Genomic DNA, 44,301 nt, shown 5'->3' on the forward strand with positions numbered 1-44,301 from the left:
GTTCAGCCGTCTCTGCTGTAGGAGGGGAGGTAAGTCCTGCTCTTGGGCGAAAGTCTAAGTTTAGGCACTCCCCTATGATTACAGAAGCCCCAACTTCAACCGTACTCGGTAAGTTGGGGTAGTTCACCTCTGTTTAATTATCAGGAGCAAAGCGCGATTCTCCTGTGGAAAGTCTGTGCGATCGCGTGCAGAATATTTACAGTGTTGCCTAAAATTATGGATAATTCCCCAGTAGTCGCTCAAGCAGATGCATCCTTAGCAAATTACACTCAGGAAAATATACATCTAGTGGAGTCAGCAGTTGGATTGAATTCACCACCAAAGGAAAAGATCGGAAGTGACTTTGACTCTCGCATGATGCTGCGGTGTTTGGAACTTGCTCGCCGCGCTTTAGGACGGACTTCGCCAAATCCGCTAGTGGGAGCGGTGATTGTCAAGGATGGCGAGATTGTAGGCGAAGGGTTTCATCCTCGTGCAGGTGAGCCTCATGCAGAAGTGTTTGCCTTGAGGGCAGCAGGGGATCGCGCTCGTGGTGCAACAATCTATGTCAGCCTAGAACCTTGCAATCACTATGGGCGTACTCCCCCTTGTTCTGAAGGATTGATCCAAGCAGGGGTGGCAAAAGTGGTGGTGGGTATGGTTGATCCCAATCCCCTGGTAGCTGGAGGTGGTATTGCCCGTTTACGTGCGGCGGGGATCGAGGTGTTGGTAGGAGTAGAAGAAGAAGCTTGTCATCAGCTAAATGAAGCTTTTGTGCATCGCATTCTCTACAAACGACCTTTAGGAATTTTAAAATATGCCATGACTTTAGACGGCAAAATTGCTACTACCTCTGGTCACAGCGCCTGGGTAACAAGCCAAGAAGCCCGCAGTGAAGTACATCAGTTGCGGGCGGCTTGCGATGCAATAATTGTCGGCGGTAATACAGTCCGACAAGATAATCCTTATTTAACCACTCGTCAGGTAGAGGCACATAAACCCCTGCGGGTGGTAATGAGTCGCCATCTCAACTTACCGGAAAATGCCCATCTGTGGCAAACTGCGGATGCTCCTACTTTGGTGTTGACAGAGAAGGGTGCTAATCCCGACTTCCAAGAACTGTTGCTCAAGCAGGGGGTGGAGGTGGTGGAATTAACATCACTTACACCAGATAAGGCAATGGCGTACTTATATGAGCGCGGTTTTTGTAGCGTCTTGTGGGAATGTGGTGGAACCTTAGCTGCTAGTGCGATCGCTCAAGGAGCAGTACAAAAAGTTTTGGCATTTATTGCCCCGAAAATCATTGGTGGTAGCATTGCTCCCACGCCTGTGGGCGATTTAGGTTTTACTACCATGACTGAGGCGTTGTCTTTAGAACGTGTTCGTTGGCGTGTAGTCGGCTCTGACTGCTTAGTGGAAGGTTATTTTCCCAAAAAAGCCAATAGTCAATAGTAATAACACTTGACTATCAATCAATTCATCGTGATTTTTCTATCATGAACACTGACGTTCATGGGCAATATCACGTATAAGGGCTAGCCGAGATTGAATGTAGTGGCACAGATAATCAGTTTCGTTAGAATCTAACAACACTTGTGTTTCGGTTTGTTTTACTAACCACTGCACCAAGCTAGCATCATCCAGTTGTAAGAGGAGCTTGGCTTGGGCAGTTTCAACCACTGACCAAAGCTGACGCATGATTGTAGGAGTCATCAGACCTCAATTGAATAATTAGCTTCGCTGTCTTTAGATTACACAATTACGATCGCACTTTACGACATGCATGTAGAAGCTGAGACAAGTATTATTAAAAAGTTAATAATGGTATTTATAACTTTATGAAGATTAAGAATTTGAAACTTAGTTTTGAAAATGGGCATTGGGCATTGGGCATTGGGCATTGGGCATTGGGCATTGGGCATTGGGCATTGGGAATTGGGAATTGGGCATTGGGCATTGGGCATTGGGAATTGGGGACTGGGGATTGGGGATTGGGGATTAGTTAAGACTCATCATTTAACTAATGACTAATGACTAATGACTAATTTGAAAATGGGCATTGGGCATTGGGAATTGGGCATTGGGCATTGGGAATTGGGGACTGGGGATTGGGGATTGGGGATTAGTTAAGACTCATCATTTAACTAATGACTAATGACTAATGACTAATGACTAATGACTAATGACTAATGACTAATGACTAATGACTAATGACTAATGACTAATGACTAATGACTAATGACTAATGACTAATGACTAATGACTAATGACGAATTTATCAAAAATTTAAAAATGGGAAAAACTGGAGTAAGGTTTTACGTATACGAAGTAAGAAAATCTGTTCTCGAATTTTGGGGTCTAGTTTTGGGGGCGGGGCAAGTTGGAGCTGCGCTTGTAATTGAATATATTCGGCAGCTGTTAGGGATTTTCCATCAATGGGCGATCGCGCTTCTATGATCATCTTAGTGCGTAATATTTCTTCTGGTGTATCCTCTGGTGGTGGTAATGCTATTAGCGGCGATCGCCAAGAGCTACTTAACACAAAAAAGGTTCCACTAATCACAATTAAGCTCAATAATTTTATTGCCTTTATCGCTTTAACTCTCCCCATCTCCTGAACTGCGTTCACAACGCAGAATGAAAATCTGTTTTTTTGCGTCCCATGCCCAATGCCCAATGCCCAATGCCCAAACTTAAAAATTTTCCCAATAAAAATCTGGCAATATCAAGGGGCATCACCAGGTCTCTTCTGATACGGAATAGACTACAGGGAATGCCCAAGAGCAATTGCCAGCGATCGCGATGAATTGTTTTGCCCTCTGAAAACTCAGGAGTCTAAGCCATTGCAAACACCAAACCAGGGAAGTACTTTGCCCACAAGATGGCTTAGATTTACAGAACTCAACTCCCTTGGACTTGGAATAAAGTTCGGTCAGGCGAGGATTTTAGGCGGACACATGGTTGAGGAGGTAATCCTCATCACCAGTGTCCTATACTTGCTGCCCTACTTAGCTGATATTCGAGCAAACTCTAGGCTCTGATACACCAAGAGAAAAATACAGGTTTTTACGTGAACCTAATGTAATTCAAGCTATCTGGTGACGAGCGTTCTTGCTAAGTTGTTTTGGGCATAATTTAAACTAAAGCTGATTGATGCCTTATCTAGGAGTAGCAGTGGGACTAGCTGCGGGAGTAATAGCGGGAGTAACTGCGGGAGTAGCAGCAGGTGCATCAGTTGGTTCACCTGTAGCAGCTGGGGTACTAGTAGTACCGCCACCACCAGCATCACCACCGCCTTCACAGGCTCCGAGAATTGTAGCCAAACTTAAGATTACAGCCAAACCAAAGATTTTTGTTTTCATAACTCCTCTTTCACCAATTGTGGCTAGAACAATTTTTCGCCTGTTCAATACGATACCGTATTTATTGCTTTTTTTTAAATGCTACGAGATTACATACTAAAAAAAACAATCCTTTGGGGTGTTGTTTTTCGGATTAGGTATCATACAGCCATCTGATTAGTTTCTCTTAACTCAGGAGCAAAACGGAAATTAGCAAATTTTCTAGCAAACCAAGGTATCATAGCAAAAAATTTATTTTTTCCCGGAGTATTGCACCTTCCTGCCCAGCATTGGCATACTTTAGGTGCGATATCTAAAGGGCAAGCTGTCCAGTTGCTAATCGCTGATTGCAAAATTGCAATATCTAGAGGATGCAATTGGTATAGCTATCTATCAGAACAGTTAAAAGGGTGTAGTCTGTTATGTGTGCTTGTTGCACAGAAGGCGATTTTAACTAAGCAAAAAGAGACACTTAAGACAATCAATCTAAAGTACAGTATTTCCCATCTAAAAAAATTTATGGTAGTTGCTCGTAAATCTGCTGTTTCTACAAGGGGTACTTGGTTCCGGCGAGATTCTATCCTTTCTTTAGGGAGGCGACGTTCTGCACGTATAGAATCAGCAGCACAAAGCGCTTCGGCACCCCCTGCCCAAGCTGCACCAGTATCATCTCAAAGACGACAGCGTTCCTCGAAAAATCTAGCGGTTTCTCCGACAAATAAGGCAGTTACGCCCGAATCGGTGAAAGAGGTGGCTAGACAACAAGTGCTAAATCTCAATGAGCAGTCGAGTGCAAACCAGAAAACTCCGGGGGTAGATTTTCTTCGTTTTCCCACAATGCCTAATTCTGGAGCAGCACCTTTGTGGTTGCTGCGCTTGTACACCTTTCACCGTTATTCGACAGTTTTGGCGTTCTTGTTAGTAGCATCAACACTTGCTGTTTATGGGTGGACGGTATATTCGCAAGAGCTTTGGAGTAAGTCATATCGCAGACTGCAAAACCTCCAACGTCATGAGCGGCTACTAACGACAACCAACGCGACGCTGACAAATAAATTTGCCCAGGAAGCAGAACAACCAACAGCAGGGCTGGTATCGCCGACTCCTCAAGGGATGATTTTCTTGCCTCCAGCATCTCATAGTCCTAAGCCAGCATCGTCTAACACAACGCCAAATTCTGAAACGCAACAGCAAACACTCTCGCCACTGGGATACTAATCGTAATTCGTAATTTGTAATTCGTAATTCGTAATTCAGAAAGTCATTAGGACTCAGACTTGTGGCAAATGACAAAAGACAAATGACAAAGCACGAACCCAATGCAGAAGTTACCAAGCGGAACAAAATTCAGAAAGTTTCAAAATTCAGCATTTAAAAGGCGACAGAAGGGTTCTAAAGGAGGATTGTTGGGGACATTTGCCTCTAATATCCAAGACCAAACATCCAGCACCAAGTCTCGAATGTTCATAGTATGGGGCATATTAATGGCAGCAGGATTGGGGTTGGGTGTCAAATTGTATAACTTACAAATTGTCAAGGGGCCAAAGTTAACAGAGCAGGCGCGAAACCAGCAAATGGTGAATTTGCGACCTTTTATGCCCCGTCGCCCGGTGGTAGATCGCAATAGTAATCTGTTGGCCATTGACCGTCCTGTATATACTTTGTACGCTCATCCCAAGCTGTTTGATAAGTCTAATGAAGAGATGGCAGGGCGACTTGCCCCAATATTGGCAAAAGATACTGCTGAATTGGTAAAAACTTTTCAAAGCAAAAGAAGCGGAATTATACTTGCCCCAGCCCTCCCGGAAGAAATTATCGATCGCGTCATCTCTTTGCGCTTAAATGGCTTAGAGTGGGCTGAAAAATACTCCCGATATTATCCGCCAGACGATTTGGTTTCTGACGTGGTGGGCTACGTGAATGTTGACCGCCGTGGTCAAGCAGGTGTGGAATACTCTCAAGAGAAGTTGCTAGAACGTCCTGTGCAAACGGTGCGGCTCAGTCGGTCGGGTAATGGGGCCTTAATGCCGGATCATGCCCCTGAAGGTTTTTTGCATTTTGATGATTTGCGACTGCAACTCACTATTGATAGCCGTCTGCAACGAATTGCCCGCGTTGCGCTCAAACAACAGATGGAGAAGTTTGACGCCAAACGTGGGGCAGTAATTGTGATGGATGCATTAGATGGTTCCTTACTCGCCCTTGTTTCTCAGCCTACTTATAACCCTAATGAATACTCTAAAGCTAATATCTCGCTATTTAAAAACTGGACGGTGGCGGATCTTTATGAACCGGGATCGACTTTTAAACCTTTGAATGTAGCGATCGCTCTGGAAAATGGCGTCATCAAACCAGATGATATGTTTAATGACTCCGGTTCTATTCGAGTAGCTAATTACACCATCAAAAATGCGATGAATAATGGGAATGGGCGAATCAGCATCGCTCAGATTTTGCAATATTCCAGCAACATTGGCATGGTGCAAATTATCCAACGCTTAAAGCCTTCAATCTACTACAACTGGCTAGAACGCTTGGGGCTAGGACAAAAAGTTGATACAGATTTACCTTTTGAAGTTGGCGGACGGCTCAAAAGTCAAGAAGAATTTATCGCTTCGCCAATTGAACCAGCTACTACTTCCTTTGGGCAAGGCTTTTCTATGACACCGTTACAGCTAGTGCAAATGCACGGTGCTTTAGCCAATGGCGGTAAGTTAGTTACACCCCATGTAGTTCGAGGGCTGATTGATAGCAAAGGGCAAATGCATGATTCACCCACTCACACCATCCCCCGCCAAATTTTCTCAGCCGCAACAGCCCAAAATGTTGTGGAAATGATGGAAACTGTTGTTAATGAAGGCAGTGGGAAGGCGTCACAAATTCCGGGATATCGCATTGCTGGTAAAACTGGTACAGCCCAAAAAGCTAGTCCGAATGGTGGATATATCAAGGGTGCTAGAATGACCAGCTTCGTGGCTATTTTGCCAGTAGAATCTCCTCGGTATGTAGTGTTCGCACTGGTGGATGAACCAAAAGGAGAAAGTGCTTATGGTTCTACTGTCGCCGCCCCAATTGTGAAGTCGGTAATCGAAGCACTCATTCCTCTTGAGGAGATTCCGCCAAGTAAGGCGATTGAGCAGCAGAAGGAAGCGCCGTAGGCAGGGGGCAGGGGGCAGAGGGCAGGGAGGCAGGGGAGGCAGGGGAGGCAGGGGGAGCAGGGGGAGCAGGGGGAGCAGGGGGAGCAGGGGGAGCAGGGGAAGAAAGAATAACTAATGCCTAATGCCCCTTTTTTTTGTTCCTCTAGAGTCAATCTTTCTCTATATATAACCAAGGAAAGAGGTGCAGAAAGCTACTCGTGTGGGAAGTTAAGTATTAGAAGTTAAATTAATTTCTCACTTTTCCAATGCTACCGAAGATTCCATGCAAAGCAATTTAGTTATATTTCCTAACGCTGGGGCTGCGAAAAAGAGTACGCAAACAGAAGAAAGAACAATTACCAAGTACGACCGTGCTGAGGAGCAATTTATAGAACTGCTAGCAATGGAGGATTTGGACAATCAACTGGATGTAGAACCCGAAATAGCTAGTGAGTTTGAACAGACGCTCTCTATGGCAATTGACGCCGCTTATAAAAACGATCGCTCTGATGAACAGGCTTACCGTTTTCTCCAGCGGATACTTTATCGAATTAATCGGCTAAAGCTTTTTTGGTACGACGATTTGCGGCACTATACCAATGAGCGATCGCTTTACTTGTACTCATATCGTGACCAAATTGAAGCTGCTTGGCAACAGTGGGAACTGGCACAAATCGATGTGGCTGCACTGCAACAGTTGGATGTAAAACAAGCTTTAATTGAGCGTGCATCTGCCGATTTAAATCCGCCTTTATCTGAAAGTAGTCGCTACATTCGGGAGGAAATGACTGAATCTGGCTATCGTCACCTGCTAGCGATCGGCTCCTTTGATGGCTTAGTTGAAGGTAGTCGTCTTTGCTACGTATTGGGTGGTGCTGCTAATGAAATGCAGTGTACGCTGGTGCGAGTATTACTAGAAGAATACGGCAATGGTCGTTTATCCCGCAAGCACTCTACATTTTTTGCTCAAATGCTGGCTGAGTTTGGGATGAACACTGAACCAGAAGGATACTTCGATTTAGTCCCTTGGGAAGTCCTAGCTTGCGCTAATCATAACTTTCTGACCACCGATCGCAAACGCTATTTCCTACGTTACAGTGGCGCGTTGACATATTTTGAGGTGGCTGGGCCTGCGGCTTATAAAAACTATCTGACGGCGGCGCAACGACTGGGACTGTCAGAGGCGGCGATGGGTTATTGGGAACTGCACATCAGGGAAGATGAGCGTCACGGCCGTTGGATGTTGGATGATGTGGCTTTGCCTTTGGCAGAACGATATCCCAATGATGCCTGGGAATTAGTGCTTGGGTATGACCAGGAGAAACTAATGGGCGATCGCGCTGGTGCTGCTGTTGTGCGGTCAATACGTGAAGCAAAACAATCCGCCTGACTCATCTAAGAAATCTAAAAAATTAGAAAATGGCAGATTTTTTCTGACGTTTATAATTTCACATTTCTAAATCATTGTATCCCTAATCTATCTACAATCCAATTTCTTTAGTGAGGACTTCTTTACTAAAGGAAGGGTTATTTATTACCTTGAGATTAAAGTATTAAATAACCTCCTATCACATTGATTATACCTTACACATTGAAGTGCAGTCAAATGAAAGATATCTTTTTTTGCCCTGAAGAATCTAATTTTTACTCAAACTGTTTAGAAAATTTTGTTCTCAGAAACTGTAAAAATTACGAATCTATTGTGGAGTTTGGCTCAGGAGATGGCAGCCCTGTAATTAATTCCTTATTAAGAAACAACTTTGATGGCGTAATCCAAGGATTTGAATTAAATACCTCTGCATGGAAAGTCGCAAATTCAACTATCGATGAATATAATCTCACTAATAAATACATAATCCATAATTCATCTTTGTTTAATTCTTCTCAACCCGATGCCGAGTATCTTGTAGCCAATCCGCCCTATCTCCCTGCACCAGATAACGATATTTATATGCCACTCTTATTTGGGGGCGTAGATGGAGCCACAGTTACCAACGATCTTTTATCGTTAGGTTATGAAAATGTGTTGGTTTTAATATCTAGTTTTTCTAATCCAACAAGTACGCTGAACCTAGCCAAAGAAAATGGATATTGTGTTCAAAATTTCATGGTGTTACCTTTACAGTTCGGCTACTATAGCTCTGATCCCAAGGTAAAAAACCACATAGAAGAACTCCGAAAAAACAACATGGCATTTTATTCTGGCGATTATTATTTTTTAGCTGGCGTTTTATTTAACAAATGCCAGGATTCTGTAGTTGATTTATCTAATCAATTGGCTCAGGTTATGACTAGCTTGTGAAAATTGAGAACAACTTACCAGTGCTGTCTCTAGGAACTAGCAAATTTTTATAAATGTCAACTGCCTATGTATATATTTAGTAATATGCCTTAAACATGATGCAGTCACTAAATCTGCATCTGACTTTTCACGTTATGTGGAAAAGCTAACGATTGACCTAACCCCCTAACCCCCTTCCCTACGTTCGCGCAGCGTCTCGAAGAGAGGGAAGGGGGAAAATTTAAAGTCTCTCTCCTTAAAGGAAGAGAGAAATAGAAGAGAGGTTTTCCAGATACCGTGAAAAGTCAGAATCTGCATAGGTACGCTTACTTCCCCAAAAAGAAATTCCAGAGTATCTAGAGGTTTCTGGAGTCTGAATAAGCAAGCGTTCAAAAAACGCTAAGGAACGGAACTTTAATCTCGTAGGGTGCGTTAGTGATGGCGTACTAACGTACCCTAAATTAGTAAATACAGATTAAATCAAACCGTATTCTCAAGTAATCGCTTTGTTTACCTGAAGTTATTAATTAGCTTCTTTGTTGTATGGCTGCACTGCTAGAGTTACGTTTGCACTTGAGTGCTGCAAATAGAATTACAACAGTACCGAACGACAAAATAGGAAAGCCTGAAGTTGGTTCAGCTACAGAGACAGATGAGGTTGGCGTCAAGAGGAAGGCGCGTAATTCACCATTAACTGCACCACGACCGACAATTTGTCCATTATTATTAATGGCAGATGCTGCTGTCAAGGTAAAACCAGCGTCTGAACCAGGAGCAATCAGGTCATTTAAGTCGTACAGAGTGTTATCACTATAAAGAAAAGCCCGCAAACCATTGCCATCTGGTGCAAAAAAGTTACTATTAGTGCCAGAAAACCCGACTGCTTGACCTAAATTATTGATCCCTACACCAAAACTGAACAAATCTGTAGGACGTAACCTACCGAGGTCTTGGATTCCCGTGCTGGAACTGTACAGAAAAGCACGACCATCATCTACTCCAGTGAGTCCAGAACTACCTACCACTTGTCCTAAGTCATTAATATCATTTGCTACGCTGTACTGGTAAACTGGCAAAGTTCCCAAATTAGTAGTTTGGCCGTTTTCGTACAGAAAACCTGTGTTTGAACTGAGAAAGCCTACTACTTGTCCCAAGTTATTTAAACCGTAGGCAACATTACCAGGAGTTCCGATGCTGGTTGCTATACCATCACTATATAAAAAAGGGCCAAGTCCGGCCGCTCCCCCTACTATTTGGGTGCGATCGTTAATGGCATAAGGAATAGCGTTTTGGATAGGGAGGGGTTGGGTGATGCCATTGCTGTATAGGAAAGGGTTATTTCCACTAAAGTTATTACTACCAACCGAATTACCAACTACTTGCCCCAAGTTATTGATACCAGTTACTGAAAGTTGATTATCGCCAGGCAACGGACTAATTTTTTTAAGTGAACCATTGCTGTAAAAAAAAGAACTCGCCAAAGAATTAATGGCTACTTCACCTGAGTCATTGATGTCTGTAGCGAAACTGAAGGCTTCTCCTGTAAGACTGCCTAAGTCAGTAACTGAGTATAGAGATGCCGCCAATGCCGACTTGGATGCAGTAAAACTGATTGCGGTCAAGGTTATTGCTGTTATACAGAATTTCCACTTAAGTAAAAGCATGTGACTTTTCCGTAATTTTTTATTACCCTACTAAATTACCACTGAACAGTAGAGTGAAAACCTGCCGTATCTGGGTAGTCGCTAAATACGCCATCAACACCTAAGGGACTTCCAAATAAAAAAATGTCCCAAAACTACTGATGCAAAAACCCTCTCTATTTCTTCTCTCTGTGTTCTCTGCGTCTGGAGTGGTTCGTTTAATTTGGATAATTTATTTCTTGGAAGTCCCTAAGCTAAAAAATAGTTCATATTCGCCTTGGGGATTTCCTTGAAAGTCCAGTGGCAAAAAGCAGTCTTCATTGCGGAAAGTCCAGACATGAACCAGCAAACCAGCCGCATGAGCATCGATGACTAAAGATGTTGGCGATCGCAATTTACCACTGTTGTCAATACAGTTCACTTAAGAAAATTGTAGGTTGGGTAGAACGAAGTGAAACCCAACAAAGTCACGGAAGTGTTGGGTTTTATTCCTCAACCCAACCTACGTAGAGTTGAGTTTTAGGCTTAACTGAACTGTATTACCACTGTTGTCTCTAGGAACCAGCAAATTTTTATGAATACCAACGGCTTGTGCATATTTAACAATTTCTTCTAAACCTGATGCTGTGACTAAATCTGTATATGTGCGTTCATTGCCACTAAGTATAAAATCATAAGGTTTACGAGTTGTGATGCGTAAAGCCAAGCGGGTTTGTATTGCCTGCGGTTTAGTTGCTGATTCCGAATTGCTGCTTTTGATGGAGAATTGTTTGTGACGCGGCTGAATTTAACGACGAAGCCAAGGTAGTATTTTGGTTAGAATAATCCAGAAAACAAGGCTGGCGATCGCACCTGTGCCAATAAGTAACTACGCAAAATTAATTACAGTCATTGCGAGCGTTGGCGCAGCCTAAGAAGAGAAGCGAACGCGAGTGCAATTCTTACAAGAATGATAATGTCTATTGCTAAAATCACTAAACAAAGCAACTAGAAGGCGTTACTGGCACTCTGTACAATTTCCATTACAAAACCATTAAATAAGTATCTTTTCCTTCCACTGGCAAAACTCGCAATTTCTGATTTTGTAAATCGGGTTCTAATCCTAAATCTTCTAAAGGTATTAATCCCAATAACGGATCTGAACCTTCTGGTAATTCAATACAATTGAATGTTCCTTCTCTTCCCTCAACTGAAAGATTCAACATTTTAAAAATCCGAGCTTTTTGTATTCCTGTAGCTATTTTTACATCTACTTCTCCTTGCAGAGGCAATCCCAAATCAAGAATAATATTTTTAGGCAAGCACAGCCTTGTTGCACCTGTGTCAACTAAAACATCATGTAAAGTAATTGAGCGTATTTGTTCTGTGGGAATAAATCCTCTTTCTGCGAGAGTTTGGTCAATTTGGTTAGTAATAGTGATTGTGGTAGTTACTTTGCCCATTTTTTCACTTTTGCTATTTGTCATATCAATTTCCTATAAGAGGATGTTTGAAAAGTGGTATGTTGTGATTTTAATTGAATTATTACCCCCCTTAATCTAGGCTGTTGACTTTGATGAAATTTGGTGATTTTCGGTTCATGCTATTTTTGTGAGAGTAAAAAATATCTCTCCTGTCATTGCGAGCGAAGCGAAGCAATCGCCTGGGATTGCTTCGCTCCGCTCGCAATGACTACATAAATTTTGCATGAATTTTTACCCCCCAAAAAGGTACAGAGTCAACACCCTACCCTTAATCCCCCCGATATATTGGGGGGAAACAGGAAATCCAGTTCCCTCACGCCACTTGCTTCAAGTCGGGCATTGCCCGCCCAACGCAGTGGCTCCCCAATGCATCGGGGAGCCACTGCGGTCTTGGGGTTTCCCCAAGTGGAGCAAGTGGCGTGAGGGTTAGGGTAGGGTAAAACCCAGATTTATCAAGCAACAGCCTCTTGCTTAAGCTTTCGCACCGGACGCTTGCGATCGCTTCGACGAACGCCCCCCGCCATTTTGTACTCATCGCTATTTTTGCCATACTTTGCAGCTACACTGAGTAACATGTGTTCTGTTAGTTGCATCAGCGACTTTTCGGTAACTTCTAAGGCTTCCTGAGTCATATCCACGGTGGAAAGGCTTGAGTTATAAGCTTCCAATTTATCTTGTGTTGTTTTGATAAGGGTTGCAAAGGCGTCAATTGTTACCCCATTCCCTAAGTCTAAGCTGGGACTGATCGATTTCAAAGCCGCAATCCGACGCTGCGCTCTATCAATTACTTTAGACCCGCGTTTTAGACGTGACATAAATCACCTTTCTGTTATTAATAATGCGCCAGGATAAAAACTGACTTCTACCCTAGACTGTACAGCACTAGGATAAACAGAATTAGGGTTATTTGACACCCGCATTATTCAGTATAAATTGACTTATTTACTACAAATATTTAAAATGCTTTTGCGTAAATTCTTGTAGGTTGCCCGAATTCAATAAACGGCTGCCCGAATTCAATAAACGACTACCCGAATTCAATAAACGGCTGCCCGAATTCAATAAACGACTACCCGAATTCAATAAACGACTACCCGAATTCAATAAACGACTACCCGAATTCAATAAACGACTACCCGAATTCAATAAACGACTACCCGAATTCAATAAACGACTACCCGAATTCAATATAGGAACTTATAGCAATCTTATTTGAGTTGTGAAAATTTTTGTTATGGTCGTCCTTGGTCAGTTGTGATTACAAAGGACAAATGACTAATGACATCTTCACGCCTAAACCTATGTAAAAATACTTAAATAACTATTGATGAGTATAAAATATTACTATAAGTTGAAATAAGAAAGGCGATGTCTACGACGGGCTACGCCTACGCAGACTCTTGGCCGAGGGCGATCGCCTTTCATTTAACCCCTACAATTGGAGTCAACTATGATCATTACACAAGAAAAAAAGTTCGCCAAATCACAACAAAAGCAGTATTTACCTACCCAAACGACTATAGCAATCCTATTTGAGTTGTGAAAAATATAGATTAGGAAACGAACCGCCTTCGCGCAGCGTCTCGTAAGAGAAGGACGCCAAGGACGCAAAGGAAAGAAAGAAGAAAGAGAGATATAATTTTCACGAATGATTTAGGACTGCTATATAAGTCACGGCTACCTAAACAAAGCCTGCTCATGCAGGCTATTCTGTTCGCTAGGTATTTTGTAATAAGTCTAATGATCCAGATTAAGCCGGAAGTAAAACGTACAGAAGAACTTCGCCAGTTATTGCAACAAGCTAGCTATGCTTATTACGTTTTAGATGCTCCAATTATGGAGGATGCAGTCTATGACCAGCTATATCGAGAATTGCAACAACTGGAAATTCAGTATCCAGAATTGGCGACTCCCGATAGTCCGACTGTACGCGTGGGTGAAAGGCCAGCAACCCAGTTTACCTCGGTGCGGCATAATATCCCCCTGTACAGTCTGGAGAATGCATTTAATATCGATGAATTGCAAGCCTGGGATCAGCGTTGGCGGCGACAAGTACCGAAAATAGACTCGGTGGAATATGTCAGTGAACTCAAAATTGATGGTTCTGCTTTGGCTCTTACCTATCAAAATGGCATTCTAGTAAGGGGTGCAACTAGGGGTGATGGGGTGACGGGTGAAGATATCACCCAAAATGTACGGACAATTCGCTCAATTCCCTTGCGTTTGAATTTTGAAGGGTTAGAAATTCTGGAAAGGGTGGAAGTACGCGGCGAGGCGTTTTTACCGTTGGAAGTATTTAAACAAATTAACCAGGAAAGACAAAAAGCAGGTGAGCAATTATTTGCCAATCCTCGTAATGCCGCAGCTGGTACACTCAGGCAACTAGACTCGCGCATTGTCGCTAAACGGCGGTTAGATTTCTTTGGCTACACCTTGCACATTCCTGGTAGAGATGACGCCAGTATTGCCAATACCCAATGGGAAGCATTGGAGTTATTAGAAAAGATGGGTTTTCGAGTCAACCCCAACCATAAACTGTGTGCCTCGATCGCAGAAGTGGCAAAATATTATGAATACTGGGATACGGAACGGCTGAATTTACCCTATATGACTGATGGGGTAGTAGTAAAGCTGAGTTCTTTTAAACTTCAAGAACAGCTAGGGTTTACGCAGAAATTCCCTCGCTGGGCGATCGCTTTGAAGTACCCAGCCGAAGAAGCACCCACTCGTGTAGAAAATATTGCTGTGAATGTCGGACGAACGGGGGCGTTAACGCCGTTAGCCGAGATGCGCCCGGTGCAACTGGCGGGGACAACAGTTTCTCGCGCGACTTTACATAACAGCGATCGCATTACTCAATTAGACATTCGCATTGGTGATACTGTCATCGTCCGCAAAGCTGGGGAAATCATCCCAGAAGTGCTGAGGGTACTAAAAGAACTCCGTCCCTCTGACACTGAACCTTTCGTTATGCCCACCCATTGCCCTGTCTGTGGTCAACCAGTGGTGCGAGAATTAGGTGAGGCGGTGACTCGCTGCGTCAATGCTTCTTGTGCAGCGATTCTCAAAGGTTCCATTGAACATTGGGTAAGTCGTGATGCGTTGGATATTAAAGGTTTGGGGGAAAAGCTGGTGCATCAACTCGTTGATAAAGGTTTGGTGCATTCCGTTGCCGATTTGTATGAGTTGACAGAAAGCAAATTGTGTGCATTAGAAAGGATGGGGGAAAAGTCGGCAGAGAAATTAGTGGATGCGATCGCTCAATCAAAAAACCAACCTTGGTCAAGGGTATTGTATGGTTTAGGCATCCGTCACGTTGGCAGCGTGAATGCCCAATTGTTGACTCAGAAATATTTCACTGTAGAGCAGTTAGCGACAGCAAAGCAATCAGATATTGAAGGAATTTACGGTATCGGTGCTGAAATTGCCCAATCTGTGTACCAGTGGTTTCGGATTGATGCCAACCAAAAGTTAATAGAACGCTTACAAGCAGAAGGATTGCAATTAGCTGCCACAGAAGAAACAAAAACAGTTGGGGATGGTAATCAAAAGTTCGCAGGTAAAACTTTTGTAATTACGGGAACATTGCCCACCTTAAAGCGAGATGAAGCGAAAGCTTTGATTCAAAAAGCTGGTGGGAAAGTGACTGAATCAGTGAGTAAAAAAACAGATTATTTGGTAGTAGGAGAAGATGCCGGTTCTAAATTAGAAAAAGCGCTTTCCTTGGGAATTACGCAATTAAGCGAGCCGCAGTTGTTGGAGATGCTTGAGGATTGATGCATATCTGGCCAACTCGTCACACTCATTAATTGTTAACGTTTATCACGCTTGGCTTAGGAAGTTTTCAGGCTTTTCTTAATTATCCTGCGATCGTAAATAGACCATGCTGTAGGGGCTAAGCTTTTGCTGTGCCCTTACGAAAGATATGGTTTTTAACCTTGCTCCATATTTGGTATTTCTTGTCAATGCGTAAGTCCTAAGTAGTAGCCCTTTCAAGGTGGTGAAATTTAGAACGAGAATTGGTTATTTCAACCTTCAAAAAGCCCAATATCTGAGCGGAGGATTCAAGATGGTTGCACTGAAACAACGTATGTATCTTCGTTGGCCACCTTGAAAGGGCTAGTCCTAAGTAGGTGGACGATAACCAGAATTAATCTGGATTGCACTGTTATATTTCTCACGAATTTTACCAATACCTTGATAATATTGATAGCGGTGCCTGCGGCTGGCAAAGCCAACGCTTTCGACTCTGGAACCCTAGTAGATCATTTACCCTAAAAATTGTTAAAGGAAAATTTGGAGCTTTATTAAATAAAATCAATGTCTGAACAAAAGCCCGTAAGCCCTTGGAACTACAAACCTTGGTGGTGTCAGCCCTGGTCTATAGTTCTCACAGGTGTAACACTGATTAGTGGTAGCTGGTTACTATTTAAAACTATCTGGCTAACAGTTCTCGTCTCCATCCCTGTAGTAACGTGGATGGGATTTTTTGTGTTGTTTTGGCCACAACTAATGATTCGCAGTGGGATTTTGGAGTCGTATAAGGACTAATTCGAGTAAAACGTCCGAATATTCCCATGTTATCACCTAGTTGTTTGGAAGGCGGTGCGACTACACCGCACCATTGCTTGTGACAGTTGCGTAAGTCCTGATTAAGGAATAAGAATTAAATAACATACAATTTATGTTCTTGGCTTACCTCACCCTCAATCCCTCCCCTTAGTAAACTACGGTGTACACACAAGTACTATCTGCAAGGGTTTCAAGCTTTTTAGACCCTTTAAATTGTCATTACGAGTGCAGCGATAGCGGAACGAAGTAATCGCATAATCCCGTGATTAAAGCGATTGCTTGTCTGCGACACGCACTTGCGTTCGTCGTTCCTCCTCTCTACGAGACGCACTCGCGTTCGCAATGACGCGCTTTCGGGAGTAATCCAACAGCCCAAAGCTAGAGGGCAAAACCAAGCGTCAGGTGGAATTTCACGACTTGTGTGTACACCGTAGCCGATATATTGGAGAGGGAAGCTAGATAATTGATGAAGTTTTGTATTTTATTTAATTCACGTTCCTAAGCAGATCACTAGAATCCATAAAGAGCTAGATCGAGAGTACCTGCTGAAGTTGGAGAATAAGCGATATCTAGAGAAACACTAGCTTCTATCGTCTGAGTACCACCAATTATAGGAGTTGTACTACCTGCTGCAAAAGCTTTATCTGCTGCTAGATTAAACACCAAAGGAGATGGGCTAGGATTGCTAGCTGAGTCAATATCAATGTCAATAATCTTTCCGGGGGTTAACTGCAAGGTACTAAAAACAGCCCCAGCCTGAGCTTGGGCGTCTTTAACAGCTTCGCTAAGAACCTGGAGGCGTGCCTGCTGCAATGCTTCGTCTGAGGCAGTGAAGCTTATATCCTGTATTAGATTCGCACCTGCTTGGATAGCTGTGTCAATTGCTGCCCCAGCTTGATCCGTTGGTAACTCAAACTGAAGTGTGTTAAGTCCTTCAAAGCCGATTAGGGTTTGAGTATTATCTTCAAAGCTATAGACGGGATTTAGTTGAATAGATATAGTTTGAAGTTCTTGCGCCCCAAGCTTTTGCAGCACATCAACTACCGCTGCTGAACGTTGAGCAACTTCTTCTTGAACTTCGGTTGCGGTTTCTCCCTGTACTTGAATCCCCAATTGCACCTCAGTTAAAGTAGTGGGAACGCTGACCTTTCCTTGACCAGTAACTTCCAATATCTGAGGAGTGTTTGGATTAGTGCTACCAGTCAGGGGATCGATGATCGCAAGAGCCTGCTTAATCGCACCTGTGAGATTATCAGTAGCCGAAGTGAGAGTGCCTGCTGAATTTGGAGAATAAGCGATATCTAGAGAAACACTAGCTTCTATCGTCTGAGGACTACCAATTATAGGAGTTGTAGTATCTGCTGCAAAAGCCGCCCTACCTACTGCTTCAAACACCAAAGGAGATGAGCTAGGATTGCTAGCTGAGTTAATATCAATGTCAATAATCTTTCCGGGGGTTAACTGCAAGGTACTAAAAACAGCCCCAGCCTGAGCTTGGGCGTCTTTAACAGCTTCGCTAAGAACCTGGAGGCGTGCCTGCTGCAATGCTTCGTCTGAGGCAGTGAAGCTTATATCCTGTATTAGATTCGCACCTGCTTGGATAGCTGTGTCAATTGCTGCCCCAGCTTGATCCGTTGGTAACTCAAACTGAAGTGTGTTAAGTCCTCTAAAGCCGATTAGGGTTTGAGTATTATCTTCAAAGCTATAGACGGGATTTAGTTGAATAGATATAGTTTGAAGTTCTTGCGCCCCAAGCTTTTGCAGCACATCAACTACCGCTGCTGAACGTTGAGCAACTTCTTCTTGAACTTCGGTTGAGGTTTTTCCCTGTACTTGAATCCCCAATTGCACCTCAGTTAAAGTAGTGGGAACGGTGACCTCTCCTTGACCAGTAACTTCCAATATCTGAGCAGGAGCAGTGTTTGGATTAGTGCTACCAGTCAGAGGAGCGATAATCACAAGAGTTTGATTATCTGTGTTAGCCATCTTATTCTCCTTGCTTGAATGATGTTTGAAATCTGTTGACGTTTTAATCTTAGAGGATGTCTGAAAAGTAAGAAAGCCCACTTAACGGTATCCTGTCAGTAGATAAAAATACTTAAGTATGACAACGTTACGAGAGCCATGAATCCATCATACCCAAGTAACTTGACTTAATAGCAGTGGGAATTGTTAATCGGGACTAATTCTAGCAGCTAAAAAAGGCGGTAGAAAACGCAGTGTTGACATGTCAGCAGTAGTGAATGCAATCTTTTAAGGTCATCTGTGACTTAATATTGCATAACAAATTCGTCGAACTTAAGAGGGTCACAATTGTAGCAATTAAGTCACTATTTCTATCTGGTACGCCCAAACCAAGTGAGTTATTTTGGATAGATATAGAACTTACATATTGACAAAAAATACCAAATATGAGTCAAGGTTAAAAACCATATCTTTCGTAAGGGCACAGCAATGCTCATTGGTATCAACTTAAGTCAGAGAGCTTCATTCCACAGTCATTTTACCCCACCCCTTAATCCCCTCCCCGTTCACGGGGAGGGGAGATTTTGTCGTTAGACAAAAGCGGGGTGGGGTTCCGACGGCTTAATTAGTGGCTTAATTAGTAATTGAGTGGACTTGATATAACGTCATTGCAAGGGTTTTACGTTAAGTTGACACCTATGAGCAATGCTGTGCCCCTACAGCATGGTCTATTTCCGATCGCAGGATAATTAAGAAAAGCCTGAAAACTTCCTCAAGCTCGTTAATGCACTGTACAAATGCATTTGTACAGTGCGTAAGTCCTAAGATAATATATTTATCAGGTAGTGGGTGAGTCTTCTTCAGGCAAGATTTCATCTATGCTGAGTACCCACGGTATACCTTTGTCAGCTGGAGGGCTAACAGTAATTCGACCTCTGTTAGTAAATCTTTTTAACATATCGGTGAATTGGGGAATAGTTCTCATGATGTTCTGATAACTTTCTATATCAGGGCAAATCATAATTAACATCAGAATCCCACTATTAATTTTGAAATACCAATGGCAACTTGACAACAAAATGCGTGTGATGCGATCGCTCGCTAAGAAAAAGTTTTTTTTCGTTGCTTCTTCGAGTTGTCTGAACAGGATTTCACTCAACTGAATTGTCAGATGGGAAGGCAAATCATCTGGAGATAGGTAGGGCTTAATCATAATATTTTTGTACCTTTTAAGAAATTAACAACCTGAGAATTTAGCAGGATTAATATTATCCAAAATTCCAATTTTCATAATTCTTGCTTTTGCGTAACAATCCACTGCAAATCTAACCACAATTTAGGATAAATCTTCTTAATCTGCGATTTGGTATCGTGTAACAAATTTGTAGCATTCACGCAAACAACTTCAACTAGACCCAGATATTCTGCCACTTCTATCAGTAAATTTTTTTCTGCTACTACAGCAGCAATCAGTCTGTCAGGACAGTAAATCCTTATATATTTGGCATGAAGTATACATGCTCCTTTTGATTTAGAATTTAGCACTTTTATATAGCAGTACTGTAGTAATTTCCATGCTCTTGGGTGAGCTTGCTCAATAATCAGAGTAAATTGTTGGGCTAAGTCTTCTTCGGTAATCATTACTCTCTCCATTGTTATTGTGCTAATAACTATATTTCATCTCATTTCTGCACAGTAAAGAGGACGCAGCATTGCTAATGCTGTGTGCATTTTTATTTGAGTAAAATTAACAATTTTTAGTTGGGGTAAAATTTACCCATGCGGCAGAATTTGTTGGTAAGTTTTCTACGGCTTTTGTTACTTTCCTATCAAGCATCAAAGCTGAAACCGATTACTAAAACTGTATCAATCGCTGCTTTCAACCAAATTAATTGGTATAAAGCGAAGTTACTAAAAAAAGAATTAAGCAGCCAGAATAACTCTTGTGCAAGTGGCAGATGAATCAGAGCAGAAATTTTTGCCCGTTGCAAGAAAACTGGCTATATTTATGATATTCTGGTTTTAGAGGGAATCAAGGGTGCGATCGCCACCGGAAAGGGCGGGTACGCCATCGCACAAAATATCTTTGAGGAAAAATGCTATACATTCAAAGATGTGCTTTTGCCTTGGTAGATGCGAGTTAAATCCGCTACGGCTTTTTGAAACTTTGTCCGTGATGTTCTTTCTGGAAAAGAAGCAGTTGTGATTACGCTCGGATTTTGGGAAGAGGGACTGATGGCAATACGCTTGGGTTAAGGCTAAAACTCTTCATCAAAGTCAAATTTTTAACGTAGACGCTGCATCGGCTTGCCGCAGGCTACCGCAGAGGCGCAGAGGAAACAGAGAGAAGAGAAAAAATGCTTAACCCAAGTGTATTGGGACTGATGGTACAGTCTGGTAATCCGATGGGAATCAGAACAGTTGCCGACTTAGTGCAAGCGGGAGGAACTATTGTCAACCGTGAACCAGGTTCCGGTAGTCGTTTACTTTTGGAACAAACACTTCAACAGGAGCAAGTGCCATTCCATGCTGTCCAAGGCTTTGACTGTATTGTTCAAAGCCACCAAGATGTTGCCCAAGTAGTAGCATTGGGGGCTGCCGATGCAGGTATCAGTACGGCATCTGTAGCTACTACCTTTGGGCTAGGATTTATTCCTCTGCATCAGTCACGATATGACTTAGTGATTCTCAAAGAATATCTGGAAGAAGCGCCAGTACAGCAGTTGCTCAGTACTTTAGGACATCGGCTGGTTCACTCGCAATTTGAAGTTCTCGGCAGCTATGACACAAGCAAAATCGGGGAAGTTGTAGCGACCAGTCCTCTCTGGGGATTAGGTAGTTGACGTTCTCCTGCCCCATGCCTCCAAAGTGCTAATTTACCACTTGGCTGCCATGACTGCGGGGGTCATCTTGATTAGCAGTTGGTGCTACTGGGGCTGAAAATTTGGAAACTTTCCCACTAGCTTGAGCATAAGGGAGAGACGAACCAGTAACTAAAGCTTCTAAGTTGCTAGCCATAATCGTCCGGGGTTGATCACCGATCGCTTGGGCGATGGTTTCCCCTTGCTGACTCAAAAATACAAAATGGGGAATCCCATCTACCCGATATTTCAACATCTCTGGTAGCCACTTGGTATTATCCACATTCAGCATCACAAAATTCATTTTGTCAGCATACTCTGTTTCTAGTTGAGTGATATCTGGTGCCATTTTCTGGCAGACAGTACACCAATCAGCATAAAACTCTACTAGAGATGGTTTGCCGTTGCTGATTGCTACATCTAACGGTGTGGACGTATCACTTAACTTGGCTAGAGTTGCCGAGGTTGTTTCAGTTCGCAATCCTAAGACAAGGGCAACGCTAAGAGCGATCGCTACCATTACAATTAAAAAGTTTCTCAAACGTTTCCCTAAGTTGGATTCAGACTTATCGGGAGAATTAACAGGTGAATCAGTACTCATAACAAAATTATTAAAACTTATTAAGCAATTTCTTCTTCAGTTTAGCTGACTCCAGCCGCTCTTAAATACGTAATTTAATCTTCAAAATGGGTATTACAAATAAATACTTTAGATGAAATAGGTTTTAAAGGATGATTTTAAGCTTCAAAAATACCAGTGCTGTGTGTGCCGTATTTTTATTAGTCAGCGTTGGCAGCTTTCACACGTCAGCCATAGCTACTGTAAATAAACAGTCTCAATTCATAGCACAGCAGAGTAAAACCCCGTCAAACCCAGTTTTTAAATCTATTTTGCCCAAATTAAAGCAGAAGACTCAGATTCGTATTCTATTGCCGAAGTTTATTCCTGAGTCGGATGGGGAAAATCCAATTTACGCGATTATAGAAGCTGCTACGCAAAAAAAGTACGAAATTTTACTGGGTTTTACTCCCGACTGTACTGGTGGAACTGCCTGTCGTTTGGGCGTTGTTTATGCTGAAGCCGTAACCCGCAAAACACCCCGCCTGACTGGGAAACCTGTATCCTTAGCTAAGGGCATCACTGGGTATTTTGTGGATTTTACTTGTGGTGCTAATTGCTCAGATGCTACCTTGACTTGGAGACAGCAGGGTGTGCAATATGTTGTTGGTATAAAAGCAGGCGATCGCACTTCTTTGGTAAAAATGGCTAATTCTGCGATTAACTAATTCTGTACGTCAGTAATATTAAATTTACGTAAAGTTATTGTGTAATCTTTGGAAATCTAGTTACAGATTACAGATGATACATTTTGGGTTAAGGGTGCAAGATGCAAAGATATTTGAAAGTACTAAGACTATTTTGGAGTGCTGCGATCGCAGCTGAGTTAGAGTATCGGATTAACTTTTTCATAGCTACCCTCAGCAGCTTGGGAAATCTCGCGGGTAGCCTCTTTGGATTATTCTTGTTTTACCGGACTGGTTATACTTTTAGTGGCTGGTCATGGGAAGCAGCTTTAGTAGTTCTAGGAATTTTTACCTTACTACAAGGATTTTCTGCTACTTTTCTGGCGTCGAACTTGAATCGCATTGTCCGCCATGTCCAAGAAGGCACTTTAGACTTTATATTATTAAAACCTATCCGCAGTCAGTTTTGGCTTTCCACCCATACCCTTTCACCTTGGGGACTGCCGGATATAATTTTTGGTAGTATTATTATTGGCTACGCAGGTAAACGCCTCGGTGTAGGGATAGACGACTATCTACTTGGTGTGCTGCCGTTATTGTTCAGCTTTGTGATTCTGTACAGCCTGTGGTTTATGCTGGGAGCGATGAGCATCTGGTTCGTCAAAATATACAACGTTACCGAAGTCTTACGTGGTTTGTTGGAAGCTGGACGATATCCCATCGCCGCATATCCTACTGCTTACCGCTTTTTCTTCACCTTTGTGATGCCAGTAGCGTTTTTAACTACTGTACCAGCCCAAGCGCTACTGGGCCGGAGTGAAATTAGCTGGTTGATAGGTGCGGCAATATTAGCAGTAGCGTTGTTTTTCGCTTCCACTTGGTTTTGGCGATTTGCGTTGAGGTTTTATACCAGTGCTTCGAGTTAGAGAGAAGCGTAGACAAGGCAGTATCTTGCTCAATGTTGGAGCAACATAAAGTTAACATCTAATGTCGAATAACTAATTATTGTCGTTTATATAAAATAGCTATAAGTCTTACAGAATAAAGTATATAGCTTTTTTACATGGGATGCGACATTTACCCGATTGTTGGAAATCAACAGGATTATTTTTCTGTCACAGCTACGAAAGAATATTGTAATAATCAATATTTAAAGTCAGATATGAAATAATCTTACACAGAGGCGCAGAGAAAAACGATAATTGCTTTGGCAGGCTGCTGGATTCTCGCCAGAATTAGTTAAAGCAGCGTGTAAAATTTCTCAAAATACTCTCATCAAATAAAATTAAAAACCCTATTTTCGCATTAGTGCGCGGAGGCCGATTTTGCTTATATAGAAGCGATTTCCAGCCGTATATATTATTATTTTTAGAGATTTATTAAATAGTTTTAAGGTGCTTGACAAAATTATTATAGTTTGGCACAATCCTCAATAATAATACAAAATTCAGAATTCAGAATTCAGAATCAATTAGTAGAGGATTCAAAACGTCACTTTCTACTAAGGCACCAAATTTTTATTTTGGTGGGGGGCTTAAACCCGTTTATTTATCCACCAGTTACAACAGAATTCAATTCTGAGTTCTGGCTACTGAATTATGTTTTATTAAGTGAAGTATTTTTTGGAACCCCCTAATGCTGAAAACAACTTCTCAAACAGAAAAAGATTCTTTTTCTATTAGATTTGATGACCTTGATGACGGTTCATTATCTGAATTAAGCTCCGACGAAGCCTCTGAAATTACTGGAGGTTTTCAAGTTATCAATGATTCAGGTGAGACGAGAGCTTTTTATAATTTTGGAGCGTCCGTACTGGCAGAACGCCAAGTTTTACAACCTGGAGAAATTGGTGATTATGATGGAGAATATATTTTATATAATTCTTCAAGAACCGCATTTCAACCGAGATTATCACGGAGACTTGCTTCAGATGACTTCGTAAGTTTTCGTCGGCAGGGAAATAATACAATAGTTCTTAATACTACTGGAGTTCTCACTCTTGCCAGCGCGCCATCAGGGTCTGAATTCTAAAATTGGCGTAGGTTGGGGAGCCACTGCGCCCTTGCGGTTTCACCACTTCCCTGCAAGGATCTTGCTACGCGTAGCGTTTCCCCTTCTTCCCAGAGCTATTTCATTCTTTTTTTGGGATAGTTTTTACGAATCTTTTGTGAAAAACAATAATTTAGCAACTAACCTAACCCTGAAAAATGCCCATTTTGTAATAATTAACCCGTAAGTATAAAATGTGGCATTTTAGAATGGAATAGCCTTGATTTTTTAGTAAAGTACTTCCAATCATTCGTTAATATTTAGCCTAATTTTAACTAGTTCCGTGGGTTTAAGTCCCCCGGTTCAATAAAAAAGCAAGTTTTGTGTTGGGGTTAAATCCCCATTACAAAACAAAATTTACGAACTTGTACTGAGCGTAGCCGAAGTATTACGAATTACGAATTACGAATTACGAATTACGAATTATTTAATATGAGCCGCAACACTTAACTTGAAGTTTTGTTTAAAACAACAGCCCACTTGTAGTAATTGGAGGTGGGCTGTTTTTATGGTTGTGTCGCAAAAACGCAATTAGATTTTTTACTCTCATGGGAAATATCTATACACCAGTCTGTACAAGGGTTGGGGGTTACTCCTTATAGTGGCGACTTGATGCTGATTTTTTTGAACCAGCCCCAAAAAAGACAGTCGGCGACATTAATTTGTTAACGGTTGCAAGAGCAACTTTGATGACATTCATTTGTTAACAGCGATATTAATTCGTTAATCACGACATTAATTTGTTAACGACGACAAATAATGAGTTATTCGACAACAACAAATCGGGATGACTGGATTCGAACCAGCGGCCCCTTCGTCCCGAACGAAGTGCGCTACCAAGCTGCGCCACATCCCGGCATAAAAATGCCATTGTAAATTAAGAATATCACAACCCGTGCCAAATGACAGAATTACATCTATATATATATGATCACTTCATCCAAGGCTTTGCTTGCTACGATTGAATTTGTATAACTCTAGTGGTAAAAGCGGATTGTGACTGTAAAACCAGACTGGTTGCGGGTAAAAGCACCTGGGCGTGAGCGCATCGGTAACGTTAAAGACATTTTGCGGGATTTAGCCCTCAATACAGTTTGTGAGGAAGCGTCCTGTCCTAATATTGGTGAATGCTTCAATGCCGGTACTGCCACGTTTTTGATTATGGGCCCGGCTTGTACACGCGCTTGTCCCTACTGCGATATTGATTTTGAGAAAAAACCCAAACCACTAGACCCCACGGAACCTGCACGACTAGCAGAAGCTGTTCGCCGCATGAAACTTAACCATGTTGTGATCACTTCTGTAAACCGAGATGATCTGGCAGATGGTGGTGCGTCTCAGTTTATAGCGTGTATTAATGCGGTTCGCACTGTTTCACCCAACACCACAATTGAGGTACTAATTCCTGACTTGTGCGGTAATTGGAATGCTCTAGAGTTGATTCTACAAGCTGCGCCAGAGGTATTAAACCACAATACGGAAACTGTTCCACGCCTGTATCGCCGGGTGCGTCCCCAAGGAAACTACGATCGCACTTTAGAATTATTGCACCGCTCTCGCCAAGTTCTCAAGAGCACATATACTAAATCTGGTATCATGGTTGGACTCGGTGAAACTGATGTGGAAATTCGCCAGGTCATGCAAGACTTGCGAACCGTAGATTGCGACATTTTGACAATTGGGCAATACCTCCAACCCAGTCAAAAACACTTGCAAGTAAATGAATTTATTAATCCAGAACAATTTGCTGCTTGGAAGGCATTCGGCGAAGAAATCGGATTTTTACAAGTTGTTTCTTCACCATTGACAAGAAGCTCATACCATGCCGAACAAGTCAGGGAATTAATGGAACGTTATCCCCGCTCAAAAGTTAGGAGTTAGGAATTAGGAGTTATGAGTGAGCAGATGTACTCCAACTCAAAAGTTTCCGTTGCAATTCTTGGTGCAGGTGCTTGGGGTACATCTCTGGCAAATCTCGCCGCAGCAAATGGTCATCAGGTGCGCGTCTGGTCGCGTCAAGGTTCCCAAATCCAAGCAGTTTTAAAAGATGTCCAAATAATCCTATCCGCTATCTCGATGATTGGTGTGAGGGATGTTGCTTCCCAAGTCCAGTCTTTCCCTCTTTCTCCAGAGACAATTTTTGTCACAGCGACGAAAGGCTTAGACCCTCAAACTACCTGCACGCCGTCGCAAATTTGGCAAACAGTATTCCCTAACCATGCAGTGGTTGTTTTGTCTGGGCCTAATTTATCAAAAGAAATTCAAATGGAATTACCAGCAGCCACGGTGGTAGCCAGTAATATTCCCACGGCTGCGGAAATAGTGCAGTTAGTATTTTCTTCTCATCGTTTCCGGGTATATACCAATCCTGATCCTTTGGGAGTGGAATTGGGGGGAACACTGAAAAATGTGATTGCGATCGCAGCCGGTGTGTGCGATGGTTTACAACTGGGAACCAATGCCAAAGCTGCTTTAGTCACCCGTGGACTTACAGAAATGGTTCGCATCGGCAACAACTGGGGTGCGAAGACAGAAACATTTTATGGTTTATCAGGTTTAGGAGATTTGTTAGCAACCTGCAATAGTCCCTTAAGTCGCAATTATCAAGTCGGCTATCAGCTAGCTGGTGGTAAGTCACTTACAGAAACTCTCGCAAATTTGCAAGGAACTGCTGAAGGAGTGAACACCTGCCGGGTTTTGATGCAACGAGCCAAGCAACAAAGCATTCCCGTTCCAATTACTGAGCAAGTTTATCGGTTACTTCAGGGTGAAGTGACACCCCAACAAGCGCTTGATGAACTGATGCTGCGAGATATCAAGCCAGAGTACAACTACTAGAGTTTCAACAATCAAAAACCTAACCCTCCCCAGCCCCCAAATTTTGCAGGTTTGGGGGAGAGGTTCTTTTAATATTACTGAATTAGTGTTCTAGTTAGGGACTTCCAGTAAAAAAAAACATCCCATCGCAATACTGCTCGGGTTTTGGTGCATAGTCATTGGAGATCCCCCTTAGTCCCCCTTAAAAAGCAATACGGTTCAGTTAAGGCTTAAATATTAGTCAAAGTCAATTTTTTTAACGTAGACGCTGCATCGGCTTGCCGGAGGCTACCGCAAAGGACGCAAAGAACGCAAAGGAAGAGAAGAAAGAAATGCTTAACTGAACTGTATGGCCTTAAAAAGGGTGGAAAATAAGGCATTTTTAGCCCCCCAATTTATCGGGGGGTTGGGGGGATCGACTCAAAACCTACGCAGTATTGGAATGACTTCTAACTCACCACTCTCATAGCCTGAGTTGGTATCCATACAGTAAAAATTGAGCCAATACTTACAGTTGATTCTACTTCAATTCGTCCCCGATGGAGTTCTACGAGTTGTTTCGTTAAAGCCAGTCCAAGTCCAGTGCCTTCGTAGCGGCGGCGATAGGGTGTATCGAGTTGCTGAAATTTCTCAAACAGTAATGGTAATTGTTCTTCGTGAATACCAATCCCGGTGTCTTCTACTTGAAAAATAGCAGTATCATCTTCCACCCAAAGACGTAAGGTAACGCTACCACTTTCGGGGGTAAATTTAATCGCATTAGTTAACAGATTCCAGAGAATTTGTTCTAGTCGTTCGGCATCGGCGGTAAAGCGATCGCGCCTGGGATCGATTTGCAAATCAAGTTGGAGATTGATTTGTTCGCTTGTTGCTTTTTTTCGCAGTGACTCAAGAGCATTTTCGGCAACATTCACTAAAGAAAATTCCGAAATATTTAAAGCTATCTTACCAGCCTCGATTTGCGATAAATCGAGGATGTCATTAATCATTTCTAATAAATGTTCTCCACTGTCGTGGATTGTTTGCAGATAACCCCGTTGTCGTTGACTCAATTCACCCAAAGGCCAACGTAACAATGTAGACGACATCCCAATAACATAAGTTAAAGGCGTGAGCAATTCGTGACTGATAGTAGCGAGAAACTCACTTCTGAGGCGGCTAGCAGCTTCGGCGGCGAGGAGAGCATCGCGCAGAGCCATTGTGCGCTCAATAACTCGTTGTTCGAGAGTTTGTTTTTCTTGGGTGAGCGTTTGCATTAACTCAGCTTGGTGAATTGCGATCGCTAATTGTTCTGCGATCGCAATCAGCAAGTTTTTTTCGCTATCATTCCACTGGTGGGGTTTATCGCACTGATGAGCAATCAGCAATCCCCACAATTTGTCCTCAAATATAATCGGTGCAGCCAACTTCGCCCGAACCTGGCTTTCCCTCAAAAAATTTAACAAACACTCTTCTAGAGCATAAGTTTTTTCAACATCGTCCACAGCTAAGGTAAAGCCTTGGCGATACTTTTCCCAACATTGAGAGCTTCGGATAAAGCAATTTTTTTCCGTGTAATTCAACACCGATGTAATAGCATCTGTAGCCCGGACTTCATAGACAATATAACCTCCATAGTTTTGGCAGTCTTCTAGTAATGGTTGATTATTGACTAACGCAGGAGGCGAGTGTTTACCGTTACTCTCATGTATAGAAAAAGAGATTTTGGCAGGTTCCCCAACCGATAGTTCCATGTCTGTTACCAGTGCCGTTCCATTCAGAGGAATAGTGTCAGACTGGTATTGAGCCTTGACTTTGGAACCTGCAAATTTATAGATCACTAATCTGTCTAATTCCAGAAACTCACGCACTTGTGTAATTGCTGTTGCCATAATCACTGGCAAATCCAGGCTTTTGCGGATCTGCGTTGTTACCTGATTCAACAGCCGCTCTTGGGAAATCTGTTTTTTTAAAGCATCTTCCACTGGTTGACAGATATAAACTGTCGGCGCAGTTGAGCTTAGAGGTGCTATTATTTCTTGGCTTGGCTGAGTTAAGAGATATTCTAATAACAACAGCGAGAATTGACTTTGGAGCGTGGCATCATTGGGGCGAATAATTTGGCGATAGCCTTCGAGATTTTGGTGAGTGGAGGAATCGCACTCAAACAAGTCTCTCAATTCGTAGACAAATGTTGCGATCGCCTCTAAATTAAATGTCAACTGAGCATTAAGCGCCGAGTCCTGAGTGGGTACTTGTTCTCCCTCATCCCCCTCATCTCCCTCATCTCCCCAATCCCCCTGCTCCCCCTGCGCTAAGTTTCCTACCAGAAGCGCACTAAACTGCTCAGAAACCACCAACGTAAACCTTTGCCTTTGCCATTCCACAGGTATGCAAATTCGCATCAACACAGCTTCTGTCAGTATCAGAGCGGCACTTCCCACCGTTTGAGCCATCTGTTCCAACAATTCCCCAAGCTGATTAAATACAACAATAGGCAAGGTTCGAGAAAAGCTCAAATCAGGAGAACTAAGCATTTTCAATCATTTTGGTAAAAGGGGGCTGAATGCAGGGAAAAAAGTTTGTTTTGATTGTGTACTAACCAACAGTTTAAAACGGTAACACAGGATTATGCATCGTATAAGTAGCACATCGGGTGGATGGAATCAGTCAGAGGGTTTAATTCTTTTAGAACAAACTCCAGCGCCTTTCGTGTTGATTACGGCTGCTGATACCGACATTCAAACCTTGGCAGCTGCGGTGACAAAATTACCCGCAAGCTTTCCTGCATTAAGAGTCGCTAACCTGTTGCAGTTGCAGCAACAATTAAGTATAGATACTTATGGAGAGCAAGTTTTAGAATATGCCGAAGTAATTATTTTGCGCCTGTTAGGAGGACGCTCCTACTGGGGTTATGGCTTAGAAGTAGTGCAAGAAATTGTGCAACGTAATGGTAGAACCCTCATTGTAATGCCAGGGGACGACGCTTTTGATCCCGATTTAATTTCCCAGTCTACCGTGCCTTTGGGTATTGTTAACCAGGTATGGCAGTATTTTAGCGAAGGCGGCGTAGAAAATTTCGTTAATGCTCTGCAATTTATCTCTGACACTTGCCTGTTAACTACATACAATCCGCCGTTACCTCGGCCGATTCCGCGTGTGGGATTGTATGAATGGGGAGTGGGGAGTGGGGACTGGGGATTGGGGACTGGGGACTGGGGAAGGGAAGAGTTAGAACTAGATTCATCCACCTCAGATACTCATTCATCCACCTCAGATACTCATTCATCCACCTCAGATACTCATTCATCCACCTCAGATACTCATTCATCCACCTCAGATACTCATTCATCCACCTTAGATACTCATTCATCCACCTTAGATACTCATTCATCCACCTCAGATACTCATTCATCCACCTCAGATACTCATTCATCCACCTCAGATACTCATTCATCCACCTCAGATACTCGTTCATCCACCTCAGAACCTCAAGGCTTCCAATGCCCAATGCCCCATGCCCCATGCCCAATGCCCCATGCCCCATGCCCAATGCCCAATGCCCAATCCCCAATCCCCAAAATTGGCATCCTTTTCTACCGCGCTCATTATTTAGCGGGAAATACTAAGGTCATTGATGCTTTATGCGAAGCTTTGGCACAGAAAAATTTACAACCAGTGCCAGTGTTTGTTTCTTCATTGCGTGAACCTGATGTGCAAGTTGAGTTGAGTGAATTTTTTCAACCCAAAGAAGCCGAATCAATCGCTGTACTGCTAAATACCACCAGTTTTTCTCTAGCACGCTTGGAAAGCGAAACACCCCAAACTGAACTATGGGAAAAATTAGATGTACCTGTGTTGCAGGTTATCCTCAGTGGCGGCTCAATTGAGCAGTGGGAGTCACAGTTTCAAGGGCTTTCTCCCCGCGATATTGGGATGAATGTGGCGCTACCAGAAGTAGATGGGCGGATTATTACTCGTGCTGTGTCTTTTAAAGCCGTACAAACTCGTAATCCCCATCTAGAGACAGATGTGGTAATTTATGAACCAGTGAGCGATCGCATCGAGTTCGTTGCTAAACTAGCAGCAAATTGGGCGCGTCTACGTTCCAAACCCCCCCAAGAACGGCGAATTGCCCTAATTCTGGCAAACTACCCCAACCGCAATGGCCGCCTCGCCAATGGTGTAGGACTCGACACTCCAGCTAGTTGTGTAGAAATCCTTCAAGCTTTACATCAGGCAGGGTATGAAGTAGAAAATCCACCTGCTCAAGGAGATGAGTTGATTCAACGGCTGACAGATGGCATAACCAATGATCCAGAAGGTCGAGAATCGCTTCCGGTACACCAAAGTGTTTCTTGGCAAGAGTATCAAGAATATTTCGCTTCATTGCCGCCAGCAGTTCAGCAAGGTATTAGTGAAAGGTGGGGAATAGGGCATGGGGCATGGGGCATGGGGCATGGGAAGAAGGGAGATGAGGGAGATGAGGGAGATGAGGGAGATGAGGGAGATAAGGGAGATAAGAAGAATCCATACCCAATGCCCAATGCCCAATGCCCAATGCCCAATGCCCAATGCCCAATCCCCATTTCTGGAATTCAACTCGGCAACGTCTTCGTGGGAATTCAGCCAGCAAGGGGTTATGATAATGACCCCAGTTTGAATTATCATGCGCCGGATTTAGAACCAACTCATGCTTATTTAGCTTTCTACTATTGGGTCAGAGAAACTTTTGGTGCTGATGCTGTAGTTCATGTGGGAAAACACGGAAATCTAGAATGGCTACCCGGAAAAAGTGTGGCTTTATCCAGCAATTGTTATCCAGAAGTGGCTTTCGGCGCACTTCCCCACCTGTACCCATTTATTGTCAATGACCCTGGTGAAGGTTCCCAAGCCAAACGTCGCGCTCAAGCGGTGATTATAGATCACCTAACGCCGCCGATGACTCGTGCGGAACTCTACGGTTCTTTGCAGCAGTTAGAAAATTTAATTGATGAGTATTATGAAGCAGACAGTTTAGATCCTTCGCGTTTGCCAGTGATTCGCGATCGCATCCGCGAACTGGTGATCAAAGAAAATCTCCATCTAGATTTAGGAATCCAAAATAAAAAACTCCACCCACAAGGGGATGGAGTTTTTGGGCATGGGGAAGAAGTTAGCAATGCCCTATGCCCAATGCCCCAAGCGACGGGGCGACTATCCCGGAACACCCAGGAGGAAATGGAGTTTCCCGCCGCTTTCGATGAAACAGAAATTTTTAATTCGGAATCTTTAATTTTGAATTCCATCGGTGGCTATCTTTGTGAATTGAAAGAAGCCCAAATCCGCGACGGGTTGCATATTTTTGGGCAATGTCCCCAAGGACGGCAGCTACGAGATTTAATAGTAGCGATCGCTCGCATACCCAATCGGCATTCTTCAGGTATTACCCGTGCCATAGCTCAAGATTGGGGACTAGACTTCGACCCCCTCACAGCCGATTTGTCAATGCCTAGTGGTGAATACTCAATAGTCAATGGCACAGAATGCCGTACCCTTGGTGATATTGTCGAAGTCCTAGAAGAACACGCCGCCCTCTTAGTAGAACAACTAATAAATCAGGATTCAGAATTCAGAATTCAGAATTCAGAATTTAGAAATCAGGAATCTTGTACAGACGCGATTCATCGCGTCTCCCCCCCCAGCACAGACGCGATTCATCGCGTCTCTACCTGGATACGCGATCGCCTCCTTCCAGCTTTACAACAAACCCACCAAGAAATCACCCATTTATTACATGGACTCGATGGCGGTTACGTCCCCAGCGCTCCATCTGGCGCACCCACACGCGGCCGCCCAGAAGTTCTACCAACAGGGAGAAACTTTTATTCTGTCGATATTCGCGCCATTCCCACAGAAACAGCCTGGGATATCGGTAGAAAAGCTGCTGAAACCCTCGTTGAATATTACACACAAGAGCATGGTGAGTATCCAAAAACACTAGGTTTATCACTGTGGGGAACAGCCACCATGAGAACAGGCGGTGATGATATAGCCGAAGCCTTGGCTTTACTCGGAGTCCAACCTGTCTGGGATGGTGCAGCGCGGCGAGTAGTGGATTTTGAAATTTTGCCTCTAGCGATTTTGGGGCGTCCCCGTGTAGATGTCACCTTGCGAATTTCTGGATTCTTCCGGGATGCTTTTGGCAACTTAATTGATTTATTCGCTCAAGCAGTATCAGCAGTAGCAGACTTGGATGAACCACCAGAACAAAACCCCCTAGCGGATGCAGTTCGCCAAGAAACTGATTTGTGGACAAGCCAAGGATTAACTTTAGAAGAAGCAGTGGTGCGATCGCGCTATCGCATCTTTGGTTCTCGCCCAGGTGCTTACGGCGCAGGACTCCAAGGTTTAATCGAATCGCAAAACTGGACAGATGACGAAGATTTAGCCCGCGCCTACATCAACTGGAGTTCTTACGCCTACTCTTCAGGAAGCGGCGCAGGGGAAGATGAGGGAGCAGGGGGAGATGAGGGAGTAATGGGAGCAACATCCCCCTCATCCCCCTCATCCTCCTCATCCTCCTCATCCCCCTCATCCCCCTCATCCCCCCTCCCCTCCCCCGAAGCCTTCAAGCAACGCTTATCCCAAATGCAAGTTGTCCTGCATAATCAAGACAACCGTGAACACGATCTACTCGATTCTGATGATTATTACCAATTTCAGGGTGGCTTAACAGCGGCGGTGCGTTCTCTACAGCGAAAAAATCCCCAAACTTATTTTGGTGATAATTCCATACCCGCTAAACCACGAGTCCGCCAACTGAAAGAAGAAATCGCACGGGTGTATCGTTCTCGCGTAGTTAATCCCAAGTGGATTGCGGGAGTCATGCGCCACGGTTACAAAGGAGCCTTTGAAATGGCGGCGACAGTAGATTTTTTATTCGCCTACGATGCAACAGCTAAATGTGTCGAAGATTATATGTATCAAGGCATAGTAGAAGCTTACCTGCTCGATCCAGTAGTCTTGGAATTTACTCAGGAAAAGAACCCTTATGCACTGCGTGATATTGCAGAAAAATTATTAGAAGCACACAAGCGCAATTTGTGGGAGGATGTAAATATAGGAACATTAGAAGCTTTGAGGAACCTAGTACATCAAGCTGAAGCAGTGATCGAAGAAAAATCAATGGTGTAGGAAACAAATATGGAAAATCTTGCGTATTTGCACCTAGCTTTCGCCTACGAAGACAGCACACCCAGTGAATTGGTCTCCCTCAGTTCTTTGTTTAACAAAGCAGCTGCACCAGACTGGAAACGGCTTTCTGGTAGGGCTTGGAAGTATATGTTGCCCCTTGCTCTGTCCTTGTCTATTCTTGGCGCCCTTAGCAGCGTCATGGCACTGGAAAAAGGCGATCAAGGCCCTTCTGTCAGAAATCTACAACAAAAGTTGAAAACAGCAGGTTTTTACCAAGCTTCTGTTACCCAAGTATATGACGCATCCACACAAGAAGCTGTGCGGCGCTTCCAAAAGGCCGCTGGTTTACCAGTGGACGGCATTGTTGGAGCAAGCACCCTGCAAAAATTAGAAAGTTGGCAAGCGAAAAAGCCCACAACTAGGGCTACACAAACTAAAAAAACGACTGCTGTAAGAAGCGCACAAGCTAAAAAGCCCAGCACTACTAGTTCAGCTAGTTCAGCAACTAACCAACGCCGCAATCCTAACTACCTTGCTAAGGGGGATGAAGGTGAAGATGTCAGGGCTTTACAAGAACGCTTAAGAGTTGCAGGCTTTTATTACGGGAACGCCACAGGAATATTTGGCCCAATTACCGAAGAAGCTGTCAAGCGGTTCCAAGATGCTTACAAATTAAGCGTTGATGGAGTTGCTGGCCCAGCAACATTAGGTAAATTGCCGGGAGTTGGCATCGGTGATGGAGAAGAGGCTCCCAAAACCCAAAAGGTAGTCAATCGAGATAAATTCCGTATAGGCGATCGCGGTGAGCCAGTTAGAGTACTTCAAGAACAATTGATCCAGGCAGGATATTTAGAGGGAGAGCCAAATGGCTACTATGGCCCCTACACTGCCGATGCTGTAAGGAGATTCCAGGCAGCTAATTACTTGGCAGCAAGTGGCGTTGCTGGCCCAACTACGCGAGCTAAGTTATATAGCTCAGTTAATACTGCTAGCAAAAGCGAATTTAATACCTTAGAAATCCAAACGCGACTACGGGAGCGGGGTTTTTATAAAGGCAAGCTGAACGGTGTGATGGCAGCTGACACCAAAAAAGCAATTAAACAAGCCCAAGAATTCTACGGCATCAGTCTCAAGGATCTTAAGAGCGGACGCTTTTAACATCCGCTTTGGCGTTGTTAGTATCAGTCCCCAACTGGTTGCTTGCCTCCAGTAACATCAAATTACGAACTGCTCAAAATTCCATTTATTTGGTTAATTTGAGTAGTTTTGTTTTTTATCTACCTAAGTGCTAAAGCGGCATCAGTGCCCGTTGGCACTTGGGACACACTGCATGGATAGTCATTTGACAGTCAAGCAGGTGAAAACCTTCTTTTTGAGCGGTTTTCGACCCAATTTTTAAAATTGAGTCATTTTTAAACTCAATAGTTGAGTTGCATCTAACACAAATTAAGTGATGGTGGTGATGGGGATAGGGCTGGTTGATCTCATAATGCTTATGTCCCTCGCCCAGTTCTAGTTCCCGTAAAATCCCCATTCTTGCCATCAACTTCAAAGTCCGATAAATAGTTGACAGACTGATCCCTTCACCATCAGTTTCTAGCCGATGATAAAGATCCTCCGCACTCAGATGTTCACCTTGCGGAAGTTCTTGAAAAATGTGTAAAATTGTTTCGCGCTGGGGAGTTAATCGCCAGCCTCGTTCGTTCAGTTCTGCCTTGAGTGAAGTAGTTGTGTAGACAGTCATACTAATATTTCTCAACAAAGCTCGTTAATTGAGAATATAACAAATCTTGGGAGCAATTTGCAACAATCCTTGCCTATTGAGAATGTATGCTAAATATTTAAGAACAATTCATCAAATCTTGCTCAAAATTCAACTAATAAGCTGTAGTGCATTTAATTTGCATACAGCTAATAGTTAGGATACTTGTAACGATTGCATCCCTTGACTTTGAATTTTGAATAAGTTAATTTTGAATTGCTTAGTTGATCCCCACCTTCAAGATATTTGAGCAAAGGTCTGGGGAAAATTTTGTACAATTAAATGCAAATAATTTGCTACAAGCCTCTAAAAGGCTTTAAATATGGGATAAAATTAGCCATTTGTGCGTAGTCATTTGTCAAGTGTAGTTTTCTAATGACAAATGACTAATGACAAATGACAAATGACAAATGACTAACTTAGAGACTCTAAATAGTCGCGGATGAGGTTGCGACGCTTGGGTTGACGTAGCTTTTGCAAAGCCTTGGATTCTATTTGTCTGACTCGTTCCCGTGATAAATCGAGAGCGCGGCCAATTTCTGCTAAAGAGTAAGGATGACCATCTGCCAAACCAAACCGCATCAAAATTACATCACGCTCCCGGCTAGTCAAATCTGACAGAAGATGATGCAAGTCTCTTTGTAAAGATTCTCGCATTAACATCTCTTCTGGGGTTACACTGTCAGTTTCGAGTAATTCGCCTAACTCAGTGTCTTTATCCTTACCTACTTTGGTTTCCAAAGAAACGGAGCGAGGAACCCGCAACAAAACTTCTCGTACTTGGGTCGGTGTCATCTCTAACTCAGTTGCTAAATCTTCTAGAGTTGGGGTGCGACCTTTTTCTTGAGCAATTTTGCGTTGAGCCTTTTTGATTTTGTTTAACTTTTCGGTAATATGGACAGGGAGGCGGATGGTGCGACTAGAAGTAGCGATCGCCCGTGTAATTCCCTGACGAATCCACCAGTAAGCATAGGTACTGAAGCGATAACCCTTGGTGGGGTCAAATTTTTCTACAGCCCGCTCCAAACCAAGTGTGCCTTCTTGGACTAAATCCAACAATTCCAAACCGCGATTTTGATACTTCTTAGCAACAGACACAACTAGGCGGAGATTAGCCTTAATCATGTGTTCTTTTGCTTGCAGTCCTTGGGACTGAACTTGCTCCAGCTCTTCTACCGTCAACTTGGCGATTTCAGCCCAGCGACGTTTGCCTTCTGCCAAAGTTGGTCTGAGATCCGATAAAATTATGTCAGCAGTAGCAGCCCATCTTTCCAAAGACGGGCGATGTCCTAGTTCTGAGGTAAGGCGTTCTTGAACTTCAACTAACCTTAGATAGGGCGTAATCACTTCATCCCCAAGCTTTGCGGCGTTAGCAAGCACTATCCGCATCCGCAAGTAACGTTGGACTTTTTGAGCTTCTGAAACCTCTTCATCCCGCCCTAACAAGCGAACCCGACCAATTTCCTGAAGATATAGACGTACTAGGTCTGTACTCCGACGGTTAGTGTTAGTAGCAAAGTTAGCATTGTCAGCAGAAGCCATCTCTAGCTCCTGTAAATCATCTACCGATAACTCACTGTCATCAACCGTGAGATCCGAGTCCAAAGCCTGGCGGGACTTTTTGGTATTGTAGGGGGCATCTGCATAAAAAGATGTTGCTGGCATAAAGATCGTCTCAATGGCTCCAGGTAACAATAGATTTCGGTCAGCTTAGATTACGGTCAGCTATTCAACTGTTGCTATTGTTCCCGTGATTTACGATGAACTAACATGGTTGAACGTTCCATTACAATTTTTTTTTGAAATTAATTGTAAGGGTTTAATTGGATACAGCATTACTGAACTTAATCGGCTGCTAAACTTTTGATTAAACCAATAGCTATTCAAGTCGGCAGCTAGGTTTTCAATATTTCGACTACTTAGTTAACATTTCAACCTTGATGGGCTTTAAAAGTAACTTTTATAACACAGTATAAACATCCTTCAGTGAATGTCATCTTTATAATTGGCATAGTCACATTTACATGGCTACAAAAGTAATATCCTGACGATTTACCAATTTTTTCTCAGGATTATTCAGGTATAAGTAGAACTAATCGATATTGGGGAAGTGATTAGCATTAACGGCAAAAATTCTATCGACACGGAGATAGAAAACGCGGGGAAGTTATTAAATACTCTCTCGGTGTCGTGCTAACCCGTCAATTTCAACTTGACATAAGCTGTCGCGCATTTAATTTGCACAACTAGGGCGCTTATACAATACTGCTCGGTTAAGAATAAAAAATAAAAATGTGTAGGTTGGGTTGAGGAACGTAGACCCAAAGGGGCTTAAGGCAGGGTAACCCAACATTTTGGGGGGTTTGTTGGGTAACACGAATGTTCAACCCAACCTTGTATCTTAGAGGAAGTAGTAGACCGTTCCAACCTTGGTTAATGCAAAATCTCGATGCCCGTACCAGGCACCACCGAATCAGCGAAGCGGTTCCCCAGTTGCGTCAACTTGTTTTCAGCTTTTTTTTGCGATCGCAGTTGACATTCAAGACAGTCGCTACTATTCTTCTTAATCGAGCAGTATTGAGAGTTATACCAATTCTGTATAAAGATGCACCAAATTTAGAAAGGAACGAACCGCAGAGACACAGAGAAGCCAGTGCGCCCTTGCGGTTAAGAGACTTGTTCGCGCAGCGTCTCCCCTTGGGAGAAGCAACTGGCGCAACACAGAGGAGAAAAAGCAAGGTTAAAAAATTCAGCGCAGCTTCATAAAGAAATGGTATTAGGATATTGAATTTTTATTTCGAGGCTAGGCTAATAAGCATTTTTTCAAAAACTTTCAACACAGGCTCCTCTCCATTGTCTCTAGTGAAAATAGTATAATTTGGGTGAGAATTGACTTCAATTAACCAATATTGGTTATCTCGATCTAAGACTATATCTAAACCACCATAATCAAGGTCTAATTCTTCAAAAATTGGTTGAGCGAAATTAGCAATCTCTGACAATATTTGTGGCTCGTTGATATACTTTGCTTTTGCACCATTCCAGTGCAGAGGGCTGAGGTTCCCTGCAAACTCTGCATCACTTATATCTTTTTCATAGAGCAAAACTAACTCTTTATTTAAGAAAATCGCTCTATATTCAGATTTTATGTGAATAAATTCTTGAGCGATCGCAACGTAATCATACTTTTTATAATTGATATTAAAAATCTCTTTTAAAGCGGTTTCAATTTCATCTGTATTCTGACATAGAAAAACGTTATGTCCACCAGCGCCAGAATTCCTTTTGACAATAACAGGTGTTTCAAATTTATCTTTTATTTCTAATATAATATCTTGAAAACTTGGGAATTTTAAGTACATCTTATACTGAAGTTCGCAAAAAGGTGAAAGAAAACCTAATGTCCGAGGAAGTTTAACTTTTTTATTTAAAGCATGGTAAGTGTATTCCTTGTCTTTTATAAGGTGTGATACTGCTTGATTAATCAACGGAGTGCTATAGTTACAAAAATAATGGTGTTTATTATTGAGTTTTATTTTGATTAAGTTTTCAGCCGGATGAATAATTTCATAGCTGATGTTTAAGTTTTTACAAGCTTGCAATACTAGCGAAACGTTGTCTAACATAAATACTTAAATTTAAACGTCTAAATTACGAATTACGAACTTGTACTGAGCGTAGCCGAAGTATTACGAATTACGAATTATTCTCACTTGCTGTTTGCCGTTTAAAAATTACTATCTCAGTACCAACAACTGGGTTACGCGCTATCAGCCTATTTTGGGAGTCGATAATTTCTAAATGGGTAAAATCAAGTTCTTGAGAGCGTTGTAATATTTCCGCAGCTAGTTTGTCCTGCTGAGATTCTTTGAGAGTGTACCAATCATCACTAATTTTAACTGTAAGATTGCTGGTGCGGAAGTTGGCTTGAATTGACTTTATCAGACCAGAGGCAATGCGATCGCTAATTTCAGCTACCTGATTTTCAATAGCCGCAATCAACGCTTGTTCTGGTGTTAATTCTATGGCTGGCGTTGGCGTTGCCGTGGGAATTGGTTCGGGTTCCGCTTCCGCTTCCGGCGTTGGTGGTGGCGGAGTTTCTACTTCTGGCGGCGTAATTTCCTCTGGTGGCAGTGGCGGCTGTGGTTCTGGTGTAACTGACTCAGGTGGAGTAGTTATCGTTGGTGTCGGTGTTCGTGCAGGAACCTCTTCAACGGGTGGAACAGTTGCTATTTCAGTAGGTTTACCAGTAAAGACACTCGTAGTTGTCCAAACGATAATTACAGCAATTCCAGTAACAATTCCCGTCAAAGCGGTATCTGATAACTTTGTTGACAAATTTGATGGTAAAAACAAGCGGATTGTCCTTAACAGTCCACCCCACCACAACTGAAACTGCTGGAAAAAGCCGGGTTTTTCTTCAGTACCTGATGGGGGTGCTGTCTCTAGTTTCTCCACGGTTACTTCTAAAACCCCAATCGTCCCTTGGAGAAGTTGGATAATTTTAGCCTTCCAAAATGGCTGAACTCTCTGGTAAGGTTTTTGGGGAGGTTGAGTTACTTGCTCATCCGTCGGTTTTGACTGATTGTCTTGTGACATGGAACTTTCACCAAAAGCAGCGAATTAAAGACAAACAACGTACATTATTACTGGTGCTGCCTTCTTTTGCCTTAATGTATCACTTCATTGCACATTGCTTCAGCTAAACTGACTATTTATTAAATTTGGTGAGTTATGAACCTAAAACGTCGTCAATTTTTATTTTTAAGTAGCCTCAGCGCCATTAGTGCAGGATTTTTCGGCTGGACGTTTCGTCAAAATCATCAAACTGCTGATATTACCGATTCAACAACCGCTATAGCCGCCAACCCAGCCAAAAAAGACTTGTTATTACGTTTTGTGTCTGTGGCTGATACGGGGACTGGCGCTAAAGGACAGTATGCTGTGGCTGGAGCAATGAATGCATATCATAAACAAAATCCTTATGATTTAGTCGTTTTAGCTGGAGACAATATTTACAACAACGGCGAAATTGAGAAAATTGGTGCAGTTTTTGAGCGTCCTTATCAAGCTTTGCTAAAGCTTGGTGTAAAATTTCAGGCTTGTTTAGGTAATCATGATATTCGTACTGCCAATGGTGATCCACAAGTCAAGTATGCTGGCTTTAATATGAAGGGACGTTATTATACATTTAAACGTAATAAAGTACAATTTTTTGCGTTAGATACTAATAGTAATGCTGATTGGAAAAACCAGCTAACTTGGTTAGAAAAAGAATTAAGTCTTAGTAAAGCTCCTTGGAAAGTTGTATTTGGTCATCATCCAATTTATTCATCGGGTCAGTATGGGAGTAATCCAGATTTTATTAAAACTTTCACTCCTCTATTTCAAAAATACGGCGTTCAACTTTACATCAATGGTCACGAACACAATTATGAACGCACTCGTGCTATTAATGGTACAACTTATTTAATTTGTGGCGCAGGTGCTGGCAATCGTCCTGTAGGGCGTTCTGAGTGGACAAAGTATTCTACTAGTGATTTAAGTTTTGCCTCTTATGAGGTGTATAAAAATAGAATAGAAGTAAGTGCGATCGCTACTGATAATCGCGTTTTTGATAAAGGCATTATTCAATTAAAATAATTCGTAATTCGTAATTCGTAATGGGCTTCTCTTCGAGACGCTAAACGCGAACGCCCCGCTGCGAAGACAGTAAATTTTGTTTTGCATTAGCGAACGCGAGTGCGTCTCCAAGAGTTGCTCTCTTCGAGTCCGCGTTCGCTTTTAGCGTCTCTTCGAGAGCGTCTGGGGATTTTATACCCCACCGCAAAACTTGTCGCGATTTAGAAGCGAGGGACTTAGACCCCTCAAAAATGTTAAAATCAGCTTAGTTATATGACTACAGTCGAGCAACTAAAATATTGCGTTGAGAACCAAAATCAACCAAAGAATAAAACACTGTCGCGTTAGTTGTTAGGTGGTGGCAATTCATCTCCCGCTAGTCTTTACTCCGTAAGACTGTAACGCGAATTCTCTTACTCCATTAAGATAGATTCAAGTTCACAGGAGCAGCATCTTCTGAACATGGGTTTAGATTTTGGAAAAACCCTTTGTTCTTCACATCGGGTTATAAGCCTATGTTTTCTGAAGTTAAAAAATGTCTCGTGTTAGCCGTACCTTTGGCAGCAGCACAACTGGCTCAATCTGCAACTGGTTTTGTGGATACGGTAATGATGGGCTGGTTGGGAAGTCAGACTATTGCATCTGGAGCCTTGGGAGTTACTATCTTTAGTTTTTGTCTGTTGATCGTTACTGGTATAGTTTCTGCTGTCAGTCCCTTAGCTGCCCAAGCATACGGAGCCGGAAATAGAGAAAAAGTTGGCACAATTGTCCGCCTGGGACTAGGGATATCTTTGGTACTAGGAATACCAATTACATTGCTGCTTTACAATGCAGGTGCTTTACTACTTCTACTAGGGCAGGATGCTAAGACAGTAGCACTAGCAGAGATTTATTTAAGGGCGATCGCACTGGGTTTTATTCCTGCTTTAGGCTTTGGAGTACTTAAAAGCTTTCTTTCTGCTCTATTGCAACCGCAATTAGTAATGGTGACTGTGGTTTTGGGTACTCTGCTCAACATCACAGCTAACTATGTGCTGATGTTTGGCAAACTGGGATTTCCGGCGCTGGGTTTAGCTGGTATCGGTTGGGCAAGCACACTCTCACTTTGGAGTATGTTTGTTGCTTTGGCAGTTTATATATGTAATCAGCCTCGCTTTGCAGTTTACAGTATTTTTCGAGCTTCATCTAAAAAAGCTTTTCCCCTAGAGCATCGCCGGATCATTGGCGAGATTTTTCAGGTTGGATTGCCCATTGGGGGACTGATTGCGGTCGAAGGGGGACTATTCACCGTTGTTACTTTCATAATAGGACAATTAGGAACAAACGCTCTTGCTGCCCATCAAATTGCTTTACAAACAATTTCGATATCATTCCAGCTTGCACTAGGCATTTCTCTAGCCACAACAGTACGTGTTGGGCAGTTAGTTGGACAGAATGACCTGCTTGCTACTCGTCTGGCTGGATATGTAGGCATTGCCTTTGCAGCTCTATCTATGGGTGTTGTAGGCATTACATTGTGGTTAGTGCCAAAGTCGATTATTTCTCTTTATATTGACATTAACGATCCAAACAATGCAGATGTGGTTGTCCTTGCAGTGAAATTGCTGGGAGTGGCAGCGATTTTTCAAATAGTTGACGGTGTGCAAGTTACTGCGGGGGCAGCATTACGCGGACTAAAAGACACTCGAATTCCTATGTTGATTGGTATTTTTGCTTATTGGTGTGTTGGTTTATTCACTGGTTATACTTTCGGAATCTGGTCGGGGTATGGAGCGATTGGTCTTTGGTGGGGACTGGCTATTGGTTTAGCGATCGCTGCAATAATCATGACTTGGCGGTTTAGCAACAAAACAACTAACCAGGGGTAATGGATAGCCTAAAAGGAAGGAGAGAGGTCAGAATATTAAGTTGCACATCGCGTTAACAAGTTCCGTGGGTTTAAGTCCCCCGCAACTATTAAGCGGCAAGTTTTGATGCCTAAGCTAAATCCCCGTTGCAAAACTTAATTACGTTAGCGCAGCGGGGCGTTCGCGTTTAGCGTCTCGAAGAGAAGCCCATTACGAATTACGAATTACGAATTACGAATTATTTTAACATTAGCTTAATTATCACCACGAAATTTTATGATTCTTGAGGCAGTTATGCTTCATGTTAAACCTGGTCTAGAATCAGATTTTGAAGCTACTTTCAAAAAAGCTTCTAAAATTATTTCTTCAATGGACGGGTATTTATCCCATGAATTGCATAGATGTATAGAAGTCCAAGGTAAATACTTATTACTTTTGACATACTCACCGCACCTAAAGGTGCGGTGATTCTTGGCGGCTCACAGCAACTAGCTACTCTTCGTAGTCTTATGGTCGCTCCCCGTCCGTTTAAGGTCGTGCCGATGCCCCATGCCGACCATTT

General features: G+C 42.8%; 34 protein-coding genes, 1 tRNA gene and 2 pseudogenes. 20 read left to right on the top strand and 17 right to left on the bottom strand.

Annotated elements, in window-relative coordinates:
* Positions 1-216: 216 nt before the first annotated feature.
* Entirely contained in the window at positions 217-1,431 is a 1,215-nt protein-coding gene (gene ribD / locus LC586_RS26695) for a bifunctional diaminohydroxyphosphoribosylaminopyrimidine deaminase/5-amino-6-(5-phosphoribosylamino)uracil reductase RibD (protein WP_229488257.1), read from the top strand.
* Between the two features lie 42 nt (positions 1,432-1,473).
* On the opposite strand, the gene LC586_RS26700 is transcribed toward ribD, so the two are convergent.
* From LC586_RS26700 to LC586_RS26710, 3 genes are all read right to left on the bottom strand, one after another.
* Positions 1,474-1,692 (bottom strand): hypothetical protein, encoded by a 219-nt coding sequence (locus tag LC586_RS26700; protein WP_109012126.1) that lies wholly within the window; start codon positions 1,690-1,692, stop codon positions 1,474-1,476.
* A 565-nt stretch (positions 1,693-2,257) separates the two neighbouring features.
* The gene (locus tag LC586_RS26705) at positions 2,258-2,590 is read right to left on the bottom strand and encodes a hypothetical protein (protein WP_229488258.1); all 333 of its coding nucleotides are present in this window, start codon (positions 2,588-2,590) and stop codon (positions 2,258-2,260) included.
* A 547-nt stretch (positions 2,591-3,137) separates the two neighbouring features.
* Positions 3,138-3,341: a hypothetical protein gene (locus tag LC586_RS26710; protein ID WP_229488259.1), complete on the bottom strand. Its 204-nt coding sequence runs from the start codon at positions 3,339-3,341 to the stop codon at positions 3,138-3,140.
* Positions 3,342-3,839: 498 nt separating this feature from the next.
* Here LC586_RS26710 and LC586_RS26715 point away from each other — a divergent pair, with 498 nt between their 5' ends.
* From LC586_RS26715 to LC586_RS26730, 4 genes are all read left to right on the top strand, one after another.
* Positions 3,840-4,538: a hypothetical protein gene (locus LC586_RS26715; RefSeq protein ID WP_229488260.1), complete on the top strand. Its 699-nt coding sequence runs from the start codon at positions 3,840-3,842 to the stop codon at positions 4,536-4,538.
* 101 nt (positions 4,539-4,639) lie between these two features.
* Positions 4,640-6,478 carry a peptidoglycan D,D-transpeptidase FtsI family protein gene (locus LC586_RS26720; RefSeq protein WP_229488261.1) on the top strand — a complete coding sequence of 613 codons (1,839 nt, stop codon included), beginning with the start codon at positions 4,640-4,642 and terminating at the stop codon, positions 6,476-6,478.
* 262 nt (positions 6,479-6,740) lie between these two features.
* Positions 6,741-7,847: an iron-containing redox enzyme family protein gene (locus LC586_RS26725; RefSeq protein ID WP_229488262.1), complete on the top strand. Its 1,107-nt coding sequence runs from the start codon at positions 6,741-6,743 to the stop codon at positions 7,845-7,847.
* Positions 7,848-8,063: 216 nt separating this feature from the next.
* Complete coding sequence (locus LC586_RS26730) at positions 8,064-8,759, top strand: class I SAM-dependent methyltransferase (protein ID WP_190728748.1); 696 nt, start codon at positions 8,064-8,066, stop codon at positions 8,757-8,759.
* A gap of 506 nt (positions 8,760-9,265) precedes the next feature.
* On the opposite strand, the gene LC586_RS26735 is transcribed toward LC586_RS26730, so the two are convergent.
* The 4 genes and pseudogenes from LC586_RS26735 to LC586_RS26755 form a co-directional block, all read right to left on the bottom strand.
* Positions 9,266-10,360, bottom strand: a complete 1,095-nt coding sequence (locus LC586_RS26735) for a DUF3466 family protein (protein WP_229488263.1) — start codon at positions 10,358-10,360, stop codon at positions 9,266-9,268.
* 253 nt (positions 10,361-10,613) lie between these two features.
* Positions 10,614-11,060, bottom strand: a pseudogene (locus tag LC586_RS42775) (hypothetical protein); the annotation flags it as partial.
* A gap of 343 nt (positions 11,061-11,403) precedes the next feature.
* Positions 11,404-11,847 carry an aspartyl protease family protein gene (locus LC586_RS26750; RefSeq protein ID WP_229488265.1) on the bottom strand — a complete coding sequence of 148 codons (444 nt, stop codon included), beginning with the start codon at positions 11,845-11,847 and terminating at the stop codon, positions 11,404-11,406.
* 449 nt (positions 11,848-12,296) lie between these two features.
* Positions 12,297-12,659, bottom strand: coding sequence for a hypothetical protein (locus tag LC586_RS26755; RefSeq protein WP_229488266.1), 363 nt, complete (start codon positions 12,657-12,659; stop codon positions 12,297-12,299).
* 553 nt (positions 12,660-13,212) lie between these two features.
* Between LC586_RS26755 and LC586_RS26760 the strand changes: the two genes are divergently transcribed.
* From LC586_RS26760 to LC586_RS26770, 3 genes are all read left to right on the top strand, one after another.
* Positions 13,213-13,380 (top strand): hypothetical protein, encoded by a 168-nt coding sequence (locus LC586_RS26760; RefSeq protein WP_229488267.1) that lies wholly within the window; start codon positions 13,213-13,215, stop codon positions 13,378-13,380.
* Between the two features lie 204 nt (positions 13,381-13,584).
* On the top strand, positions 13,585-15,621 hold the full coding sequence (ligA, locus tag LC586_RS26765; protein ID WP_229488268.1) for an NAD-dependent DNA ligase LigA: 2,037 nt from the start codon (positions 13,585-13,587) through the stop codon (positions 15,619-15,621).
* Between the two features lie 543 nt (positions 15,622-16,164).
* Positions 16,165-16,395 (top strand): DUF6737 family protein, encoded by a 231-nt coding sequence (locus LC586_RS26770; RefSeq protein WP_229470137.1) that lies wholly within the window; start codon positions 16,165-16,167, stop codon positions 16,393-16,395.
* A gap of 531 nt (positions 16,396-16,926) precedes the next feature.
* Here LC586_RS26770 and LC586_RS26775 read toward each other — a convergent pair.
* The 3 genes from LC586_RS26775 to LC586_RS26785 all read right to left on the bottom strand — a co-directional run bounded on the left by LC586_RS26775 (position 16,927) and on the right by LC586_RS26785 (position 20,034).
* A complete protein-coding gene (locus tag LC586_RS26775) occupies positions 16,927-18,402 on the bottom strand; it encodes an SIMPL domain-containing protein (RefSeq protein WP_229488269.1) in 1,476 nt (491 codons plus the stop codon).
* An 817-nt stretch (positions 18,403-19,219) separates the two neighbouring features.
* Positions 19,220-19,594 (bottom strand): hypothetical protein, encoded by a 375-nt coding sequence (locus LC586_RS26780; protein ID WP_229488270.1) that lies wholly within the window; start codon positions 19,592-19,594, stop codon positions 19,220-19,222.
* Between the two features lie 74 nt (positions 19,595-19,668).
* On the bottom strand, positions 19,669-20,034 hold the full coding sequence (locus LC586_RS26785) for a hypothetical protein (RefSeq protein ID WP_229488271.1): 366 nt from the start codon (positions 20,032-20,034) through the stop codon (positions 19,669-19,671).
* Positions 20,035-20,759: 725 nt separating this feature from the next.
* On the opposite strand from LC586_RS26785, the pseudogene LC586_RS26790 reads away from it, so the two are divergent.
* Positions 20,760-21,224, top strand: a pseudogene (locus LC586_RS26790) (substrate-binding domain-containing protein); the annotation flags it as partial.
* A 28-nt stretch (positions 21,225-21,252) separates the two neighbouring features.
* On the opposite strand, the gene LC586_RS26795 reads toward LC586_RS26790, so the two are convergent.
* Positions 21,253-21,843, bottom strand: a complete 591-nt coding sequence (locus LC586_RS26795; RefSeq protein ID WP_229488272.1) for a thioredoxin family protein — start codon at positions 21,841-21,843, stop codon at positions 21,253-21,255.
* 131 nt (positions 21,844-21,974) lie between these two features.
* Between LC586_RS26795 and LC586_RS26800 the strand changes: the two genes are divergently transcribed.
* The 3 genes from LC586_RS26800 to LC586_RS26810 all read left to right on the top strand — a co-directional run bounded on the left by LC586_RS26800 (position 21,975) and on the right by LC586_RS26810 (position 24,518).
* Positions 21,975-22,529, top strand: a complete 555-nt coding sequence (locus LC586_RS26800) for a hypothetical protein (RefSeq protein ID WP_229488273.1) — start codon at positions 21,975-21,977, stop codon at positions 22,527-22,529.
* 101 nt (positions 22,530-22,630) lie between these two features.
* Positions 22,631-23,413 carry an ABC transporter permease gene (locus tag LC586_RS26805; RefSeq protein ID WP_229488274.1) on the top strand — a complete coding sequence of 261 codons (783 nt, stop codon included), beginning with the start codon at positions 22,631-22,633 and terminating at the stop codon, positions 23,411-23,413.
* Positions 23,414-24,122: 709 nt separating this feature from the next.
* A complete protein-coding gene (locus tag LC586_RS26810; RefSeq protein WP_229488275.1) occupies positions 24,123-24,518 on the top strand; it encodes a hypothetical protein in 396 nt (131 codons plus the stop codon).
* A gap of 800 nt (positions 24,519-25,318) precedes the next feature.
* Here the strand turns inward: LC586_RS26810 and LC586_RS26815 are convergent.
* A tRNA-Pro gene (locus LC586_RS26815) sits at positions 25,319-25,392 on the bottom strand.
* A 140-nt stretch (positions 25,393-25,532) separates the two neighbouring features.
* Here LC586_RS26815 and lipA point away from each other — a divergent pair.
* Both lipA and LC586_RS26825 read left to right on the top strand, forming a co-directional pair.
* The gene (gene lipA, locus LC586_RS26820) at positions 25,533-26,417 is read left to right on the top strand and encodes a lipoyl synthase (protein ID WP_229488276.1); all 885 of its coding nucleotides are present in this window, start codon (positions 25,533-25,535) and stop codon (positions 26,415-26,417) included.
* 24 nt (positions 26,418-26,441) lie between these two features.
* A complete protein-coding gene (locus LC586_RS26825) occupies positions 26,442-27,374 on the top strand; it encodes an NAD(P)H-dependent glycerol-3-phosphate dehydrogenase (protein WP_229488287.1) in 933 nt (310 codons plus the stop codon).
* Between the two features lie 428 nt (positions 27,375-27,802).
* Here LC586_RS26825 and LC586_RS26830 read toward each other — a convergent pair whose 3' ends face one another.
* A complete protein-coding gene (locus LC586_RS26830) occupies positions 27,803-29,869 on the bottom strand; it encodes a GAF domain-containing sensor histidine kinase (protein ID WP_229488277.1) in 2,067 nt (688 codons plus the stop codon).
* Positions 29,870-29,963: 94 nt separating this feature from the next.
* Here LC586_RS26830 and LC586_RS26835 point away from each other — a divergent pair, with 94 nt between their 5' ends.
* Both LC586_RS26835 and LC586_RS26840 read left to right on the top strand, forming a co-directional pair.
* Positions 29,964-34,508, top strand: a complete 4,545-nt coding sequence (locus tag LC586_RS26835; protein WP_229488278.1) for a cobaltochelatase subunit CobN — start codon at positions 29,964-29,966, stop codon at positions 34,506-34,508.
* A 9-nt stretch (positions 34,509-34,517) separates the two neighbouring features.
* On the top strand, positions 34,518-35,666 hold the full coding sequence (locus LC586_RS26840; protein ID WP_229488279.1) for a peptidoglycan-binding domain-containing protein: 1,149 nt from the start codon (positions 34,518-34,520) through the stop codon (positions 35,664-35,666).
* A gap of 130 nt (positions 35,667-35,796) precedes the next feature.
* Here LC586_RS26840 and LC586_RS26845 read toward each other — a convergent pair whose 3' ends face one another.
* Both LC586_RS26845 and sigC read right to left on the bottom strand, forming a co-directional pair.
* On the bottom strand, positions 35,797-36,252 hold the full coding sequence (locus tag LC586_RS26845) for a Fur family transcriptional regulator (RefSeq protein WP_012407750.1): 456 nt from the start codon (positions 36,250-36,252) through the stop codon (positions 35,797-35,799).
* 432 nt (positions 36,253-36,684) lie between these two features.
* Entirely contained in the window at positions 36,685-37,935 is a 1,251-nt protein-coding gene (sigC, locus tag LC586_RS26850) for an RNA polymerase sigma factor SigC (RefSeq protein ID WP_229488280.1), read from the bottom strand.
* Positions 37,936-38,649: 714 nt separating this feature from the next.
* On the opposite strand from sigC, the gene LC586_RS26855 reads away from it, so the two are divergent.
* The gene (locus LC586_RS26855; RefSeq protein ID WP_229488281.1) at positions 38,650-39,036 is read left to right on the top strand and encodes a hypothetical protein; all 387 of its coding nucleotides are present in this window, start codon (positions 38,650-38,652) and stop codon (positions 39,034-39,036) included.
* A gap of 26 nt (positions 39,037-39,062) precedes the next feature.
* Here LC586_RS26855 and LC586_RS26860 read toward each other — a convergent pair whose 3' ends face one another.
* Together LC586_RS26860 and LC586_RS26865 are read right to left on the bottom strand one after the other, a co-directional pair.
* On the bottom strand, positions 39,063-39,896 hold the full coding sequence (locus LC586_RS26860; RefSeq protein WP_229488282.1) for an ATP-grasp domain-containing protein: 834 nt from the start codon (positions 39,894-39,896) through the stop codon (positions 39,063-39,065).
* A 70-nt stretch (positions 39,897-39,966) separates the two neighbouring features.
* Positions 39,967-40,869, bottom strand: a complete 903-nt coding sequence (locus LC586_RS26865) for a hypothetical protein (protein ID WP_229488283.1) — start codon at positions 40,867-40,869, stop codon at positions 39,967-39,969.
* Between the two features lie 135 nt (positions 40,870-41,004).
* On the opposite strand from LC586_RS26865, the gene LC586_RS26870 reads away from it, so the two are divergent.
* From LC586_RS26870 to LC586_RS26880, 3 genes are all read left to right on the top strand, one after another.
* The gene (locus tag LC586_RS26870) at positions 41,005-41,913 is read left to right on the top strand and encodes a metallophosphoesterase family protein (protein WP_229488284.1); all 909 of its coding nucleotides are present in this window, start codon (positions 41,005-41,007) and stop codon (positions 41,911-41,913) included.
* A 494-nt stretch (positions 41,914-42,407) separates the two neighbouring features.
* Positions 42,408-43,760 (top strand): MATE family efflux transporter, encoded by a 1,353-nt coding sequence (locus LC586_RS26875; RefSeq protein ID WP_229488285.1) that lies wholly within the window; start codon positions 42,408-42,410, stop codon positions 43,758-43,760.
* Between the two features lie 273 nt (positions 43,761-44,033).
* A complete protein-coding gene (locus tag LC586_RS26880) occupies positions 44,034-44,207 on the top strand; it encodes an antibiotic biosynthesis monooxygenase family protein (RefSeq protein WP_438822934.1) in 174 nt (57 codons plus the stop codon).
* Positions 44,208-44,301 lie beyond the last annotated feature (94 nt).

The sequence above is a fragment of the Nostoc favosum CHAB5714 genome, from assembly GCF_020829495.1.
GTDB classification, from domain to species: Bacteria; Cyanobacteriota; Cyanobacteriia; order Cyanobacteriales; family Nostocaceae; genus Nostoc; species Nostoc favosum.

Excerpts from the sequence above, each read along its gene's own strand:
- LC586_RS26725 (WP_229488262.1), top strand. The coding sequence starts at position 6,741 with ATGCAAAGCAATTTAGTTATATTTCCTAACGCTGGGGCTGCGAAAAAG.
- LC586_RS26810 (WP_229488275.1), top strand. The coding sequence starts at position 24,123 with ATGCTGAAAACAACTTCTCAAACAGAAAAAGATTCTTTTTCTATTAGA.
- LC586_RS26880 (WP_438822934.1), top strand. The coding sequence starts at position 44,034 with ATGCTTCATGTTAAACCTGGTCTAGAATCAGATTTTGAAGCTACTTTC.
- LC586_RS26770 (WP_229470137.1), top strand. The coding sequence starts at position 16,165 with ATGTCTGAACAAAAGCCCGTAAGCCCTTGGAACTACAAACCTTGGTGG.
- LC586_RS26700 (WP_109012126.1), bottom strand. The coding sequence starts at position 1,692 with ATGACTCCTACAATCATGCGTCAGCTTTGGTCAGTGGTTGAAACTGCC.
- LC586_RS26830 (WP_229488277.1), bottom strand. The coding sequence starts at position 29,869 with ATGCTTAGTTCTCCTGATTTGAGCTTTTCTCGAACCTTGCCTATTGTT.
- LC586_RS26805 (WP_229488274.1), top strand. The coding sequence starts at position 22,631 with ATGCAAAGATATTTGAAAGTACTAAGACTATTTTGGAGTGCTGCGATC.
- LC586_RS26795 (WP_229488272.1), bottom strand. The coding sequence starts at position 21,843 with ATGAGTACTGATTCACCTGTTAATTCTCCCGATAAGTCTGAATCCAAC.
- ribD (WP_229488257.1), top strand. The coding sequence starts at position 217 with ATGGATAATTCCCCAGTAGTCGCTCAAGCAGATGCATCCTTAGCAAAT.
- LC586_RS26870 (WP_229488284.1), top strand. The coding sequence starts at position 41,005 with ATGAACCTAAAACGTCGTCAATTTTTATTTTTAAGTAGCCTCAGCGCC.
- LC586_RS26760 (WP_229488267.1), top strand. The coding sequence starts at position 13,213 with ATGTCTACGACGGGCTACGCCTACGCAGACTCTTGGCCGAGGGCGATC.
- LC586_RS26855 (WP_229488281.1), top strand. The coding sequence starts at position 38,650 with ATGTTCAACCCAACCTTGTATCTTAGAGGAAGTAGTAGACCGTTCCAA.
- LC586_RS26840 (WP_229488279.1), top strand. The coding sequence starts at position 34,518 with ATGGAAAATCTTGCGTATTTGCACCTAGCTTTCGCCTACGAAGACAGC.
- LC586_RS26865 (WP_229488283.1), bottom strand. The coding sequence starts at position 40,869 with ATGTCACAAGACAATCAGTCAAAACCGACGGATGAGCAAGTAACTCAA.
- LC586_RS26780 (WP_229488270.1), bottom strand. The coding sequence starts at position 19,594 with ATGATTAAGCCCTACCTATCTCCAGATGATTTGCCTTCCCATCTGACA.
- LC586_RS26750 (WP_229488265.1), bottom strand. The coding sequence starts at position 11,847 with ATGACAAATAGCAAAAGTGAAAAAATGGGCAAAGTAACTACCACAATC.
- LC586_RS26710 (WP_229488259.1), bottom strand. The coding sequence starts at position 3,341 with ATGAAAACAAAAATCTTTGGTTTGGCTGTAATCTTAAGTTTGGCTACA.
- sigC (WP_229488280.1), bottom strand. The coding sequence starts at position 37,935 with ATGCCAGCAACATCTTTTTATGCAGATGCCCCCTACAATACCAAAAAG.
- LC586_RS26730 (WP_190728748.1), top strand. The coding sequence starts at position 8,064 with ATGAAAGATATCTTTTTTTGCCCTGAAGAATCTAATTTTTACTCAAAC.
- LC586_RS26720 (WP_229488261.1), top strand. The coding sequence starts at position 4,640 with ATGCAGAAGTTACCAAGCGGAACAAAATTCAGAAAGTTTCAAAATTCA.
- LC586_RS26835 (WP_229488278.1), top strand. The coding sequence starts at position 29,964 with ATGCATCGTATAAGTAGCACATCGGGTGGATGGAATCAGTCAGAGGGT.
- LC586_RS26775 (WP_229488269.1), bottom strand. The coding sequence starts at position 18,402 with ATGGCTAACACAGATAATCAAACTCTTGTGATTATCGCTCCTCTGACT.
- LC586_RS26875 (WP_229488285.1), top strand. The coding sequence starts at position 42,408 with ATGTTTTCTGAAGTTAAAAAATGTCTCGTGTTAGCCGTACCTTTGGCA.
- LC586_RS26845 (WP_012407750.1), bottom strand. The coding sequence starts at position 36,252 with ATGACTGTCTACACAACTACTTCACTCAAGGCAGAACTGAACGAACGA.
- ligA (WP_229488268.1), top strand. The coding sequence starts at position 13,585 with ATGATCCAGATTAAGCCGGAAGTAAAACGTACAGAAGAACTTCGCCAG.
- LC586_RS26715 (WP_229488260.1), top strand. The coding sequence starts at position 3,840 with ATGGTAGTTGCTCGTAAATCTGCTGTTTCTACAAGGGGTACTTGGTTC.
- LC586_RS26705 (WP_229488258.1), bottom strand. The coding sequence starts at position 2,590 with ATGGGGAGAGTTAAAGCGATAAAGGCAATAAAATTATTGAGCTTAATT.
- LC586_RS26825 (WP_229488287.1), top strand. The coding sequence starts at position 26,442 with ATGTACTCCAACTCAAAAGTTTCCGTTGCAATTCTTGGTGCAGGTGCT.
- LC586_RS26860 (WP_229488282.1), bottom strand. The coding sequence starts at position 39,896 with ATGTTAGACAACGTTTCGCTAGTATTGCAAGCTTGTAAAAACTTAAAC.
- LC586_RS26785 (WP_229488271.1), bottom strand. The coding sequence starts at position 20,034 with ATGGAGAGAGTAATGATTACCGAAGAAGACTTAGCCCAACAATTTACT.
- LC586_RS26755 (WP_229488266.1), bottom strand. The coding sequence starts at position 12,659 with ATGTCACGTCTAAAACGCGGGTCTAAAGTAATTGATAGAGCGCAGCGT.
- LC586_RS26800 (WP_229488273.1), top strand. The coding sequence starts at position 21,975 with ATGATTTTAAGCTTCAAAAATACCAGTGCTGTGTGTGCCGTATTTTTA.